Source organism: Rubripirellula obstinata, from assembly GCF_001642955.1.
In the GTDB taxonomy this organism is placed as follows: Bacteria; Planctomycetota; Planctomycetia; order Pirellulales; family Pirellulaceae; genus Rubripirellula; species Rubripirellula obstinata.
Genome location: NZ_LWSK01000022.1, coordinates 1 through 57,671, shown reverse-complemented (window position 1 = coordinate 57,671; position 57,671 = coordinate 1). Strand labels below are relative to the sequence as shown.

Here is a 57,671-nt window from a genome sequence, read left to right as displayed (position 1 = left end):
GCGTCTTCTTCGATCGTGTCTTTCGGCAATGGCGCGACGGTTAGGCCGGCGGCAGTGAAGATTCCGTCGATTGCTTCTTGGCCAAGTTGAACGATGCTCTCACGAGTTTGGCCCTTGTAGCTGATTCCGGTGGCACCGGGGCTGACGGGACCGTCAAATCCGATCGATGCCAAGTGGGCGATCAACTTGGTGTGATCCAAGGCCCCTTCGGCAGTCGGGACAATGCGCTGCCATGATTCGGCCTTGGCGACATCGACGTCTTCGGGAACTGAGCACAAACGAACGGCGACAATTTGGTCGGCGGTCAATTCGCTCAGTTGATCCATCGCTCCTTCACCGACAATCCAATCCCAGGTGTCAACGTAAAAACCGGCTCCGTGACCGAGTCCCTTGACCAACGAGATGAAGCCTTCGACGTTTCGGATGAATGGGAATTCCTTGTCGCCTTCCAATTCCTTGCCAGCGGAGAAGCCAACGCCCAACTTGATGTCGCGCGAAGCCAATACTTCCGCGATCTGATTCAATCGCGATGTTTGCACTTCAAAGAATTCTTGGAAGGGCAAACGATTCGTTGCAGCGGGCAGCTTGATGTAAGCTCGCTCGGCACCTTGTTCTTTGGCGAAGTCGGCCAGCGGGTGCAGCGTGCCTACTTGGCTGGTGAAGGTGTCGTCATCGGAATCGAGGTCGATGTCTAAGGCAAAGCCACCAATCTTGATGTCAAAGGCTTTCTTGGCCGCGTCCAAGTACTTCGACGCGTCGCCGGTTTCGCTTCGCAAATTGCGGCGAAGCATTTCCGGCATATCGACGTCCATGCCTTTAAATCCATAGGTCAACGCCAATTCGATCAGTTCACTTTGGCGACCGTTGATGCCCAATGATTTGGGTGAAAAGTTTTTAATCATTCGAGAAATTTTCTGGTTTGAAATGTTTGGATAGAGAATTCTGCTGTTGTTGACGGCCGGATTCACGCACTGGGCACCGCTTGACCCCCGCGAATCGACCTTTTCTCTGGCGGTTGTGCCTTGGATGGTCGTGTTTTGAAGAGCCGAGAGTATCGCAGAAGATGGGGCACAGGGCCAAGGGGTTTGTTTTGCTGCCAGGGCAACGCACTTTTTAATTTGGGTTGGACACTGAAATTTTAACTCGCATAGGCTGCGAACAAATGAGCAATCCCAAAACTTGTACTTCAACTTTTTCTTAAACTTCAACTATCACGGGGAAAGTTTAGGTTCAGGTTTAAGTTGAAGTTTAAGTTTAGGTTTAAGTTTAGGTTTAAGTTTAAGAATGAGGTAAATTCACAGCCTAGGAGCGTTAACAGGGGATTTGTGATATTCCTTGCTTACGCTGCGGGTTGCGAAAAATCCCCAGCCTCAAAAGGTGAGTTGCACTGGTTTTGCTGCTAGATGGCGGATAACCACGAGCGGAAACCATTCAGGAAATAACGTCAAACAGTTATCCGCTTAGTTTTCGTTCTTCCCAAACTGCCAGCCATGATCGACTACATCTCGTACACGCACGCTTACCATCCCGACGTCTTGGTTGTTGAGGTGAGCGGGAAGCTTGATTCAATCACGTCGCAGTATTTGCTCGATTGCATTGAAGGCTTCATTGGAGACGAAGCTGAAAAGATCGTGCTAGATTGTGGTGACGTGGACCAAATCAACAGCATGGGATTGGCGGTGTTGGTGCGAGCCAACAGCCGACTAAAGAAAATCGGCGGCACCATGGCGATCGCTTCTGCGGCCGGAACGGTGGCCGAGATTTTGCACATCGTCCACTTCGATCGTCTGTTTGGACTCTACCCAAACGTTGATGAAGCTGCCGCGGCCATCACGAAAGACTGGTCACATCTAGTCACGTCCTTTGATTGAACCAACAGCTAAGGTCATCTATGCCTGAGATAGAAAACCTCTACTTCCTGCTGACTTCGGTTTAGCCGAATCACCCTGCTTTGCGTCCAGAAACTTGCAGCAGCAAAGCAGGTGGCAAGGTTTATCGTCGTGTTTATCGTCGGGCGATTTCCTGTGACAATTTTTCTAATTGGCGGGCGACATAGCGAGGCAACAACAACAGCATTCGGTCGCTGACCGGGTCGTAGGCCGATTGGTACACGGCGTCTGGGTCGGCGGACATGATTTCGTCAAGCTGGCGGACGTAGGCTTCGCGGCCTTTGCCCAGCCGATCCGAATGCACCAACACCGGCAAGCGATCGTAGGTCGCGTTGCTGCCGACCCACCAGTGTTTTGCGTCGACGCGGCGGACTTCCATCGACAACGGATCCAGCACGCTGGACAACATTTTTGCCGCGCTGATCTTGTCGGCACGCGGCATCACTAACCGCGTTGGCCGCATGCCGCGTCGATTGGCGTCGTACCAATTGACCAAACAAACCGCATCATTGATCGATGAAATTTTTCGCAGCATCGCCGCGGTCGTGATCGGCGTATCAGGCTGTGTTCCCGGTTTCAGTTCAGCGGGATCGACGTCGCCAATCGGTTGCCAGTCAATCAAACGATCATCACTGATTTGCATCCATCGGCCGGCGCGATCATCAGGTAGACGCGGTTGAATCGATCGCATTCGACGCAGCATCTCGGTTGCCAAAACTTTCAACTGAGCACGCTCACGTGCCTGCATCACGCCCTCGCCGGCGATCGACTCTGCACCTTCAAGTTCTTCGTTTAGTTTGCCCAACGCTTCCTCGACGCCCACTGCTTCGGGCGCAACATTTTCCGGCACTGGATTCTCTGGACCAATGAATTCGTTGACGACCTGTTCAGCAGACTTTGCCCGGTCGCCAAAGTCAGCCAGATCTAACATGCCGGTTTCCGCTTTCGCGAAAGCTTTGTCAGTCAGCGTCATCACGATCACGAACTCTTTTTCGCGGATCTCTGCATCGACTTGCTCGGCGATCGTGTCGAGCCACTGACGACAAGTCTGCGCATTGCCAACGACCTTGATCGGTTTTGCAACGTCGATGCCAGCGATATCGAACGAGGTCCAATCGATTTGAATCGGAACGCCCGTCATTTCGCTGATCAGCAACAGCAACGATGGCAAGGGATAACCTTTGCTGTTGAAGTAGACCTTGAATCCAAGGTCTCGTTTTAGATCAATTGGCTTGGGCGGTTCGATTCCCAGCGTGTTGGAATCTTCCTCGGCCGCGGCGTCGATTTCAATTTCGTTAATCGTTGGTGGCGCGGCCAAAGACGTTTCCTGAGCCGGCCCTTCGTTCAACGTCATCGGCATGAATTGCTGCAAGCCCGCCGGTAACTCCTTCATCGTCGGCGCGTCTTGATCAGTTTCCGGTTCTTGATCGCCACTAGAAGTTTCGATGGGTGACTTCGGGATCAAAGACGAAGGGATGACCGTTTGCGGCACATCGATGGGATCTGCGACCTCGGTCGTCTCCACGCTGGATTCAGCGAAAGGATCAGGTACCGGTTCGATCGGATCGGTTTGCTCCGGCGGTTCTAAATCCGTCGGAGTGACGTCTTGTTCAGAATCAAGTGTTGTGGCTTCGCCGGGTGCCTGAGTTAATGGATCGATCTGCGTTAACGGATCTGTTTCCATTTCAGTGGCTTCAGCGACGGCAACCGGCTTGGATTGCATCCGCATGAACCATCCGAACGTCAACACGGTGACGCTAAGCGTCGAAATCGCGATCGTCGCAATCATGGCGATGTGACGTGTACGTTTGGTCTTGTCGCTTTGCCAGTTTTCGTTGTCTTGCCAAGTCGGCGGTGGCCCGGCGATCGTTGTGTCGTCGGAATCATCCAGGTTGGGGATCGGCGGAGCGTCTGCAAAGCCGGTTTTGAATTCGCCAGTGGCAGACTCAGTGGACGCATCCGAAACGCCGGGGAACTCAGTGGAAATTCCGTCTTCTGTGATCGCTTCGCTGTCCACCGGGACGTTGCCCAGTTTGACTTGAGGCGGCTTTTCAATTTTCACCATCGACCCGCATTTGGGGCAGGCCGCGATCGTGCCCAGCAATGCTTCGCTGGAAACCCGCAAGCGACTTCCGCACGTCAGGCACTGAGCGGCGAAGGGTTCAAAAGACAAGTTCAACTCGCAGGAAGCAGGAATAGCGTGTCACGAAAGAAATCGCGTGCCGATTGCATGACGACCTCTACCAGCTCACAATGATGTTTCAAGTTACTGTTTTTTCAATTGTAGGCGGTCCAGGTTTTGACGGATGCCCCAGTTTTTCTAGCACTTCAGTTTCTCTGGCAATCCAGACGCTGAATTTGATCGTTTTTGAGTCAATCATCACAAAGGATGCACAGCCAATGGCCCGCAAGGCCCAAGACGTCACCGATGCCGAACTCGCGATCTTGGAACAACTTTGGTCGTCGGGCCCCACCAGCGTCAAAGTGCTTGCGACCGAATTGTACGGCGACGCCGGTGCATCGACGACGGCGACGGTCCAAAAATTGTTGGGCCGTTTGGAAAGGAAACAATGTGTCGCTCGTGACCCAAGCGTTTGGCCAAGACTTTTTCGTGCCGCAATCGATCGATCCGAGTTAATCCAACGGCGTTTGCAAAATACCGCTGACGAATTGTGCGAAGGCTCACTCGCGCCGCTGTTGACTCACTTGGTTCGTCGATCTGGACTTTCGCGAGGCGATCGATCAAAGCTGAAATCAATGCTTGAAGATTTGGATGGCGATCAGCCCGATTCAAAAGGCGGGCAATAACATGATGCTGCCGGCAATGATGCAAGAGCTTTCGCTTGGCTTCGATTCAGTCGATCTTTTTAATTGGCTGCTCGGCGGCACGCTTGGTGCCACCCTGATTGCGGTCATCGCAATCATCGTTGGCCGCTACTGCGATCGACCTGCGATCGCTCATCGGCTGTGGTTGTTGGCTTTGATTCGGATCATGCTGCCGCCCATGTTCGCGTTTCCGCTTACCGTCTGGGCTCCGTCATCCTTGCGCTCGCTACCGGACGCGGCACTGTCGAATTCGGGACTGCAAAATTTGAATCTTGACTGGGGCGCATGTTTGATTGCGGTTTGGTGTTTGGGCAGCCTGATGATGTTGGTTTGGGTCTGCCGAAGTGCATCACGAATGCGTCGCTTGATCGAATACCGAGGACGGTTTGACTTAAGCGCCACCAAGGTTCTGCATCAGAGCGTTGCCGATCCGCTTGAGACCTCGCTGCCGAAAAACTTTCCGGAAGTGTGGCTGGTGGACGCGTTTGTATCGCCGATGCTGTACTGCGATACCGCGTTTGGTTTTTCGCGAAGCTGCAGACTTTCGGACAAACCGATCATCGTTTTCCCACGCACGCTGTGGAATCAGATGGATCGTCAATCGCGAGTGGTGTTGCTGAAACACGAATTGGCGCACTGGTCACGTCGCGATCAGTGGGTTCGCTGGATCGAGGTGATCGCGATGGTGTTTTTGTGGTGGCATCCGTTGGTGTGGATCGCACGTCGGCAAATCGAATCTTGTGAGGAACGATGCTGTGACGCAGCCGCCACAACGGGGCAACCCGAACAACGTCGTGTCTATGCCGAGGCAATTCTGCAGACATTGGATTTTCTCTGTGAACCGTTTGAACCCAACCGCAGCGAAGTGCAAGCGCGGCCGCTGGGTAGCGGCTTGAGTAGTTTGCCGATCGTCGAACATCGGCTGTACAAGATCATGCGACCAATTGGCTTGGCTGGTCAAAACGTGTTGAAGTCCGCAGCGATCGGGACGTGTTGTATCGCTGCAATGATCGTTGCCTTGACGCCTGTTTCGCCCGCGATTTCGATTCAGATTGCACCCGCGGCATCGGCCAAAGTCACCGCAGATCGTCCGCTGGGTGTAAAGTCGAATGTTGAAATGGAAATTTTGAGACGAAAGGGTGACACAGCTCGGTGAACACCTGAAAAGGTTCCTAATAAACTCTGCCCAGCAACGTTTACCTTATTCTCCCTTCCCTCTCATCTGCTCTCTTGTCGAATAAGTGTGAACCATGGTTGTCAAAAAGAAATTGTTTTTGGTGGGATTGCTGATGCTGTCAACGCTCAGCATGGTTGCACTGTGGGCCGCCGGTCCGCCGATTCCAATGGATCCTTCTTGGAAAAAGGTTCGTGCTGCGATGGACAAAGGCTTACCTAAAACAGCGATTAAAGAACTGACGCCGCTGATCGACAAAGCTCTGGCCGAAAAGAACTACGACCAAGCCGTCCGCGGGATCACGACTCGAGTCGTCTTGGAAGCCAATATCCAGGGCAATCAGCCGTCGGAAAAGGTGACTCGGATGCAATCCGAGATCGCTAAGTCACCCGACGAAATCAAGCCCGTACTGGAAGCGGTTTTGGCCCATTGGTATTGGCATTATTTCCAGCAGAACCGGTGGCGTTTCGCCGGACGCACCCAAGTCGATTCACCCGATGCCGATGACAAGGATTTTACAACCTGGGATTTGCAACGCATCCTTGGCGAGATCGACAAACGGTTTGCCGCCGCCTTGGCCGCTGCCCCGCAGCTAAAACAGATCGCTGCTTCGGACTACGACGAGTTCTTGGACAAAGGCACCGTTGGCGACGCATACCGACCAACGCTGTATGACGTCATCGCCGAATCCGCGATCCAGTTTTACGCCGCGGGCGAGCAAGCGGGATCGCTCGCACAAGACGCATTCGTTATGTCCGCCGATTCCCCCATCTTTGATTCCACCAAACAGTTCCTGGCATGGACACCAGATTCCAGTGACGAATCATCCGTCACGCTAAAAGCAATCGCGTTGTACCAAGACCTGCTGCGGTTTCACCAAGACGGCGACAACACAACGGCTCTTTTGGACTGGGATTTGGCACGCCTTCGTTTTGGATTCAACAAAGCAGTCGGCGAAGAAAAAGACGACCGCTACAAAGAATCATTGAAACGCTTTTCAAAACAGCACGCGGACCGCCCGATCAGCGCACGTGCGATCCATCGCCTAGCCGAACAGCTTTCCGCCGATGGCGATCCTGCTGGGGCTCACAAAATTGCCAGCGAAGGGTTGGTTCGATTTCCCGACAGTGTTGGCGGACGCCGTTGTCACAACTTGATCCAAACAATCGAACAAGTTTCCATCGGCGTTCACACCGAACGCGTTTGGGCCAAGCCGATGCCTTCGATCGACGTTTCCTACAAGAACATTGACAAGATTCACTTTCGGTTGATCTCGCTGGACTACGATCGTTTTTTGAAATCACGAAAGTACCAACCAACGCAGTTGGTCCAAAACGAAGTCGGCGAGCTATTGCAGCAAACCCCAGTTCAAGCTTGGTCGGTCGATCTGCCGCCAACGGATGACTTTCAACAACGAACCGAACAAACGAAGATCCCTGCTGAAGTAACCAACAACATTCCTTTCGGCTCCTATTTGTTGCTAACGAGCGAGCAAGAAGACTTTCGCGAGAAATCCAATAACATTTCGATCACCGAAGTTTGGCGAAGCGACCTTGCCCTGGTCACGCGTCGCCATTCCGACGGCAGCCAAATTGATGGTTTTGTTACGGACGCTGATTCGGGTCAGCCGATTCGCGGCGCAAAAGTCGAGGTATGGCGACGTCAAAACCAAGGGTTCTTCAAGCTGACTGAAACACTGCCAACAAACGTTCAGGGATTTTTCAAGCTTCCCGAAAACCAATCGCAACAAGTTCGATTCCTGGTCAAACGTGGCAAAGACTCACTCGGATCGGCCAATCCGGTTTACCAGGGACAAAGGCCGAATCGCACCGCACAAAATCATGCTCGAACGCTGTTCTTCACCGATCGTGCGATCTATCGGCCTGGGCAAACGATCCAGTTCAAGGGAATTTGTTATTGGTCAGACACCGAAACCAATGATTACCGAACCTTGCCCGGCAAAAACTTGACGGTGGTGTTTACCGACGCCAACGGCCAAGAGATTGAAAAGCGAAGCGTTCGCACCAATGACTACGGCAGTTTCGCCGCCAGCGTGACAGCGCCAAAAGATCGCTTGATGGGCCAGATGAATCTGCGAATTGATTCAGGCCCACAGGGTGGCACTTCGATTCGCGTCGAAGAGTACAAGCGGCCCAAGTTTCGCGTCGAAATTGAATCGCCAAAGGATCCGGCCAAGTTGAGTGACGAGGTGACCGTGACAGGAAAAGCGACTGCCTACACCGGAGTTCCCATTGATGGTGCCAAGGTGTCTTACCGAGTCGTTCGTTCAGTGCGTTACGCACCGTGGTGGTACTGGCGTTGTTGGTGGATGCCAGTCTCGCCGGGCCCGGATCAAGAGATCGCCATCGGAACCACCACAACGGATTCACTGGGGCAGTTCGATGTCAAGTTTACGGCAAAACCGGACGAATCAGTTAGCAAGGAATCCGAGCCAACGTTCACCTACCGCATCTACGCCGATGTGATTGACGCGACCGGGGAAACTCGCAGCGACGACACAAGCTTGTCACTGCGTTATTCCGCAATTTCGGCGACTTTTGCGGTTGATAATTTCCTGACCACGGAAACCCCTGTGCAGATGTCGGTCAACGTCAGCGGGCTGTTCGGCGACGAATCCAAAGCAACCGGTACAGTCAAGGTCTATCGATTAAAGCAACCCGACACGGTGGCACGTTCACCGATCGCAGGTCATCGTTTTCATCGCCGATCGTCCCATTCGCAGCCCGGAAAGCCTGATCCGGCAAACCCTAGTTCGTGGGAATTAGGCGAGATGGTTGCGGAGTTGCCTTACGAAACGACACCCTCGGGCAAAGCGACACTGGAAACTGAGTTAGATGCCGGTTTGTATCGCGGTGTGCTGGATGCCGATGATGGCAACGGCAACCGTGCAACTGCCTATGTTCAAATTCAAGTGATTGATTCGGACGCAAAGAAGTTCGGCATCAAGGTTCCCTTTGTTTTGACGCATGCGTCTGGCAGCACTCAGCCCGGTGAAACCTTCCGAGCGATCTGGGGCAGCGGCTACGACCAGGTGCGAGTTTACATCGAAGTCGTCCATCGCGATGAAGTGCTGCAAGCGTTCTGGACGGACGGGAAACAGACCCAGGGTGTCATCGAGGTGCCGATTGACGAATCGATGCGAGGTGGCGTGACGCTGCGCACGACCATGGTTCGCGAGAACCGAATCTATCAACGGAACCATTTGATAGATGTCCCATGGACCAACAAACAACTTGACATCAAGTGGGAACGGTTTGTGTCCAAACTGCAGCCCGGTGCCAAGGAAACCTGGACGGCGATCATCAATTCCGGCGGCGACGATCCCGATGCGGCGATCGCCGAAATGGTCGCAACGCTTTACGACGCGTCGCTCGATGCATTCGTCCCTCACTCGTTTGGAAACCTCAGCAATCTGTTTCGGCGGAATTCCAACAACGTCTATTCCACGTTCGAGAACCAGTCGCAGGCGCTACAAACCGTTCGCAGCTATCAACCCTATGACCGGAAGAATGAAACATTGACCTACTGGCATTTCCCAAGCGAGCTGACTCGAAACGTTTGGTGGTACGGCAGATCACGCATGCGTCGCGGCGGCGTGATGCCGATGGCGGCCGCGTCGATGGACACGGGGTATGCGGTACAGTCCAAAGCAGCATTTGCAGATGACTTTGCCGTTGAAGCAGAATCAATGATGATGGCAGATGCGGATGCCAGCGGAGGACTCGTTGAAAAATTTCGCGGAGGTGGTGCCAGCGACAAGCAGAAGCCTAGTCCTGATTTGGACAACGTGGCCGCTCGGAAAAATCTGAATGAGACTGCGTTCTTCTTCCCGCAATTGGTATCTGACAAAGACGGAACGGTTCGCATTTCATTCACCATGCCCGAAGCACTGACGCAGTGGAACTTCATCGGCCTGGCTCACGACAAGCAATTGCGAAACGGCATGATTACCGGATCCACGGTGACGGCCAAAGATTTAATGGTTCAACCCAATCCGCCGCGGTTTGTTCGCGAAGGCGACGAGATCGAATTCACTGTGAAAGTCAGCAACCAATCGCCGACCCTGCAAACGGGATCGGTGCGTTTGACGTTTGCGGACGCCCGCACCGGTGACTCGGTCGATAGCGACTTGGGCAACACTGAAACCGATTTGCCGTTTTCGATTCCGGCTGGCGAATCCAAATCGCTGTCGTGGCGGATCACGGTTGCCGACGGGTTGGGCTTCCTGACTTACAAGGCCGTTGGATCAACGGGCAAGCTGTCCGATGGGGAAGAAGGTTTCTTGCCGGTGCTGTCCAAACGCGTGATGGTGACCGAGTCATTGCCGTTGCCGATTCGCGGCAAGCAAACCAAAGATTTCCAGTTCAAAAAATTGTTGGCATCAATCGATTCGGATTCGATCGATCATCAATCGTTGACCGTGCAAATGGTTTCCAATCCGTCGTGGTACGCGGTCATGTCGCTGCCGTATTTGATGGAATACCCGCATCAGTGCAGCGAGCAGACGTTCAATCGTTTTTACGCGAACGCGTTGGCGCGGCATATCGCTAGCAGCGATCCTAAGATCGAACAGGTCTTCGCGCAGTGGCGTGCGACACCGGCGCTAGATAGTCCGCTGGAGAAGAACGAAGACCTCAAATCGGTCATGATTCAAGAATCGCCGTGGTTGGTTCAGGCCAAAGCGGAAAGCCAGGCTCGTCGCGACGTCGGAATTCTGTTCGAGCAGAATCGACTCGATAGCGAAATGCAGCGAGCGTTTACCAAGCTGTCGCAAATGCAGTCCGATGACGGTTCGTGGCCGTGGTTTGACGGCGGACCAAGCAATGCGTATCTAACGCTGTACATCACCACCGGATTTGGACGGCTTCGGCACTTGGGCGCAGATGCCGATATCGAACCTGCGATGAAAGCACTCGGGTTCTTGGATGCTTGGGCCAACAAGATGTATCGCAAGATCGAGCCCGCTAATCGAGACAAGAATCATCTTAGCAGCACGATCGCATTGTATCTGTATGGACGCAGCTTCTTTGCCAAGGACATTCCAGTCGCTGACGAGAATCGTGAAGCGTTCCAGTACTGGTTGGATCAAGCAGAAACACACTGGTTGGACTTAAATGTTCGTCAATCACAGGCTCAGCTTGCGGTCGCATTGAAACGGTTTGGAAAACAGAGCAAGGCCGCGGCGATCATGGCTTCGATCAAAGAACGCAGCGTTACGGACGAAGAACTGGGAATGTTCTGGCGAGAACTGGAAGCGTCTTGGTGGTGGTACCGTGCTCCCATTGAAACGCAGGCGATGATGATCGAGGCGTTTGATGAAGTGGTCGGTGATCAACAGGCTGTCGAAGACTGCAAGGTTTGGCTGCTGAAACAAAAACAGACGCAAGCATGGCCGACGACCAAGTCAACCGCCGACGCAGTCTATTCGTTATTGCTCCGCGGTTCGGATCTGCTGGCGTCCGATGCACTGGTTGCGGTTTCGCTGGATGGTAAGGAGATCGAACCTGAAAACGTCGAAGCTGGAACCGGTTTTTATCAGCAACGTTTCGTTGGCGAATCCGTCAAACCAGCGATGGGCGATGTGACCGTTACAAAAGTCGACGACGGTGTTGCCTGGGGCAGCCTTCATTGGCAGTACTTGGAAGACTTGTCCAAGGTCACGCCACACGATGGCACACCGCTAAAATTGACCAAGCAGTTGTACGTCAAGAAAAACACGCAAGCTGGTCCTAAATTGATGCGAGTGGACGGGCCAGTGCAGGTCGGTGATGAATTGGTCGTGCGAATCGTGCTGCGAACCGATCGCGACATGGAATTTGTTCACCTAAAAGATCATCGCGGCAGTGGAACCGAACCGGTCAATGTATTGTCTCGGTACAAGCGACAAGATGGGCTGCGCTATTACGAATCGACTCGCGACACCGCCAGCCATTTCTTCATCGATTACTTGCCCAAAGGTAACTACGTGTTCGAGTATTCCACTCGCGTTCAATTGAAAGGCGAATACCAAACCGGTTTTGCCAATGTCCAATGCATGTACGCGCCGGAATTCGACGCACACAGCGAAAGCTTGCCGATCGTTTGTGAGTAAGACGCTGCAAATCGCATTGGTCATCAGCGGCGGCGGGACCGGCGTCATCGGGACGTGTTTGCGCCGCCCCGGCGCGTCGCAAAAATTCGTGGAAGCCGTCGTCCCGTATTCGCGTCGCTCGATGACGGATTACTTGGGTCAAGAACCGCTGGGCCCAAGTGCGTCCATCGAAACGGCGCAACAAATGGCGCAGCGAGCCTTCAAGCGAGCTGCCAAACTTTCTGACTGGCCGGATTCCGACCCCGTGGGCGTCGCGATGACATGCGCGTTGCCAACCGTTCCACCACGAAACCAAGTCCACCAAATCCACGTCGCAATTCACGGCAGCGACGTGATGAAGCAATGGACAAGAATCCTGGGATCAGAGATCGCGACTCGCGACGAGGCGGAATTTGCCGCAGAACAAATGATGCTGGAAGCGTTAGCGTTTCTGGGTGTGAGATATTAGATCAAACGCGGCCGCGTAATTGATCGTAAGCCCTCTCCCTCGCTTTGGCTCGACCTCTCCCAAAGGGAGAAGTGCAGGCTTAAAACCTCCACCGCGCAGCGGGGGAGGTCGGACGTTTGGGCGGCCGGGAGGGGGCCAGCGCACTTGATCGTAAGCCCTCTCCCTCGCTTAGGCTCGACCTCTCCCAAAGGGAGAAGTGCAGGCTTAAAACCTCCACCGCGCAGCGGGGGAGGTCGGACGTTTGGGCGGCCGGGAGGGGGCCGGCGCGCCTGATCGTAAGCCCTCTCCCTCGCTTAGGCTCGACCTCTCCCAAAGGGAGAAGTGCAGGCTTAAAACCTCCACCGCGCAGCGGGGGAGGTCGGACGTTTCAGCGGCCGGGAGGGGGCCGGCGCACCTAATCGTAAACCCTCTCCCTCGCTTAGGCTCGACCTCTCCCAAAGGGAGAAGTGCAGGCTTAAAACCTCCACCGCGCAGCGGGGGAGGTCGGACGTTTCAGCGGCCGGGAGGGGGCCGGCGCACCTGATCGTAAACCCTCTCCCTCGCTTAGGCTCGACCTCTCCCGCGGGCCGGGAGAGGTGAAACGCTGTCGTGACCAAACTACATGAGCTTGGCTTGGTTGAGGAAGTTAACGTTTGTCTCTGTCTTTTTTGGCGATCTGGCGATCCAGAACACTTGAAGTTCCAGCTTGACGTTTTTGGAAACTGTAGACTCGACCGAGATACCTAGCGATTGCGGTCGCAACAGATTCTACGTCGCTACGAACATCTTCGTTAGTGAAACGCTTGATCCGCCAACCCCGATCAATTAAGAATCTTTCACGAGCTTGGTCCTTGTCGTACACGTTGTCGTGATAGCCACCATCGATTTCAACGGCAAGCTTCTCCGCGAGACAAGCGAAGTCGATAATGTAGGGCGGTTCAGGATGTTGGCGTCGGAACTTGAGGCGACAAACTTGCTTCGCCCGCAACACGCTCCACAACAGTGATTCAGCTTCAGTTTGTCTTCGGCGCAAATCGCGTGCATCCGAAATAGGGTGTCGCTTATCCACGACTTTCTCCTGTCACGCGAATGATGAAAACAGAAAGATCACCTCCACCGCGAAAGTGATCCTCGTTCAGTTTAGAACCTCCACCGCGCAGCGGGGGAGGTCGGACGTTTCAGCGGCCGGGAGGGGGCCAGCGTGCCTGATCGTAACCCCTCTCCCACGCTTTGGCTTGAGCTCTCTCGCGCAAGCGGGAGAAGTGATTAGGCGTGAAACTGTGCAAAACGATACCTGAAATACTGAACGGACTGCTTGTGGGAGAGTTCGATCCGGAAGACCAGAGTCGGCGCAGCCTTGGTAAACCCTGACGATTACGCCGACCCTGACGAATTTTCCGATTTTTCCGGATTTGATTCGATGTTGGCGACATTCTTGGCCGATACCACTGATGAGCCGGTCGATCTTTGCCGAAGCAGATTCGATTTTTGATCGCTGGTTCGCGTTACCCCCCACGTGTGCGACGAAATTTCTTCGTTCACTTCCCAGCTTTATCATGGGTGAAGCCAGTGCTTACCTTCCGCTGTCAAACTAACATTTTCCTTACCGTTGCGGTGTTATTCGCCGCTTCGACGTCTGCGGCTGATCCGCGTTACGGGAACACATCCCGACGCGACAACAGCAACGCTGATCGCAATGTTCGGTCAACCGAACGGGTCGCTAGGGCCAGTTGGCAACCTAGTCGCCGCGACGACGCTGGCGATAATAACGCCGACGAATCACAGCTTGAAGAAACGACTGTGAAACTGGTCGGCTATGAAGACGAAACACGCGATCGTGCTCGCCAGGCCAAAACTCGCCGGGCCAATCAACAACGCGTTCGGCAAGTCGCTGCCAACAACGCACCGTTGCCACCGGCCAGTTCGATCATCGACCCGCCAGTCCAACACGGACATTTGGACGGACAGATTCCGATGGGATACGGAAGCGGTACACCAATCCACGGCCTGCCCAGCTATGACAGCGACGTTGTCTACGGCGACGGTTCTTGCGATTCAATGGGCTGCGGTGGTGGCTGCGACAGCGGTTGCGACTCGATGTCGTGCGGCGGTTGCGGAACATCTGGCTGCAGCATGTGTGGCGAACTGGCAAGCCCCAACGCCTGGCGTCCATGCCTAACCTTGTGCGTTCCACAAGACGGTTGGGTCAGCTTTGAATACTTAACTTGGTGGCAAGACGGAATGGATTTGCCACCCTTGGTCACCAGCAGTGTGGGCCCCAACGTACCGGCAACCCAAGCTGGTGTCTTAGGCCAAGCCACCACGCGAATTCTGTTCGGCGGCGACGATGTGCTAACCGACAACTTTGACGGCGGACGATTACGATTCGGTGTCTGGTTAGACAAATGCCACACTTGGGGATTGGGTGCAGAGTACTTCAACATCGGCAGCGAAAGCGAAGGCATTTCACGAACCAGCACGGGAAACCCGACCTTATCGCGTCCCTTCTTTAACACTGAAACCAACCAAGAAGACGCACAAATCGTTGCCTTCCCTGGCATTTTGACCGGAACCGTCCGAGCGACGGCGACTAGCGAGTTGACCGGTGCCGGGGTTCATCTGCGACACCTCCGCAATTGCTGCGAAGGATGCAGCAGCGGGTTGTTCTGCGGATGTGCAGGTCACTTTTGCAGCCGCACCGAAGCCATCTTTGGTTATCGCGGTTTGCAACTGAAAGAAAGCGTCACGATCCATGAAGACTTGGTCAGCAACGACCCTAGCAACCCTGGTTCGTTTGACATCATGGACCGATTCGAGACACGCAACCAGTTCAACGGTTTTGACATTGGATGGTTGAATCGACGGACTCGCGGATTCTGGTCGCTTGACACCAGCCTTCGCTTGGCGATCGGTAACAACAAGCAAACTGTTCGCGTCAACGGCAGCACTGAAATCACTGATCCATCAGCCACACCTAGCGTGCAAACGTTCGAGGGCGGATTGCTGACTCAGAATCCTGGCAACATTGGTGTCTTTGAAAGAAACGAATTCGCAGTCGTGCCAGAAATCGGTGCCACGTTGGGTTACCAGCTCACGGATCATCTGCGAGCAACGCTTGGCTACACGTTCATCTACTGGTCCAACATGGTTCGCCCGGGCGACCACATTGACCGCGACGTCAATCCAAACCTGATTCCACCGCAAGTTCCACCGATCGCCGGTGCAGCCCGACCTGGATTTGAATTCGACACGACCGACTACTGGGTCCAAGGATTGAGTTTTGGTGGCGAGTATCGCTGGTAACGGCTATCTCGCTGGTAACTATCAAGACGACTGGTCCGAATGGCCGATGAGTAAAAAGAGTGCGTTGAATCGGAATTTATCGAACCGCATCACGTCAGTTTCACGAGCACACATGTTCGGCTAATTGGCACCCCCACTAAAAGAGAACACCCCGTCACGGGACAGCTACGATGTTGCACCAACTATTCAGCCGCTTCAACCGATCCACCAAGCGATCCACTCGCACCGCCAAAAAGCGTGCTCTGCGATTGGAGTCGATGGAAAAACGCGAATTGATGGCGTCGGACCTCGGTGTGATCGCCGGTACCACCTTCGTCGATCAAGGCAACGATGGTTTCGACGTTTCGGATCCGCCAGTCTTGGTTGACAACAACGGCGACTTGGTGGCACCGGGTACCGCGGGTGCAACCGGTGTTCAGATCCAGTTGTTCGAGGACACCAACAACGACGGCCAGTTCGATGGCAATGACGCATTGGTCGGAACGCTGGTCAGCGGGACCGATGGAAGTTATCGCTTCGATCGACTTTCACCAGGCGACTATTTCGTCCAGCAAGCCACCGTACCGCAACTGCAAACACCGACCGAAACGCTGGTTACGGTAACCAATGACGCCGGTTTGCGAACGGAGTTGATCGACGATTACACCGATGGAACTCAAAACGTTACCGCGACGGCTGGCATCACTGTCGATGATTCGGCCACTGGTTTGGCCGATGTGGTTGGTGGCGGACGAGACGTTCAATCCACCAACACAGCAGCCACCGGCCAGGTCACCCTGTTCGTCGATAGTGCGGCGGGCAGCGTGTCGATTGGTTCGCTCGGTGACGGTGTCGGCACAGCCCTGATTCAGTACGACGGTGAAGACAATTCGATCGCATTGGATGCCGACGGGTTGGGCGGCGTTTCGCTCGGTGGCGGTGCCGCAGGCGATGCACTCGACCTCGATGCTGGTCTAATCGTGCGAACCCGCGCCGAAACCGCTGGTGATACGTTGGTCATCACCGTTCGCGATATGAACGGCGGAACCTCGACTGCAAACGTCGCCGTCCCACAAGACGCAGCTAACTTTATCGAGACCTTTGTTCGATTCAGCACGTTCTCAAATGGTGCGGACTTCAACAACGTTGGGTCGATCGAGGCTTCAATCGGCTTGTCTGCCAACAATGACGTCTTTGTGAACATCGTCGAAGCGATTACACCAGAGATCGTGACAACGAACCTAGCCAACATTCAAACCCTGTCACTCGGGGGCGAAGTCTTCATTGACAACGCTGCTGGTTTCCAAAACGACGGCTTGCGTCAGGGCAGCGAATCAGGGCAGACCGCGGTCACGGTCAACTTGTACCAATTGGCCGGTCCAAATGACGTGGTTGATCCCGCCAACGACACACCGATCGCATCGACCACCACCGGGCCAAACGGTGCTTATTCGTTCGATAACTTGATTCCCGGTCACTACGCGACCGTCATCCCAGCAAGTAACTTTGCCACCGGTGCAACTCTGTTCGGTTTCGCAAACAGCACCGGTAACGATCCTGCACCCGACCCCGACAACAATGCCGACGGTGATGACAGCGGCAGCGTGACCGCGGGTGGTGATGTGATCAGCGGAACGATCACGTTGGAATCCAACCTGGAACCGACCGACGACGGTGACACCGATCCCAACACGAATACAACGTTGGACTTTGGGTTCTTCCCGCAGATTGACCTGCGAATCACCAAGACTCTTAACGAAGCCGCATCCGATTCGTTTGGTGGCGGAACCGCTGTCTTCGATATCGTGGTCGAAAACCTTGGACCGCTTAACGCGACCAACGTGGAAGTCGTTGACGCATTCCCAGCCGGCTTGACCTTCACTGGGATCAGTAACTCTTCGGGAACGTTCACGCAAAGCACGCTCGGAAACACCACCACGATTGATGTGGGTACCGTTGTTGTGGGCGTCGCTGAGACGTTTACGTTGACGACCGCCATCGGTGCAAATCAGACCGCTGACCTGACCAACACGGCAACCGTCGCCACCGACGATCAAGTCGAAACAGATTTGACCAACAACACTGACGACGCTTTGTTGGACATCATCACGACTGATTTGCGAATCAGCAAAACTGACGTCACTGACCCGGTCAATGCTGGTGAACAAATCACCTACCAAATCACGGTCGTCAATGATGGGCCAGATGACGCCAGCGGCGTTGTTGTTCGCGACATGCTTCCAGCGGGCGTCACGTTTGTCAGTGGCGATGTTGGCGGAGCAGCGAACTTGGTCACCGTCGATGGCGGAACCGGCGACATTCTTGGAACGATTGGACCGCTAGCCAACGGCGCGACCGCAATCGTTACCGTGGTGGTGGATGTTGCGACCAACGCGACCAGCCCGTTGACCAACAACGCATCGGTTTCAGCCGATCCGAACACCGACCCGGATCTGACCAATAACACGACCGACGAAGACACTTCGATTCTGCGTCAAGTTGATGTCGGCATCACCAAGAATGTGCAAGGCACACCGATCGCCGGCGGGACTCTCACCTACGAAATCATTGTCACCAACAATGGTCCTGGTGAAGCACGCGACGTGTCAATCGTTGATACCCTGGACGCTAACTTGACGCTTGTTACCGGCAGCTTGGACGCCGGAACAACGGGTGTCACGCTCAGCCAATCGGGTCAGCAGTTGACGTTCGATGCTGGGACTTTGGATTTCCAAGAAACCAAAACTTTCACTTTCGACGTCACGCTCGCCAGCTCAGCCACGGGAACCATTCCCAATGTTGCGACCGTATCGACAACCGATACTGACACCAACGCCGCCAACGACACTGACAACGAAGACGTCACGGTTGGACGATCGATTGACTTGATCTTGGAAAAGACAGTCGATCTTGTGACGGCTGTTCCTGGACAAGACCAACTGGTTTACACCATCACCGTCTCGCACGATACCGACAGCGTCAGCGACGCGGTTGACGTCGTCGTTACGGACGTGCTGCCAGCTAACGCAATCGGAGCGGTCATCAGTGCGGCGACGGCGGATGGCCAAAACTTTGATACCGCAACCAACACAGCAACGGTCAATTTCGATTCTCTGCCGATTGGCGAGACCCGAACGTTTACCATCACGGTTGACATTCCCGAAGCTGCGACCGGTACAATTGTGAATCCCGCATCGGTCACATCAACTGGCGTTGAACTGGACACGACCAACAACGACGACACCGCAACCACGACGCTGACACCTGTGTTTGACGTGGTTGTGACGAAGGCTGTCGATAACGCTTCGCCGGTCATCGGCGGGACAGTGGTTTACACCGTCGGCTTGTCCAACGAAGGCCCAAGCACCGCTACCGGCGTCGTCTTGTCTGATGTTGTGCCAACTGGATTGACCTTTGTCAGTGGAACATTGGAAGGAAACGCAGGTGTGCTAACTGGCAACACCGTCGCCTTCCCCGGCATCACGCTGGATGATGGTGAAGCGGTCAACGCGACGCTGACCTTCACGGTTGACGCTACTGCATCTGGAACCATCACCAACACTGCCAGCGTCCCTGACTTGTCAGCAGCCGGTGAAGACGATGTGACCAACAACTCAGACGATGTCGATATCACGGTCACGCCACAAGCAGACGTGACGATTGCAAAATCGGTTTCGGCATCCGCGGCTCAGGCCGGCCAAACGTTGACCTACACGATCAACGTCACCAACAACGGGCCATCGCCCGCCAGTGCCGTCACCGTGACCGACACCCTGCCAGCCGGCGTGACATTCGTCAGCGGCACCGGGCCGAATGGAGCACTGACCGCGACGGGACAAGTCGTGACCGTCAACGGCGGCGACCTTGCCGACCAAGGCAGTTTCAGCTTTACGATCCAGGCGACCGTCAACGCTGGTGCGACCGGTAATCAAACCAACACCGCGACCGTGTCCACAACGACCCAAGAAACCAACGCGGGCAACAACTCTGCGACGGCGGCAACCACCATCGATCCTGTTACTGGATCCTTGGCAGGCACGGTCTACGTGGACGCCAACAACAACGGCGTGCAAGACGCAGGCGAAGCTGGCATCGAAGGAGTCACCCTGACGCTAACCGGCACCGATTCGATCGGCAACACGATTGATCGAACGGCGACCACCAACGCGGCGGGCGATTACTTGTTCGCTCAGTTGGCCGCTGGAACGTACAGTCTGACTCAGACGCAACCAGCAGGTTTCCGTGACGGGCAAGAAGACGCCGGAACCGGGGCAACCGCCAACGTCGGAAACGACGTCTTTTCAAATCTCGTTTTGGATCCAGCAGCAACGGCCACGGAGTTTGACTTCGGCGAGCTTGACGCACCGCTGTCGAAACGACGCTTCCTAGCATCCGCAAGATCAGTGACTGAGACGACCTAAAGATCGTCGGAAGGTGTTTGCCAGGGCATTGGGAGCCGGTGTGGAGGACAGCCCAGCAAACAAATCTGATCAGAGCGTTGCTAGAAGTGTGAACGCTCGGCTTTTCGGGGGGAAAGCCGAGCGTTTTTTATTGCGCTGACGTGCACATCTGTGTGCGTCTTTGCCACAAATGCCGTAGGGCCGATTCTAACCATCCAGCGAGTCATTGGCGGACGGAAACCTGCCCTACGTTAATTTCCAGAGTGCTTTCGTCGTGACCCGCACCACATGGGTGCAAAGAAATTCAGCGGTTTGTTATCTTACCGACACGACTCGAAATTTATCGGTTGGTCGTCGCTGTTTCTGTTATCACGGAGCTACCTGAATATGTCATCGCTAGTTGAAGATCCAAACGAACTACAACGCTATGTCGGTTGGAATCGCGAGATCACCGCTGATCCAGAAGAACGACGACGTCTGCGAAGTTACATTGCGTTTCAGTTGGCCGCCGCCGGTCTGTCGCCCCCGCAGGAAACCGCCGACGAAGATTTAATGACTTCGTTTTCCGGCGAGATCTTTGAAAGTCTGAAACAGAAAAACCGACTTCTTAGCGAGCACCGCGCACCGATCGATTGTCGCATCGAATCATTCCTGAACGAGTACTTCGCGGGTGAAGTCGGGAACAAGCCACTGCGTTTGCCCAACCAATCGCTGACGCTCGACCGTCACGGCATGGCTCGTGAACTTAGCCTGCCCGCGAACGGCGACTCCTTTGAAAACGAACTGGTAAAATCGAATCGCTGCACCAACGGCGTGCTCAACAACCCTCGGCATGATCGCCGCACCACCGCCGGAACGTTTCACGTCGTCCAAGGCGGCCTGCCGATCCCCGGTGACAAGCGAGCCGTTCCCAAGGAAGCATTTGTCGGACTGTTTCGCGCGGCAATGAATCCGCCCGATGAATTGGCAGTGCTGCCGTATCTTTCCGAATCGGGAACAAAGGCCAGCACTTGGGTTTCGTTGTTGCTGCGACCGTTGGTTTGCCCCGAAGTCCGTGGATACTGCGAAAAGAAATCGCTGGAAGTTCGTTTCTTTGCGCCGGGAACGATGGTCAGTAATTTGGACTTTGTCGAATCGATCTTCGGCAACGCTGGCGACCCGCTGATCGCCGCCAACGACGCCTCGTTGGATGTGCGACATTGGAGCGGGCATACCGGATGCGTCATCCTGGCTCCGCATTTGTCTGAACTGACCAAGAAAGAACTCGGCCTTCCGCACTACGACGACGCTAGCGAGCGACAGCGTCGTGATTCGATGTGCTGGAAAGACGAAAACGAAAAGTACAACGATGGCGGAGCATTCAAGCTGACTTGCCGCGATGCGGACGGCGTGATGGTCACCTTGATTGCCGACAACTATTACGGCTACTGCAAAAAAGAAGTTAAAACGCAAATCAGCTACGCTGCCAACTTGATGGGCAACGTGGAAGAAGAGCATGCCGGTGGTGCGATGGCATTTGCGTCGTATTCACTCGGCGAAGAGTTCAAAGTCAAAAGTCGTCGCTACTACGGACAATCCTTTGACGATGTCGCCAAGGGTTGCGCCGGAACGATTGACATTCGCCCGGAAGGTTACGGCATCGACAAGCTTGATCCAACGGTGATTTACATTCCTGAATCCGCGAGCGCAAAGCTTTCTGAACGTTGCATCAAATGGACCAAGGATGGCAAGGAACAGCAGATCCCACTTTCGCCCAAAAACGTCTACATCGCGCCGAGCGGTTTTAAGATCCAGCTTGAAAAACACCCCAGCGCTCCTTCATGGCGTCTGATCGGAACGGTGGGCGAAGGCATTTTCTGTCACAAACCTTGCACGGTTTCGGGTGGCGGTAAAAGTGAAATCAGCAAGAGTTTGCGCGACTACATGTTGTACGGCCCGATCTTTGTCGGCGATCACGACAAAGACTTCGACAAGTTGGACGAGATCTTTAGCCGTAACTATCAAGATCGTTGGAGCAGCGAGACCGACGACAAACCGTCCTACGACGACCGACCTAGCCGCAGCGTGCTGGATCCGGCTCGCAGCATCGGCAGCATGATTCAATTATTGACGCCACAGCCAAACTTCAGCAAAGAGTACATCGATTGGTTGCAAACGATCCCGGACCACGTTTACGCGTTAGCGTTGATCATCAAGCGATTCATGAAGCCGGAGATGGCTCAGAATTGGCGTGAGTACTTCAGCGTCGATATCGTCAACGGTTCGCCAGGACATGAATTGAAAATCGGCGACCGCACGTTGGTCGGTACCTATTTGCGAGTCGGCTTGGACGGCAAGCGTTGGCGTACGTTTAAGCTGCGACAAGATTTTATCGCTGCTGCCAAAGTGCAACGTGAAGATGACATCAGTTGCAGCGTGGTTGCACCGGCCAGTGCCATTGAAAAGCTGGGGCCAGCGCTTCACCAATCGGGTAGCTACAAGTTTGTTGAAAACTGCGAGTACCGTCTGTTCCAACGTCCCGACGACGCCAAGCATCGTGGTTTGGATAAGCAAACCGAATGGGACTTATCACGCCCAGGTAATTTTATCAGCAATTTCCAACCGCTGACGATTGACGAGGCCATTGAAGTGGTCGAAGACGCAATCGACTTCGATAAGTTCACCGATCCAATGAAAGAAATGTTGCTGCGGGCGACGAAGCAAGAAAGCGGCTATGTAAGCAGTTCAGCACACCCACGCGTCCTAGCCGATGGATCTCGCACGACCAATCCGCGATACTTGCAAGACCGTCCCGACATGGTGTATCGACGAAACACTTATGTCGCAAACCGCGGCTTGCAACTGAGCCGGCGGTTGCCCGACGGTGTTCCACGTTACGCACCCGTCGGTGCGGTGCTGGGTGGTCGCCGAAACAATCCACCAAATAAAAAAGAAGGCATTCGTTCGCTCGCGGTTTACTCACCGCTGCATTATCAGGAATTGCCTGAATTGGTGATGGACTACGTGTGCTCGCTGACGGGCAAAAGTCCCAGCACGACCGGTGCCGGCAGCGAAGGTGCTCTGACCAAGGGGCCGTTCAATGCTCTGTTGCAATCGATCGATCTGAACTCGATGGTCGTTTCGATGATCTTGACCGAACTGGGTGGTTTCAGCACTCCGGCAGGTCACATCGGACCCAAGTTTGAAGTCGGCCACGACATTTCGATGCTGATCCCCGAAGTCTGGTGTCGCATGGGGCCCGAAGAGCGAGAGCCCGAAGCACTGATCGCCAACGGAATGCTCGAAAAAATCGATGACTACCAAGCGGGCGGCGTGGCGATTCCGGCCAGCCGTCTCGGTTACCGAATGACTCAAAAGTTTGTTCGCACCTACCTTGGTAGGATTTTCGATAACCCCGACAAGGTGTTTACCGAAGAAATCCTGAAGCCTGAACTGCAAGACGAAGAGTCCTTTGCGGACGGAATTTTGCATATCACTGAAGCTCAAAAACGAGTCGCATCAAGTTACTTCACCGACGGTGGATACGAACTCGCCTGTCCGCCATTGCAAGCCGTTCTAAGCATCATGGCTCACGGTGATTACGAAGGCAAAACGATCGACGATCCAGAAGTTCGTGATTTATTCAATCGCGAATCCATGCTCAAAAGTGATTGGTACCAACGACGTTTGGCAACCAAAAAAGAACGCGATCTTTCACGACTTCATGCGTTTGAGCAAAGGCTAGTTGCAGTCCAAGCGTCGGGTGAGATCGCTGGCGAATTGGATCTTGCCGAACGTCTAACGTGGGTTCGCGATCAAATCGCAAACGTCGAATCCCCCGCCTACGAAGAATCGCTAGTCGGAACGATCGGAGCCGACCCAATGACCCCGGCGCTGGACAGCAAGTCAATGCTAAGCAAACTGGCTGGCGTCTAGGACCGTCGGAACAATAGGTGGCGTAGCGAAACGCGCCAAGAGTTTCGGCAACCCGACAAACCGAAAGTCTTGGCGACTTTCGCTACCAATTTTCTCGTCACTAATTGTTCCAACAGACCTTAGAACCTTGCCTACGGTCGTTGTCCTGAAACAAATTTCGTACTTGGCGAAATCTCTCGTAGCTGGGCCCGCCAGGGTTCAGTCGGGTACAGCTAATGATGGACTGAACAGGTACTGGACAGATACTGAACCCTGGCGGGCCCAGCTACGGGAAAACCGAGCCAGAGAATTGGTGTGGGGCAGCCATCCGGGGGCTCGCGCACCCGGCAAGGAGCTGCCGGCCCTCCGGGCCTTTTCGGTTTTGGTTGTATTAACCGGTGGCTTCGCCACCGGCATTGGGCTTTCGGCCCTCCGGGCCTGGAATGACTCCGGGCCTGGAATGACTCTTAGCCACGGAGTGGCGGCAGCCCAGTGCCGGTGGCGAAGCCACCGGTTACTCGAAAACAAAACCGACTAGGCCCAGCGGGCCAAAAGCAATCACCCCTACGCCACTGCCTGTTTTCCGCAGCGGGGCAAACCAATCCCACCTGAATTCTTTCGTTCGATCGCCGACTGCACGGTGGACTGGGAAAGTTGGTTGTCCTGTGAGGGCGAGGTTTTGTGGGTCAATGAGGCTGTCGAGCGTTTTACCGGATACTCACCTGCCGATTGCCTAGCGATGGCGAACTACCCATTGCCTTTAATTACGCCTGACCATCGCGAGAAAATGGCTCGCTACTTTGTAGAAGCTGGCCAGGGAAGCACCGAGAACAACATTGAATTTGAGTGCCTTAAGCGAGATGGGACAACGTCCTGGGTCGCGGTATCGTGGCAACCGATGACAGACGTTGCTGGTCGTTCGTTGGGGTTTCGCGTTAGCGTACGCGACATTTCCGATGAACGGAAAATGCGTGAACAACTTCGCTTACATAACGAACATCTGGAACAACTTGTTCAGGAACGCACCGCTAGGGTTGCTGAATTGGAACAGCATCGCTTGAAGATCCATCGTCACAGCGATCGTCGCGATCGGCAGTTTCAAATCATTGACTGTACCGCGATCCCCGAAGCGTTGTTCGAGTCGGTGCTGTTTGGGCATGTGAAGGGATCATTCACCGGCGCGATTAAGGACCAAAAAGGATTACTGCGTCATTGCGATGGCGGAACCGCGTTCTTGGACGAATTGGGGGAATTACCCGCTGCCGTGAAGAGTTTTGGTCCCGGAAAACACGTGCTAGTTCGTTTAACCGCGTGGGCATCGAAATGCGGTTTTGCGTATTGGCAGTCAGCGGGCAAGAGCCAACGATGATTGGTGAACTTAGCTTTAAGCCACCAAAGTTTGCAGATAAGTCGAGGGACATCAGTCACACTCCGTTGATGAGGTTTGAAAGCGGCGTGAGCTGAAAGCTTACGCCGGGGTAACAGCGTCTGCTTCTTGAATCTCGCTTTCGACAGGCGAGACAAAATGGGCGGGTTTGATCGCTAACACAGAACACTTAATGTCGCCCAACACCGATTCGGCGGTGTTACCAATCAGGAATCCTGATACGCCCGTGCGGCACTGTGTTCCCATGACCAACAAATCCGCCTTCACATGGTCAACGACTTCTCGAATTTTCTCGACTGCGTTGCCTTGGTAAACGTGGCGGCGAAGGCCAGGATTTTGCGACCTGGCATCGTCCAAAAGATCATCTAATCGCTCGCCAATCTGCGCTTCGTACTCCTTTGCCATTCGGTCGATAAGTTCGTCCCCCATCTTGATGCGAAGCGGGTTTTCCATCCACAGGTTCCATGCACTGACGACATGCAGGGCCGCTGATTCGCGGGCGGCAATCATGCCGGCGTGCTGAAGGATTTGCTGATTGAGTTCGCGGTTGACGCTTTCATCAGTAGAAACGTCAACCGCGGCGACAATGCAATCAAACTGGCCATCCAGTTTCGGCTTCAGCAACCATACCGGACACGGGCACAAACGAAGTAACGATTGCGATACGCTACCGAAGAGTCGATCGACCAAGCCAAACCCTTCGGCGGTCTTGATCAGTAAATCATGTTCGCCCAGGGCGACTTGGCGGGCGATTTCGTAGGCGGGATCGCCGATCGCAACAACGACATCGAAAGCCACGCCGGTATCGCTGTATTCACTTGCAATGTCCAGCAGTTGGCGACGTTGATCGCTGGCAAAGTTGCCGCACAAATTGCTACGAACAGACCGCCCGCTACGAACAGACCGCTCCTTACAAACATCGCTCTCGAAAACTAACTCCCCGAGTTTTATATGAATATGGCATCGAATATCATCGCGGTGACTCGTACCGATCTGCAGCGGATTAAATCGTTACTGCATCACGACTTTGTTGCCAGTTTTGGGGACGAACGTACGCACTTGCGGGAACTGGCTAGACGGTTGGCGTGTGCGAACGTGGTCGAGTCGCGTGAAATGCTACCTGATGTCGTCACCATGAATTCAACGTTCAAACTATTTGATTTGATCCGCAAAGAATCAGACACGTTCACGTTGGTTTATCCGGACGAAGCCTGCATTGCGGAAGGCAAATTGTCGATTCTGTCGCCGCTTGGTACAGAGGTTTTTGGGCGACGCGTGGGCGAGAGTCTCAGTCTTCAAGTCTTAAGCGGCGAAACTCGCAAGCGAGTCGAGCAGATTTTTTTCCAGCCTGAACGTTGCGGAGCATTCAATCTGTAATTTTCACTTGAAGGACGTCGTTACGGCAAGCGACTCGCAAGCAGAATTCCTAACGCTAAAAACTGCTTTACCGTGTCAGTTGGGGCTGTACTGAGTGACAACCGGTTCGAACATCGCTACCATCGAAACGTTTCCAACGAGGGATTTGAAATTTGGTCCGGTTTCTATTCAATCTATTGTTCTTGTCTGGCGTGTGGGTCTTGCTGACGCAAGCGAATGCCGATTCATGGCTGGTGGGTGGGCCGGTCGTTTTGGTCGGCACGTTCGCGTCGATGCGTTTGGCCTATGGGGCGGCTCCACGCTTTCGGTTTTTGCGAATACTGTTTTTCTTGGGATACTTTCTGCACGGGTCTTTCTTGGGCGGAATTGATGTGATTTGGCGTTCACTGCATCCCGGTTTGCCAATCCAGCCTGGCTTAGTCAATTATCCGCTACAATTACCCAAGGGTGCGGCGCGGACACTGTTTATGGCTGTCGTCAGTTTGTTGCCGGGCACTGTCAGCACCGACATCAATGGCGACTTGCTGGTCACGCATGTGATTGATGACCGCGAACCGGTGATTCAACAACTTGAAAAGCTTGAGCGGGTGGTAGCAAGCATGTTTGCGATACCACTGCGAAACGCGAGTGTGTAATGCTAGACGCCATCCTGGTCTTTCAAACCGTGTTGTTGCTTGCCAGCTTAGTGATGGGGCTGATGAGAGTCGTCGCAGGACCGACGCAGTTTGATCGTATGCTGGCGTCCCAATTGATCGGCACGACCACGGTCGGAATTTTGATCTTGATGTCTCAAGCGTTGTCACGGCCAGCGTTCATCGATGTTGCGTTGGTGTTTGCACTGTTAGCTGCGGTAGCGTCGGTCACGTTCGTTCAACAGATTGAATACGATTCGGATCCGCCGAAGGAACCCAAGGCGTGAATGCGTGGGACATCGTTTCGGTGATCTTGATTTCAATCGGCTGCTTTTTCTTCCTCGGTGGCGGAATCGGCATGTTGCGGTTTCCTGATGTGTTTTCTCGCCTGCACGCTTCGACCAAGGCGGACAACCTGGGTTTGGGGTTTGTCATCTTTGGCGTGTTGTTGCAGTTCGATTCGATGTTGGCCGGAACAAAGTTGATCTTGGTTTGGTTGTTGGTGTTGATGTCCAGTTCGACAACGTGTCACTTGATCGCCAAGACGGCGCTGCGGCAGGGAATCGAGCCTTGGAAGAGAACGGTGCCAGAAAGCCAGAAGATGTCAGAAACGCAAGTGAGGAACGACGAGTGAATTTGGCGCTATGGACATTGGATGCGGCTCTGTGCGTGACCCTGATTTGGCTGGCTTGCCGCGCGTTGATCGCGGCCACGTTGTTCCAGGCGGTGGTGCTGTTCATCGTTTTTGGTTTAGTGATGGCGCTATGCTGGGCCCGTTTGGACGCTCCCGATATTGCGTTGGCCGAAGCGGCGATTGGTGCGGGAATGACTGGTGCATTATTCCTGTCCACCTTGGCGGCGCTGAACAAACCGGTTCCGCAACTGCCACAAAAGCAACCATCCGCCTCTGATTTCCCGGGCGGTCAGCAATGAGCGAAGTGACTTACCGGTTTTGCAGCATCGTTGGTTTGGCGGTCGTCGTGTTGGTGATTGTTGGTGTGCTTGGCACCGCCATTTTGTCGTTGCCACCGGAGGCGTCGGGTTTGCAACCTCTTGTCGATCAATCGCTGGATGAATCGGGGGCCAAGAACCCGGTCACCGCCGTGTTGTTGAACTTTCGCGGCTACGACACGATGTTGGAATTGATTGTGATGTTGTTGGCGGTGATCGGCGCTCGAGCGCTCACCAATGGCGAAACATGGTGTCAAACGAAACCGGATGTGGAAGAAATGGATCCGCTGCTGCATGGATTTGTCCGCTTGATCACGCCGTTGATGATTGTGGTCGCTGGTTACTTGCTATGGGTCGGCGGTCACGAACCCGGCGGCGCGTTTCAAGCCGCGGCGGTGTTGGCAGGGGTGGGCGTGTTGTTGCAGTTGTCGGGTTTTCCTTGGTTCCGCCATTTGTCGGGTTTCGCCGAACGGTTGTTGCTGGTTTCGGGTGCCGCCATTTTCTTGTTGGTTGGCGTGGGCACGATGTCGGCCGAACGAGCTTTCTTGGAATACCCGGTCGATGCGGCCAAACCGCTGATCTTATTGATCGAAACAGTCGCCACTGTTTCGATCGCCACGATCTTGCTGACGCTCTACAACTCGGGCGTGCTGCGGTTCTTGGAAGTGAAGCGGCAACGGAGCGATGGTGCGGGATCCCGTCAGGTCGATGTAGGCGATCAGTCATGACGTATGTGACCATGTATGCCTTGACCGGAACCGTGCTGATCGGTGTTGGCTTGTTCGGTACGACGACTTGTTCGCATTTGTTACGCAAGATCATCGGGCTAAACGTCATGGGCGCGGGAACGTTTTTGGTGCTGATCGCTTTGGCCCGACGGACGACCGACCCGCTGCCCGACCCGGTACCGCATGCGATGGTGTTGACGGGAATCGTCGTCGCGGTCAGTGCATCGGCGTTGGCATTGGCGCTGCTGCGACGGTATTACCGCGAAACAGGCAGGACCGATCTGAAACCGACACTCCAGAAACCAAGGATCGCGCGAAAGGATTCCCATGAGTCTTGAAGCGGTTTTTCTTGGTCTGATCGTTCTGCCGTTGTTGGGCGGATGCTTGGCATTCTTGTCACGTCCGCTGGCGTTGCCGGCTAACTTGGTCGTGGCGGTGGGCCAATTGATTTGCGCATTTGAATTGGCCCGCACGGTAATGGCCCAAGGGCCCTTGAGCTACAAAGTCGGCGGTTGGGACGCACCGCTGGGTGTCAATCTATACGCCGATGGATTGACGGCGATGATGTTGGTGATGGTAGCTGTGGTCGGCGGCACGATTGTGTTGTACACCGCTGGTGCAATGCGTTCGATCAAGGATGACACCTACGATCAACAGTTGTTTTGGCCAATCAACTTGTTGTTACTTGCATCCTTGAACGCGTTGTTTTTATCGGGTGACATTTTCAATCTGTATGTCACGTTGGAACTATTGACTTTGTCGGCTGTGGCGTTGATTGGCTTGGTCGGCACCGTCGATGCCTTGACCGCGGCGCTGCGTTATTTGCTGGTCGCGATTTCCGCATCGCTGCTTTACTTGTTGGGCGTGGCGTTGCTGTACAGTATCTATGGCACGGTCGATTGGCATTTGCTGGGGGACCAAATTCAAGTCGATCAGGTTAAGGGCGATCAGGCGAGCTTGTTAGCGATCGCATTGATTGTTTCGGGATTATTGTTGAAGACGGCTGTCTTCCCGTTGCATTTCTGGTTACCGCCGGCACATTCGAGCGCCCCAACTGCGGCCAGTGCGCTGTTGTCAGCGCTGGTCTTGAAGGCTTCGTTCTATATCATTCTGCGGTTATGGTTCAGCGTATTTCCTTATGCCGAATTCCAGAACGCGGGGACTTTGTTGACGACGCTGGGCGTAGCGGCCATTTTGTGGGGATCGTTGCAGGCGATCAATCAAACGCAGTTAAAAGCGATGGTGGCGTATTCGACCGTCGCGCAGGTCGGATATTTGTTCTTGGTGTTCTCCTTGGCCAGTGACGCTGCGGTGGCTTGGGACGCATGGAGCGCGACGGTGTTGTTTGCGGTTTCGCATGCAGTCGGCAAAGCAGCGGTTTTCTTGGCCGCCGGATCGCTGCAATACGCCACCGGCAGCAAGCAGATTGATTCGTTGGCCGGGATCGCTCGCGAACAGCCGGTAACGGTATTGGCGTTTGCGACCGCCGGGGTGGTGTTGATCGGTTTGCCACCCAGTGGTGCGTTTGTTGCGAAGTGGTTGTTGCTGCAATCGGCGATCGCGTCAGGCCAGTGGCCGTTGGCGGCGGTGATCTTGACCGGTGGCGTGTTGGCGGCGATCTATGTGTTTCGAGTGCTTTCGCTGTCGCTGCTTCGCTGCGAACCCAGGGAAAGCTGCGAGCCCAGGGAAACTCGACCGGTTCCACGGTTGATGCAGTACGCGACGTTGGGGTTGGCGATTGTGGCGATCACGTTGGGCATGATGGCATCACCGATGATGGAATTGTTGAAAGTAGACGCTCCGTTTTCGGCTAACCCGTTTTCGGCTGATCCGGTTTCGGTTTCAACTTTCCGGGAGGTCGCGCCATGATCAGTTGGAATCAATGGTTGCCGTTGTTGGTCATCGCCAGTTCGCTGATTTCGGGCGGCGTGATCTTCGTGCTTGATGAAAAACGAAAGCTGGCCCGGACGGTGCTGAACCTTGGCGGCGCGGTATTGAAAGTGATCCTGGTCGGTTTGATGTTGTGGGGCGTGTCGCGTGGCGAATTGTACGAAGTCCATTTCCCGTTGACCGATGGGTTGGAATTCGCGTTGCACGCATCGCCGTTCTCATTGTTCTTTGTGACGTTGTCGGCGGGGTTGTGGTTGTTGACGACGATTTATGCGATTGGCTATTTCGAGGACTCGCCGCACCTGGATCGTTTTTTTGGTTTCTTTAGCTTTTGCGTCTGTGCGACGACGGGCATCGCTTTGGCCGCCAACTTGTTTACGTTTGTGGTCTTCTATGAAATTTTGACGCTGACGACTTATCCGTTGGTGGTTCATAGCGGCAAAGAATCGGCGCTGCGTGGCGGGCGGATTTACCTGATCTACACGATTGTTGGTGGGGCCGTGGTGATGTTGGCCGCGGTGTGGTTGCAAACGATCGTGGGATCGTTTGAATTCACCGAGCGCGGGGTGATGGCGGACGTTTCCCCTGAACAATATGGCCAATTGCGATGGATCTTTGCGTTGTTGATTGCGGGATTTGGCGTCAAAGCGGCAATGGTGCCGCTGCACGGATGGTTGCCCAACGCGATGGTCGCACCAGCACCCGTTAGCGCGTTGTTGCACGCGGTGGCGGTGGTGAAGGCGGGTGCGTTCGGAATCGTGCGAGTGGTCTATGACGTTTACGGCCTGGAGTTTTGTCGGCAGATCTCAGTCACGACGCCGCTGGCGATCGCCGCGTCCATCACCATTGTTTACGGTTCGATGCGAGCGATCTATCAGGACGATTTGAAACGCCGGTTGGCTTTTTCCACGATCAGTCAGGTTTCTTACATCGTGTTGGGCACGGCGGTCGTGGGCCCGATGGCGACGACCGGCGGTATCGTTCACTTGGTGCATCAAGGCATCATGAAAATCACGTTGTTCTTTGCGGCCGGGAATTTGGCCACGACGTTAGGCGTGTCGAAGGTGAGCGAGATGGATGGCGTGGGCCGACGAATGCCATGGACGATGACGGCGTTCAGCGTTGCGGCATTGGGCATGATCGGGATGCCACCCACGGCGGGCTTTGTCACAAAGTGGTACCTGGGACACGGGGCATTGGAGACCGGGCAAGATTGGGTGGTCGGCGTGCTGGTAATCAGCACCGTCTTGAATGCGATGTACTTTCTGCCGATCATCTATGTCGCTTGGTTCAAACCGCCCAAGGGTGCCTGGGCGAAAGAACGATCCGCTGGACAGTTGGAAACTCGCTGGAGCTTGCTGATGCCGCCGGTCGTGACGGGATTGTTGACTGTGTTGGTCGGGCTGTTCGCAAACATGCCGCTGAGCCCGCTTGATTGGGCCAAGTTCATCGTTGACTTGGAGTACGGGCAATGAGTCAATGGCTGAGTGAATCGCTTGTTGTGTTGAGCGTCATCGCACCATTGCTGTTTGCGATGTTGTGGCCGATCACGGGTTTGCGATCTTGGATCGGCCGGCTGGTTCCGCTGTTGCCATTACCGGCTTTGTTGCTGGTCGCGCTGGGTGATCAATGCGCCGTTGACTTGTCCTGGTTGCTGTTTGGTGCCCGTTGGGGATTGGATTCGACCGGGCGAGTTTTCTTGGGTGTTTCCGCTGCACTGTGGATGATCGCTGGATTCTACGGTCGGTCTTACTCGGCGAACGATCCCCAGCGAGAGCGTTTAGATTTGTTTTGGTTGCTATCGATGGCTGGCAACCTGGGGCTGATAGTGTCGCAGGACATGGCCAGCTTTCTGTTGTTGTTTACGCTGATGAGTGTGGCGGCCTACAGTTTGATCGTGCATGACGGCCAACCCGAAAGTCGCCGGGCGGGTCGCATCTACATCACGCTGGCAATTTTTGGTGAGGTGGTGCTGTTTTGGGCAGTCATCATCGCAGTTCATCTGACCGGGCAGATGAACTTTACCGACGTCACGCGTCGGTTTGCGGAAGGCCAAATCGCAGATGGGCCGTTGTTCAGTCTGTACCTTGGTTCGCTTTTGGTCGGCTTTGGTATCAAGCTGGGCTTGATGCCGCTGCACTTTGCGTTGCCGCTGGCGTACCGGGCCGCTCCGATTCCGGCCGCCGCCGTGTTGAGCGGCGCAATTGTCAAAGCGGGATTGTTGGGGTGGATGCGGTTTGTTCCGGTTGGCGAATTGGCGATGCCGTCGTGGGGTGCGGTTTGGATTGTCGTGGGAGCAACATCAACACTTGCCGCGGCTTTAATCGGAGCGACGCAGCGGAATCCGAAAACAATGCTGGGTTATTCCAGTGTTAGCCAAATGGGTTTGTTGGCGATCGCTTTTGGGGCGGCGATGACGGTGCCTTCAGCCTGGCCAATGATCAGCGTGGCGTTGTTACTGTTTGCAGTCCACCATGCGATTTCCAAGGCGGGTTTGTTTTTGGGTTTGGGCTTTGGCGGGGCGCAATCGCAGCTTGCTTCGACATGGCGGCGCGCTTGGGTGGTCGCGGGCTTGGCAATTGGGGCCGCATCGCTTGCCGGTTTGCCACTAACGACGGGGTATGCAGCGAAAAATGGAATCAAAGCGGCAACGTCCGTGATGCCGGACACATGGGCCGCCGGTTTGGCGTGGGTTTTGCCGATCAGCGGGATAACCACGACGCTATTGGTCGCACGATTCGTCTGGGTCGCTTGGCCGAGTCGCGGTGATAACCCAAAGCAGCATGGTGTTGCGATTTCGCCGGTCATGGTGGTGACCTGGGCCATGTTGATTGGTGCCATTGTCACGATCGCCATCGCGATGCCTTGGTGCGAATGGATCACGACAAAGTGGACGACGCTGAAACTAGAAAAATTAGGGCTGATAGCCTGGCCAGTTCTGATTGCGTTGATCATCTGCGCAGTGTTTCGATGGGCGTTTCGATGGGCGCGACCATTGGCGACTTGGCTCAATCGAAGCCCGCTTCCCGAAGGCGACATCGTTGTTCCGCTGGTTGGCGTGTTTGCGTTGTGCCGACGTGTTTGGGACGACGCAGTGATTGGCAGAATTGAAGAAGTTCGTCGCAGCCCACTGAACTTTTTTTCTGGCCATCAAGTGCCAAAGTTCCAAGGCTTGCTCCGCAAGCTCGAAAAAAGATTCAACGAGGACGTGATTGCGGGAATGATGGTCGGATTACTGGTCGTTCTTATCTTAAGCGTTTTGACGTTTTCGACTTGAATGCATCACCGAGAGTTCAAGACCCCAGACGCCATGATGAAAGACTGCCGCGCAGGATTAAGCATCGCTTGATCAATCAGTGACGAGCTTTGAAGTAGCGAAAGTCGCAGAGATTTTTGATTTCCTGCACGGACGAATCTCTCTGCGAGATTCGCTACATCAGTTGTTGTTCACGCGATTGGCGACGAACTAAAAATGGAAGACAGCGACCTCGCCGCCGCGCCGGTGTCGTCACCCGTGTCGTCACCCGTGTCGTCACCCGTGCTTTCCAAGCGTCAACCGTGGTTCACGCGATGCCGTGATATCCGAGCTCCCAGCATGCAGGAATCCACACAAAGCTGAGTTTCATCACTGCCGCTGATCGAACGGTCCCAGACTTGCATTTCACTCAGGCATCTCCAATCACAAAGGAAACTGTTGATGAAACGCTTTCGGAACATTTTGGTGTCGCTCGACACACGTCATGAAGATCAGTCGATCCTTGAATCGGCTGCCGAGGTCGCTCGAAGCGATCAAGCCAAGCTCACTCTGGTCGATGTCGTTCCGCCGATGGCTTGGATGACCCGCTTGCTGGTGCCTGATCATGAATACATCCAGCAATTGATGACCGAGGAAAAACAGCAACAGCTTGAGGCTTTGGCGGGTTCGCTCCGCGACGAGGGGCTGGATGTTGAAACCAAAGTCCTATTGGGTAAAACGTCCACTGAGATTATACGCGAGGTTTTGCGGAACCGGCACGACTTGGTTGACCATTAAGGTTAATCGCTTCGCACCAGTACCATGCGGTGCAGCAACGCCATGTGTCGATTGTAAACAGCCTGATACACCGACTGATTCGCGACGTGATCGTCAACGTACTTGATCAGAGCAAGATTGTCGTTTGCCCGCCGATCAAAATTGCGAATCGGCGCGTCCTCACCGGCATCATTTACGTTTGTATGTTGGGGTAAATCGCGGACCTTCTGGTCAAGGTCAATCGGAGGACGCCCCGGCTTCGTCGTTCCGGTGCTCACGCGGCGTCACCAGCCGCATCGACGTCTTCGGCCAGTAGCCATTGCACCTCTCCGCCTTCCCATCGCAACAGAAAGGTCCGCGATTGAGAGTTGTTCTCGGTGTTTGCCAATTCGTCCAGCCGCTTTGGGTCGATCGGGGCACCATTCGGATGCTCATCTTCGCGTGGATCAAACACACACGAGTTTTTTTCCAGCTTACCGACCACTTCCGCGATCTCGCCCGACGGGCATGGAAAGTCAACAAGAGATGTGAGTACAGGATCGCCATCGACATTCCACCAGCAATTCGGCTGCTGCGCTAACCACTGGGCCAAGTCAGCCGCGCTGATCGTGTAGTAAGGAAGCTGCAATTCGCTTGGCATGGTCGAAGCCAGATATCTCGACAGAAGTTTTGTTTGCGTCTCTACACCATTGTAGCGATGCAGTCACGCAGCAGCAACATTCGATGCTCAGCATCACAAATTGAACGCTCCGACACGCTCGGGTTGGAAGGCCACTTTCTGAACTCGCTTGCGAGTCTCTCGCTGTAACAAATGCAGGGTCACGCTTTCACCGACGCGACGACCGAGCAGTTCCGAGCCCAATGGTGACAGAATCGACAGCTTCCCTTCGGCACTGGACGCTTCATCCGGGTAAACGAGCGTCAAGGTTTCTGATTCGTCTCGGTCCAGGTCGATTAGCTCGATGGTCGAGTTCATCGTGATGATGTCGGGCAACATCTCCAGGGACTCGACGACGGTTGCATGCGACAGCCGATCAAGCAGTGCGTTGAGATGTGGTCGATCGACAGTGATGCCTGGAATGTTTCGCTAGCCGCCTTCACGTCGGATCAGGTCGATCAATCCTTTGACGGATGTATATTTGCCGACGACGCTGGTTCGAGGAAACATCAGCTTGGGGATCGAACCTTCGCCCACTCGCCGGTACAACGCCACGTGCCGGGCGATGAATTGATCGGGAACTCCAGAAGCCAACTCGGCCTTCAAGGCGTCAGGATCGACCATCGTGTTCGCCTTCGCTAAGGCTTCGGCGTAACTCGGTGGTTGATCTCCACCGAGCATCCAGTTGTGCAGGGATGAGAACTTGTCTTGATCCAGCCGCCACATCGCGACGGCAAGCTTCGACAGATTGCATGAATCGACATAACGCGGGCCGGTTTCCTTGATCGACGGATTGCAGTCTGCGTTGAGCGGCACGGGCAGAAGAACAATCGCCACTTGGCCACCGAGTTCGCTTCGTGCGCCACGGATGGTCTCGAAAGTTTCGCGGCAAGGCGGACAGTTATAATCGAACAGTTCCACGACAACAAACTTTGCATCGCTTGGGCCGATGTGTGGCCAGTCGGCGACTTTCAGTTTAGCCGCGCCACCTTGAATGACCGCGATCCGCTGCGGCGGTGGTTGGGCTTGAACGGAACCGGCATCAACGACGCCAAAGAAAAGCATGCTTGGCATCGTGATGAAGCCGGCGGTGGGAGCTTCAAAGAAACCGTCTTCGACACCTTCGTCGCTCTGATCAGCCTGGCCCGGTGGCGTCATTTCAAAAGTATCCAACTCTTCCATGCCCGCTTCGCCAGCCGGAACGTCGAATGTTTCAATTTGAAATGTTGCCGGCGGACGGGTCAGCATTTGACCGCCTACCAAAATCATCAACCCGGCGACGCTGACCGCCGCAATCACGCGGGCTGATTTCGGGCGCAGAGGACCAGCGACAACCATGGTCGCCGCTGCAATCAAGCCACAAGCGTGAGCCAACATGCAGTACAGACAAATGTGCTGCAGCAACAGAAACTGAATCGCGATGAACCACACTGCACTCATGCCGGCGGCAAACACTGCCGCGGTCACAATCGTCCATCCCGTCTTTCGCACCCGTCGGCTGAAACGCTCGGACGCAGCGATCGCAAGCGCTGCCGCCAGGACGAGATAGATTCCCAATGCGAGCAGGCTGACGGGAACGCCGAACCAAAGCGACCAGCGGCTATTGGCGACACCTTCGCAATCCACCCATCCGCCACCGCCGCCGCATCCCGCGATCGGCGAAGCGGTCACATGTGCCCACATTAGATAGCTGCTTGTGCCAATCGCCACACTGGTGCAAACGGCTAGCAAGAGCGTTACCGGCCAACGCGGAAACGGTTTCATGTCGCGAAAGAGCCAGCTACGGATGTTGTTGTGAGCTGTCGAGGTCGGTGAGATGTTTGCACTCATGATGGTGTTGGTGTGAAAAGTAGAACAGTATTTTAGCCTGTCGACCGTGACCCGGACAGGCTAGAAGCATGCCGTACCTGTTTCACGCCGTGAATAGCTCTCTTAGTCCTTTGGGCAGTTGTCCTTGCAAGTCGTCCATTTGACCGGGGCTGACGGTCTGTTCAATGATCGCGGCGACGGACTCCATGATTCTCCATGCGTGCGACTCGTTCACACCAAGCTCGTCCATCAATTCCAACTCGATCGCGTGATCCGTGATCGTTTTGTCGGGGCCGGTCGATAGCTCACCGAGGGGCCGATGGAGCAACCAAGGAAGCTGTGAGATGAAGTTCTCGGACTCGCCCGGTGGCAGACGACGGACGATCGAGCCGAGCACGATTTGCAGAGCTTGGTCCGCCTGCTGCGACGTTTCCAGCTCGGCCGCTTCTCGCAACTGATTGCGGAAACGTCCGTAGGTCGACTTTGCACGAGCCTCGCTCCGCCGGGTTAGCGGCGAACGCCGTCCCTCCGCTGGACCACCGTCACCGATTTGCGTTTCGATCACTTCGGCTAGTTGCTCCAGCGGCCCGGCTTCGTCCAACAGCAGATCATCCAGCGTCACGATGCCGACGATGCGATCGTCCTCGACCAACGGGATGCGGCGAATGTTCCGCTGCTGCATCATCCGAATCGCGTCTTGATGAGTGTCGGCGGGCGAGAGCGTGGCAACGAGCTTGGTCATCACGTCTTCGATCAACGTCAGTTTCGGATCGAGGCCACGTCCGACAACTCGCACCGCCAAGTCAACGGCTGTGGACAGTGTCGCCATCGCGAGTGTCAGGATACATTGACAGAGCTATGAAATGCACCAGAGCCAAGGAACTGTTGCAAAACCACCTCGGAGGTTGCCGGCGGCCTGCCCGTAGCTGATCCCGCCAGGGTTCAGTCGAGCCTAATCCGATCGCGGACTGAACCCTGGCGGGATCAGCTACGTTTCAAACCGCCTCTACCAAAGCCAGGTAGCCCGGTAGGCCGGAACAAGGAGTCTTCGACGCAGTTCCGGCAGTCCGCGCCGGAACTGCTTGCCGGAACAGCGCCGAAGCGGCTCGTTGCCGGCCTACGCCCTTGGGCTAGCGAGGACTCGATACGGTTTCGATAGCGGCCACGTGAACCCATTGTGGCCGTGTCGCCTTAACTGAACAGTGACTGTCGCCGAGCGGGCGGTTGTGTAGACGGAACGCGACAACTTGGCTGCGGGGCAACGTCGTCGTGCTCGGGTTGGAACAGGATGCTTTGAATTTGCACAGTTCGTTGTCCACTGGGAACTCGCCCACGAACCATCTGACCGACATGCCGGCCCAAAATTGCAATTCCAATCGGCGAGATCACCGACAGTTTGCCGACGGCGATGTCAGCATGCTCTGGAAATACAAGCGTGTACACATCTTCGTCACCATTGATCGGATCACGTAACTGCACGACGCTTTCCATCGTTACTACGGATGCGGGAACGCGATCGTCATCCACGATCAACGCGGATTCAATGCGATGCTGCAGCATCGAAAGCGTTTGCGAATCGGCGATGCAATCCAGGTAATCACTCTCGAGTAACTCGCGGATTTGTTGGTAATCGGACTGAGTAATCAGTGGTTTTCGAGTTGGCATATCAGTATCCTCGGCCTCGCTAGGCGATGGTGAATGGGATGAAATTGCGGTCAAGCAGTGGAAAGACCAAGCAATCGCAGTGCCATTGCCCCAAACACCGAGTGTCAAACTTTAGCGACGGGTGGGTGACAACTCTCGTGACCACAGTGCGTCTATAACGACAGCAGGCTTTATCCGGCCCATCTTCTACGCGACCAAGGAACGGGTGGATTTCGCGGCTTGCAGAAGGTAGCGTTATTCGCCGGAGTCCAGGCGGCGATAGGCAATCAACACCGTTAAGAGTTTCTAAACTGTTTAACCACGTGGGCATCGCCCCGCGCGTTTTGCCCCGCGTTTCGCCCAGCATGGACGCGCGGGGCGATGCCCACGCGGTTAAACTTCACGGCGTTGATAGGCACCGCCAAGCAACGAAGTCGTCGGCCAGGAATTAGAAATTGTTTAGCAGCACAACTTTCCCTCGGATCAACCCTTCTTCGAATCGCCGATCCGCATCGGCGGCTTCGTGCATTGCGAATCGACTGTCGATAGGAATCGAGAGCCGATGGTTTTCGTAGAGCTGGATAAGCTCGTCAAGTTTTTCGGCGTTGGGCCGGAGATCCATCGCAGTTCCAGTTTTTGAGAACAGCCATGCGAACCATGACACCAGCGTTGGGTCTTCCCCTGGGCGAGTGGAAACGTATCGCCCGCCATGCTTCAGCACATCCAGGACTTCACGGAAACTCGCTTTCCCGACGACATCAAAAATCACATCCCATCGAGTTCCATTCCAGGTGAAGTTCATGTCTTGGTAGCTGATGAATTCATCGGCCCCCAGTTCACGGCAAAACGGTTCGTTCGCAGCACTGGCAACCGCCGTGACATGTGCTCCGGTTTGCTTGGCAATCTGGATTGCGAGCGCCCCAATTCCGCCGCTGGCACCGTTGATGAGCACACGATCACCAGAGACCACTTTTGCATCTTCGCGGATTGCCTGCAGCGCCATCGCACCGGCCATAGGAATGACCGACGCTTCGTCCATCGGCATTGTCTCGGGAATCAATGCAGAATGTTGATCACCGCAAACAGCGAATTCGGCGCAGACTTCGCCAGCGACATGATTGACGTGCGACATCACACGATCACCAGGACGAAACTTTGAATTCGAATCGCTTTCAACAACACGACCCGCGATTCCGTAGGCCGGAACAGAAAGACTGGTAAACAATCGCTGGCCCTTCGCCATGTCAATCCGACGGCGACGCTTGAGCGAGGTTAAGCTGGCGGTTTCTACGCGCACAAGCATTTGCCCTGCTTTGCGATTGGGAACGACAGCGTCGACAACCTGCAAGGCGGACTTTGGACGGGCGACTTCATAAGCAACCGCGCGCATCATCATGCCGCCGTCGCGCTCTCGCACAGAGTCGCACACTCGCACAGAAACGGGTAAACCTGAATCTGAGATCACAGGTTCAGTCGGGTTTACAGTTTCATTGTTCATTGTCTTCGCCTTTAAGAATGTTGCGGTCGTCGTTTCGTTGGCCACCCGTGTATCAGTTTAATTTAATGCATGCGGCGTACCGAAAGCAAAAACAAAACAGCACAATGCAATGCAATGCAGAACCGTCAACCAGCGATTCCGCCCTGACACCGCAGTGTCACCGCTGATTGACAGAAACAGACGCGAACCTCTTAAAACGCCGTAATCTTAACTTTGGTACATCAGTTGCATCTCCCACGAATTGATCGAGGACAGCACCTCGACACGATGTTTGATTGTTGCCAACAGGGAGCAAACCAATGGCCACCGACGCACTCGATAGTCGCCTTCGCGCTTTAGAAGATGAGTTTTTCTACCAAGTCGATTTGAAGCTTGGCGAGCAGTTGCGAGAGAAAACGCTACGTGAAGGGAAACGTAAACGCCTCAGCGAAATCATCCAAGTTACTGATGAGGCATCGCTTGATGAGTTGATCGATCAAGGGATCGACGAAGAAACGGTAGCAGTATTACTGTTGGTCCCGCTGGTCTTTGTTGCCTGGGCTGACGGGCGTGTCACCGAAGCCGAGCGAAGCGCCGTGATTGAATGCGTTTCGCAATACTCGCAAGAACATACCGATGCATTTGTACAGATAGTGGAGCCGTGGCTGCAGAAGCAACCCAGTGAAACGCTTTGGGGAGCCTGGGGAGCTTACATCCAGGCCTTGCGTGATAAGTCGTCCGACACGGTCGCCACCATGCTAGGCGAAAAAATAATGGAGCATGCCAACCGCATCGCCAAGGCTTCGACCAGTTTTTTGTCGCTACACCGAATTGGTCCCGACAAGCAACACGCGCTGAATCGTCTTCGCGATACATTGAAGGCATGATAGATTAAAGCCTTCCGCTGCCTCCCGCTTTTTCACTAGAAAAGACGACCCGCACCGTGATCCTACCTGAACTGATTTCTCGCACCCGTGTCATTTCGATCGTCGGTGACATTTTGAAGGTCCAGGCCGATGGCGTGGCTTTGGGCGAATTGGCGTGGGTTGAAAACCGCGACCAAATCCCGTCGCTGGCTCAGGTCACTGAGATTCGCCGCGACGTTGTTTCATTGCAAGTGTTTGCCGGCGGCAAAGGATTGCGATCCGATGCAACGGTGCGCTTTCTAGGTCATGCGTCGCAGGTGCCCTTCTCGGACGACATTCTGGGACGCGTGTTCAACGGGGTCGGGCAACCGGTTGACGGCGGGCCTGAATTGCCAGGCCATCGACGCGTTGATGTGGGCGGCCCTTCGGTTAATCCGGTCACGCGAGTCGTGCCGTCGAAGATGATCCAAACGCAAGTGCCGATGATCGACGTCTTCAACTGCTTGGTTGAAAGCCAAAAGATTCCAATCTTCTCCATCGCGGGCGAACCTTACAACGAATTGCTGGGACGGATCGCGATCCAGGCCGATGCCGACGTTGTTGTGTTTTGTGGACTGGGTTTAATCTTTGACGAGTTCCACTTCTTTCGCGAGAAATTTGAAAATGAAGGTGTGTTTCCTCGCACGGTCATGTTCGCCAACCAAGCGTCTGACCCGATCGTTGAAAGACTGCTCGCGCCTGACCTGGCATTGAAAGTCGCCGAACGTTTTGCTGTCGAACAAGACAAACGAGTGCTGGTGTTGATGACGGACATGACCGCGTTTGCGGATGCGTTGAAAGAGATCGGCGTGGCGATGGAACGTATCCCGTCGAACCGCGGTTACACCGGTGACTTGTACAGCCAATTGGCATCTCGTTACGAACGAGCATGCGATTACCGTGGTGCCGGATCGGTGACGTTGCTGGCCGTGACGACGATGCCCGGTAACGACGTCACTCATCCGGTTCCCGACAACACCGGTTACATCACCGAAGGCCAATTCTATTTGCACGATGGCATGATTGACCCATTTGGTTCGCTATCACGATTGAAACAACAAGTCATCGGCAAGGTCACTCGAGAAGATCACGCGGCGGTGATGAACACGATGATCCGGTTGTACTCCGGTGCCCGCCAAGCAGAACAGAAACAGCAAATGGCGTTCGAGTTGTCCGCGACTGATCACAAACTGCTGAAGTTTGGCGAACTGTTCGCAAAACGTTTTATGCGAATCGACGTGGCATTGCCGCTCAATGATGCGTTGGATCTGGGTTGGAAAACGATGGCGGAGTGTTTTGAGCCAGAAGAGTTGCTGGTCAAAGAAGACATCTTAGAAAAGTATTATCCCACGCAATCAGACTCGTCGCCACACTCGCCATGACACTCGCGCTCAACAAAACAACGCTCAAGCGACAACGGGATCAGGCCAAACTGTACCGGAAATTCCTGCCGTCGCTGGAACTAAAGCGACAGCAGTTGCAGGCGGCTTGGCGGAAGTCGCAAACGGAACTCGCGGCATTGGAAGCCGAGGTGGAACGAGTCAAAGCTGACTTAGAAACGCTGTACCCATTGATTGGCGGTTCAACGATTGACGTCGCCGAAATGAAACATTGGGTTCGCATTGTCGAGCTAACACACGAAACAGAAAACGTCGTTGGCACTTCGGTGCCAGTGCTGGGGGAACTTCGCCTAGAAGTCCAACCGTATTCGCGATTGATCATGCCATTCTGGGTTGATTCACTCGTTGCGGCTTTGCAGCAAATGGTTCGCCTGCGGGTGCAGGTCCAGGTGGCTAGGCAGCGAACCGAAGTATTGGCGGCGGCGCTACGCCGAGTCACGCAGCGTGTCAACTTGTTCGACAAAGTCTTGATCCCGCAAGCCGAAGACAACATTCGACGCATCGTCATCTTTTTATCTGATCAGGAACGCGCGGCCGTCGTGCGTTCCAAAATTGCCAAGTCTCGTTAACGCATGTTAGCCCCACTTCCTTAAGATAGGACTCATTCAAGTTGGCCATTGTTCCCCTTCGTCGCATGGCATTGATCGGTGAATTGCAACACCGCGATCGTGTCATCATGGAATTGCAACGTCTGGGATGTATGCATGTGTTGGACCAGAGCGAAGCGGATCGCCAACCGGATGGCCTGAACGATTTGGCGGCCAACCTAAAATCCGCAATCCACTACTTGGAACGCACTCCCGAAAATCGCCCGGCACCCGCCAATGCTCCCACACTGCTTGCAAATGCGGATCAACGCGACGAAGCCAAACGCATCGCTGCGGAAGTCTTGCAGATTGAATCCGAATCGCGAGGGTTTGCCGAAGAGCAAGAATCTGTTCGCGAGGCGATCAAACAAACGCAGCCTTGGGGAAGTTTTGCGAAGCCGACCGCCGACGAATTGGGTGGTCAGCAATTGTATTTTCACCGGCTAACCCATCGTCAATCTCGGGCGTCGCAGAAAGTGATGCAGGATCTGGTTGCCGAGCGAATCAATGTCGATCTGCAACACGAATACTGGCTTGTTATCGCTAGCGAAACGCCTTCGGGCATGCCTTGCGAACCGGAAGCACTGGACCCACGTTCGCTCGATCAATTGCAAAGCCGATTGGTTGAACTTGATGGGTTGCAAGAACAGTTGCAGGTGCGCCGAATCGCGTTGACCCGCTGGCTGGATCGACTGCGATTCCACTTGGCTGCTGTTCAGGACGAAACCTCGCGGATGATCGCCTCGCATCGTTCGCTGGTCGATGGGCCGGTGTTTGTCCTGGATGGATGGGTTCCGCAGCGACAGATCAAGGCGTTGGAACAATTTGCGATCCGCAATACGTTGGCTCTGCGGATTCGGAAACCGGAACTGGACGACCAACCACCAACGCTGCTTAGCAATCCGCGACCGATCGCAGGTGCCGAAGGCGCGGTCACGTTTTTCATGACGCCAGGCTATCGATCCTGGGATCCAACATGGGTGATGTATTTTTCCTTCGCGGCTTTCTTTGCGATGATCCTGGCTGACGCTGGTTATGGAATCGTGTTGGCAGTGATCTTGGCGCTGGCCGCCAAGTCGCTCGGTCGCACCGAATCGGGACGTCGGTTTCGTCAGTTGGCCGTGTTTATGGTCGCGGTCACGATCGGGTATGGATTGTTGATTGGCAGCTTCTTTGGGATCGCCCCGCCGGACGGCAGTTGGTTAGACGGTTTGGTCATCAAGAGCGACGGTCGCTCGATCATGCAAGACCGCGAAGCGATGATGTTGGTTGCCGCGACGATTGGCGTTTTCCATTTGGTTCTCGCCAACGCGATCGTTGCTTGGCGATGGCTTGGCAGCGGACATGCGTTGTCATCGGTCGGTTGGATGCTCGCATTGATTGGCGGCTGGATGTTAGCCTTGGCTATGATCCCCAAACCCGATGTCATGTTGCTCCTGTCCGATTGGCTCGGCGGAAATGAACTCGGTAACAGCGCAGCCGATTGGAAAGCCGCGGTCACAACCGGTGGATCGTGGATACTGGGCGGTGGGTTAGGCTTGGTATTGTTGTTCTCCAGCACGCGTCCTGTCTTTTCGCTGCGCCCACGTGACTGGTTGATGCGTCTGGTCGATGGCGTGATGGGATTGACTGGCGTGACGAAAGCATTCGGCGATGCACTCAGCTACCTGCGACTTTTTGCGTTGGGTCTAGCCAGTGCTCAGCTCGCGATCATTTTCAATCAACTCGCTTCCGATGCCGCTCAAACCAAGGGCGTCGGCCTGTTGTTGGGGCTATTGATCTTCTTGCTCGGGCACACGTTGAATTTAGTCTTGGCTGTTGTTGGTGGCGTCGTCCACGGGTTGCGTTTGAATTGCATTGAGTTTTTTAGTTGGTCGCTCACCGATGAGGGCCAACCGTTCGAGACCTTTGAGATGAAAGCAGAAGAATAATGGAGTCACCATTTTGGGACATGATGGGAATGCTGGGCATTTACGCTCCGCTAGCGCTCGGTGCGATCGGCAGCATCCTGGGATGCAGCGCCGGCGGTCAAGCTGCGTGCGGCGCGATGCTGGATGTCGAAAGCGGCTACGGTCGTTTGGTCGGCCTGTCGGCGTTGCCGTCATCGCAAACGATCTATGGCATCGTGGTGATGTTGTCGCTCAATCGCACGATCGAAATTGAGTCGGCACCAGGCTTGTTCGCGATTGGATCGTTGTGCGGCGTGGCGTTATTGTTCAGTGGTTGGTTTCAGGGTAAATGCTGTGCATCGGCGATCCATGCGACCAAGAGTAAGCCAGAGATTTTCGGTTTATCGGCTGCACCGGCGGCGATTGTCGAAGGCTTCGCCGTGTTCGCGTTCATCTTTGCACTGATCTTGGCCGGCAGTTTGCCTGCGGCGACGGGAGGCGTTTGATTCCATGGCAACGTCATCTAATGAAACCACCAAGACCAGCGACACCGTTGGCGTTCAACAACTGATCGACCGTTTGAAATCCGAAGGTGTGCAGGAAGGCAAAGAGCAAGCCAGTGCATTGTTGGCGGCTGCGAAACAAGAAGCCGCGGCGATCATCGAAGCGGCACGCGACGAAGCGGATACTCTTTTACGGGACGCTGGACGAGAAGCCGAAAAGACCGAAGTCAACGGCAAGCGAGCCTTATCGCTGGCGGCCCGCGACACAGGCCTGCAGTTGAAGGAACAACTGGAACGTGAATTCCGCGGCTGGATCGGAGCATTGACCGAGCAACAACTCGACCAGCCGGATTTCTTGCCCAAGATCATCCTGGAAATGGCGGGCCAGTGCAGTGACACCGTCGTCGAAAGCAAAGGAGAAATCAAACTGCTGTCCAACGAAAACCATTCGTCACAGGAAATTGAAAGGTTCGTCAAAAGCCAAGCCGCTGCGATGTTCCAGCACGGCGTCACTGTGCAACTTGATCCATCGGTCCAGCACGGCTTTCGAATGCAGCTTACCGGTAAGAATGTCGAAATTGACATGACAGACCAAGCGGTGACGTCGGCGCTGATGCGGTTCTTGGCACCCAAGTTTCGCAAACTGATCGGATCATCCCAGCCAGAAGTGGCCAGCGAGTAATCTCGGCATGACAACTTATTATACTTTGGTTGCTTCCTTACCACCGCTGCCGCGATCGTTTGATGCCGGGCCCATTCCGATTACCGCATCGACACTGCGGCATCGGTTATCGATGTTGACCGATGCCGATCGTTTCGTCACTGACCAACTTGCGGATTTCTTTCGCTGGGACCGACAACCGATCGAGCGGAGTGATGGCGACGTGATCGCAAGGCATCAACAATTGAAACGCCAGATCCGAAATCCATTGGTTCTTCGTCTGGTCGAACACCGCTTTGAAGTGCGAACCTTGGTTGCGGCATTGAGGTGTCAGCGCGATGGCGCACCACGCCCCGAATTGCCCGCTTTACCGGTTTCGACATGGATTCGACGGCACTGGGACAAGGCCGGTTTTGGGTCCAGTTCGCGTTACCCATGGGTTGCTGTTTTTTGCCAAGCACTCGACGAAAAACAACCAAAGCATGCTCAATACGAATTGTTTTCCGAATTGTGGCAGGTCTGGAGCCGACTTGACCAGCAATATCACTTCACGTTCGAGTCGGTCGTTTTGTACCTGGCTCGTTGGGAAATCCTGTTCCGCTGGAGCAGCCAAAACACGGAACTTGGCCAGCAACGTTTCGACGATTTAGTCGAAGACATTTTAGGTAGCTCGGTGGTCCCCCACCGAGAATCTGCACTCGAATTCTCGGTGGGGGACGACCGAGTTGCTTCGCCATGACCATTACAAATAATCAAACCAACACCGCGCCCGCCAAAGTCCTTGGCGTCAACGGCAACATCGTTCGCATCGAATTGGCTGGACAACAGATCATGAAGAACGAAGTTGCTTACGTTTGCGTTGGCGACGAACGTTTGAAAGCCGAAGTGCTTCGCATCAACGGCAATGAAGCCGACTTGCAAGTCTTTGAAGAAACCCACGGCCTTCGCTTTGGTGACGAAGTCGACTTGCAGGGGCAATTGCTGTCCGTCTCTTTGGGCCCGGGCTTGCTGGGAACGATCTATGACGGATTGCAAAACCCGCTTCGTAAACTCGCCGAACTCGATGGATTCTTTCTCAAACGAGGCCGCGAAATCGAAGCACTTGATCCGGCGGATTCATGGGACTTTACTCCAGTGGTCAAAGTTGGCGACCAAGTCGTCGCCGGACAAACGCTCGGTACGGTCCCGGAGAAAAACATCACGCACAAAGTCATGGTTCCCTTTGATGCAGCCACCGTGCTGACCGTCCAATCGATCGCCGAAGGACGCTTGCGGACCGATGCCGACGTCGCAACCTTGGTGGATGCGAAAGGCAACACGGTGGTTGTTCCGATGATGCAAACCTGGCCAGTGCGGCAACCCATTTCGCAGCGGATGCAAGAACAACGTTTGGTCGATCGCGAATTCCCGTCGCAACCGTTGATCACGACGACTCGGATCGTCGACACTTTCTTTCCGATTGCTCGCGGCGGCACCGGCTGCATCCCAGGACCGTTCGGCGCGGGCAAGACGGTGTTGCAGGGTTTGATCGCCCGGTACTGCACCGTGGATGTCGTGATCGTCGTCGCGTGTGGCGAACGAGCAGGCGAGGTCGTCGAGACGATTCACGAATTTGCTGAAATGGATGACCCGCGGACGGGCGGCAAGTTGATGGATCGGACCATCATCATTTGCAACACCTCGTCGATGCCCGTTGCGGCACGTGAAGCGTCGATCTACACCGGAATCACGCTGGGCGAGTACTACCGACAGATGGGTTTGGACGTGTTGCTGCTGGCGGATTCAACATCGCGTTGGGCGCAAGCGATGCGAGAAACTAGCGGCCGGTTGGAAGAGATCCCCGGCGAAGAAGCCTTTCCGGCGTACCTGGACAGTTCCATCAAACAGCTTTACGAACGGGCAGGAGTGCTGCGACTAAACGACGGCACGACTGGCAGCTTGACGCTGATCGGATCAGTTTCACCGGCCGGTGGCAACTTTGAAGAACCCGTCACGCAGTCAACACTTGGAACCGTGAAGTGTTTCCTCGGCTTGTCGTACGAACGAGCTTACAAGCGTTTTTATCCTGCGATCGACCCGTTGATTTCCTGGTCGCGATATCGGGAACAACTCGAAGGTTATTTCAAGCACGAGATTGGCCCCCATTGGACATCCGGCGTTTCCGAGATGCACCAATTGCTGCGTGATGGTGAAAGTATTGAACAGATGATGCAAGTCACCGGGGAAGAAGGTGTGTCAATCGAAGACTACGTCACGCATCAGAAATCGTTGTTCTTGGACATGGTTTATCTGCAGCAAGACGCTTACGACGCAGTGGACGTTTCCGTACCGATGCAGCGTCAAGTCGAGATGTTCTCGCTTTGTCAAAAAATGATTCGTCGCGAACATAACTTTGACGACAAGGAACAAGCACGCACGTTCTTCTTGAAACTGACCGGTTTGTTCAAGAACTTAAACACTTCGCCATCGGGTTCGGCAAACTACGACCGATTCCTCGGCGAGATCGAAGCAATGGTTTAAACACGATTTGCTGGAGTGTAGGCTTTAGCCGAGTCAGCCTGGAACATGTGCTGGAATAAGCATAGCGACGTTCAGGCTATCCAGTGCAATTGCCGGAACTGCGCCGCTAACGCGTCTTGTTCCGGCCTACGTTGATACGTTGCACCAGCAATCGATCAAACCCGAAAGTCGGCCGCTTGGATATCGTGTTTCTTAAGCAGTTTGTGCATTCCTTGACGCGACAAATCGGCGTGCCGCGCCGCCTCGGATACATTTCCGCAATGGGACTGCATCAAATTGACAAGATACTGATACTCGGCTGCCTCCATCGCTTCTTCACGCGACGCGCCGGGTAGCGAAACCGGTAGCGAACCAGGTGGCCCAGTCGTTGGACCTGCAGAAGCACGTGTGTTCTTCGTACTGGCCGGGATGCTTTCCACGGGTTGCGGTTGCCGAATCTTTTCAGGCAAGTCCGTTACCGTGATCGTCGTCCCGCGAGCCAACGCAACCGCACGCTCAATCACATTTCGCAGCTCGCGAATATTGCCTGGCCACGAATACCGCATCAGTGAATCGGTCGCTTCGGCAGTAAACCCATCGATCTTAGATTTCTCTGGCCGCAACATTTTCAGAAACGCGTCCGCCAACTGCAAGACATCGTTACCACGTTCGCGGAGCGGTGGCAGTTCAACTTGAATCACACCTAACCGATAAAACAAGTCTTGGCGAAAACGTCCAGCGTTGACTTCCAACTCTAAGTCGCGGTTCGTCGCGCAAACGAATCGTGTGTTGACCGAAACAGGCGTGTGACTGCCGACGGGAGTAAAGGTCTGTTCCTGAACCGCACGAAGTAATTTCGCCTGCAATGGCGCTGGCAATTCGCCCAGTTCGTCAAAGAATGCGGTTCCGCCGTCGCATTGTTTCAGCAAGCCTTCGGCATCGCCAACGGCACCTGTAAAAGAACCCTTTTTGTGCCCAAACAACATCGACTCGAACAACGCTTCGGGAACTGCCGTGCAATCGATGACTTGAAACTTCCCTTTCTTGCGATGACTATGCGAATGAATCGTGCTGGCGACCACTTCTTTGCCCGTGCCACTCTCACCAGTGATCAAAACACTGGTGTCGGTTCCGGCAACTCGATCGATGATCTCGAAAAGTTCTAGCATCGGCTTACTGCTGCCGATGATGTGCGGAAACAACGTTTCCAATTCTTCACGTTTTCGCGGCGGTGTGACCGGCAGCAGCGATTGTGCCTTGCTGGCCGCGATCACACGCCGGACGCACGCCAACAGATCGTCAAACTTGACCGGCTTAAGCAGGTAGTCCGTAATCCCCAATCGGATACTTTCGATCGCCGATGGTAACGTCGGCACGCCGGTCACCACGACAATCGGAACATGAGGCCGATGAGTGCTTTGGTCCCGCAACAATTCCAGTTTCAAATTGCCCGGCATGTTTAGATCTGACAGAACCAAATCAAACGATTCGGCGTGCAGACGCTCGATCGCCGCCCCCGCGTCGGGAACACAAACACATTCGTAACCCGCTTTGCCAAGCAAGGCTCCCGTTGTGCGCAGGTACAAAGGTTCGTCATCGGCGACGAGGATTCGTTGAGGCTTTTCGCCCATGATTCTTCCATCCTTCATGATTCTTCTATCCTTCGTGGCAGCGTAACAGTGAACGTGCTGCCTTGGCCAACGCGAGACTTCACAGACAGACTTCCGTTCATGCCTTCGACCAAATTCCTTGAAACCGATAGCCCCAACCCCATCCCCTCTTTTAATTCGCTTTTGGTTGTGAAGAACGGTTCAAAAATGTGTTGCAAAACCGAGTCTTCGATTCCGCAGCCTTCATCGCTGACGGCAAGCTTTACTTCGCTGTCGTTACACTCCACCCCGATCTCGACGATCGAATGCGGTTCCGACGCCTGGACAGCATTGCGAATCAAATTGAATAGCACTTGCTTTAGTTCACCCTCGGGCAAGCGAACAACATCGTCGTCAGCATTTGAATCGACGACCAGCTTTGCTTGATAGCGGCGTAGAACTGGATCAAGCAACGTCGAGACATCGCGAATTGTTTTTGCAATTGAAAACTCAGCGGACTTTTGTGGATTGCGACGATAGAGTTGATACATCTGGTGAATGATTGAACTGATGCGTTCAATTTCTTTGTCAACCAGTTCTAGCAGTTCGTAATGCTCATGCTCGGACGTCAGGCTATCACGAAACAAAGCGAATGCATTTCGGATCCCAGCCAACGGGTTGTTGACTTCATGAGCCACACCGGCGGCAAGTTCGCCGAGAGCGGCAAGCTTTTCCATCTGCTGACGGTGCTTTTCCAATTGAGCAATGCGAGCGGTTCGCTCTTGAACCAGTTGCTCCAAATGTTCCGTATACAGACGCAATTGTTCTTTCAATCCCTGTCGATCGGTGATGTCACGAACGCTGGTGCGAAACCCTAAATGCTTCCCATCGTCGTCGTACATCGGTTGCCATGAAACAGCCATCCACCGCTCTTGGCCGTCGCGGGTCAGGATCTCAAATTCTAAATCGTTATGCGACTTACCCGAAATCGCATCGGAAAGCATCTTGGACATCCGAGCGTGATCCTTCTCGGCAATGATCGGCAGCGGATAGTCATCCATCTGCATGCACCGATCCACGGAGTATCCCGTCATGCGTTCGACGGCGTCATTGACCCAAACTAATTTTCCATGCGGATCGTGCCAGCTTTCCCAGTCATAGGTGTAATTGGCAACGAAGCGAAAAAACACGTCGTTGTTTGAACGATCGCGAAGGTATGAGTAAGGCATCGGCAACTGTCTGGCGAATCAAGCAGGGTTTGAAGCATAGGTTTTTCAACAACCTTCGCTTGCAAAGAACACACTGCTGCAAAGCACACGCTGTGCCCAAACGTTGACAGTTGTATTTTCGTTGTATTTACAACATGTGTCACCCATCGTTGCGGCAACCCAGGGTGACACTGTCGCTGCCCGGCGACACATTGTTTGGATCGGGCCAAAAAACAAGCCTAGCCTACCAAGAAATCGAAGTTCTTTCTCGGCTGACTAGGCTTGCTTAGCAGTGCAGACCACCGGGGTAAGTTGTCCACATGCCACCCAAAACGTTCAAGACGGCGTTGACGATGCTGTCCCTTTTTTACTATCGGGCCCTGCGTGTCCCAGGATGATGAAATTCGGCCCGACTACTTCGCTGCCATCCCCAAGACTTCTTTTTTGGGGTCGCTTTATGATTCGACAACGAATGCGAATTCCAATTCCAGTTCCAAAACGAATGCTTTTGTCGCTGAGTGGTTCGGCGATGAATCGACCTGTGATCATCTTCCCAGAATCCGCGACCGGGATGCTGGCGTCGTTCCGCTGTACTGCGAATTTTCTTGGCCTCAGCGATTGATGTAATTCCGAATGTCGCGGCCAAAACGCCAACGACTACTAACGAACGAAGTTTGCAATTCATGGTTAAACTCTCAGGTGTAAAGTGAAGGTTGAATCCCCTTTGATCGGGACACTTACCGCCTTCGCATGCCGAGTGCCAAATGCAATCACGACCCCCAGAAGAAAGATGCAAGACAGCTAAAACCTCGTCTTTCACCGTGCAAACGCGAAAGATTTTCCTGCCGCCAAGCGGAACCGGGGTGAACTGGAAACCCAGACCTCGGGTGCAGCGTCTTGCTTTGTTGACGGTCCTGAACGACACCGTCAATCAAAAGCGACATACCTATTCAGACCAGACAAATCCTTTCGGCACGGTGCTTGCTACTTGCAGATTCACGCTCAACCAAAGTCACTGAATCATCCATGAAGGGAATCAATCATGTTGGTGTTGTCACGAAAGCAAAATGAATCCGTGCTACTTCCCGAAGCGGGAATTACGATCACAGTTTTGAAGATCAAAGGCGGTCGAATTCAAATTGGCATCGACGCCCCAACGGAGTTGTCAATTCTGCGTGGTGAAATCGGTGAGGAGACGGATTCCAGGTTGGCCGCGTCTGAGTGCGCACCACTTCCAGTGATCCGCCCCAGATGAGCGGTCGCAAAAATTCAAACCTCCACCGGGGAGGAGGTCGGACGTTTCAACGGCCAAGAGGGGGTGCTTGTCGTAGGCCGTATTTCGCTCCACCCAAAACGGCCTGCTTGATTGCCTCGAACAGACCTTTCCTCACCTAGTCAGATGCGACTCGGACAACGATTGCGTGATTCGCCTGAAGCTGTTGGCTTTGATCACCTTTGTTGGAGTCCAAGACAACTTTTCCGTCGATCGGCAATGGGATGGGAGCGGCATCCCAGGCGATTGGGTTCAGCCGCACGACGACCGCGACACTCTGATTCGTGTCGCGATATCGCATCACAAAAACGCCTTGGTTTGGATCTGATTCCAGTTGTAAATTAGCGTCGCACAACAAGCCGCTGCTGATCCATTGTTTGCGTAAACTAATTAGGCTGCGATACCAATCGACCATTGACGCGTCACCATCGGCGCGGTTTCCGATTTTGGAATCATGGAACGCGGCGGGTTTGACTGGCGATGAACCTTCGGACCAATCATGTTGCGGGTATTCGCGGCGGCGGCCTTTGACAACAGATCGGCGAAGCGATGAGTCACTAAAATCGACGAAGAATTGAAACGGTTGATCGCAGGCAAACTCTTCCCCCATAAACAACATTGGAATTGCCGGGGACAGGATCAACATCGCCGCCGCAGCACGCTGAACCGCCGGTGATGCCAATTGATGAAGCCGCACGCCCAGCGGGTGATTGCCAATGAAGTCATGGTTTTGAATCGAATAGATCAACGTTGACGTGTCGACGCGATCGGTGGGCGATTGACGAATCGGTTTGGCACCAAAGTCGCCGCTAAAGATGTATCCGCTTCGCAGGACTTGGTCCAAATCGTTAGCAGACCTGTATTCGCGGTCGGTCAATTGTTCGCCTGGACGAAGTGTCGAAAACACCGAGTGCAAAAAACAATCACTCCACTGGGCATCAAACCCACACCCGCCGGCATCCGTCGCGGTCGTCATCGCAGCATTGTAGATGTTCGATTCGGCAATCAACCTCGCTGGACGCCCCGATTCATTGCGATAGCGCTGCACCGCCTCGGCCATTTCGACGACGACATGCTTTTCGCTTTGATCAATCATGCAATGGACTGCGTCGACGCGAAGTGCATCGAAATGGTATTCATCAAACCAAGCGATGACGTTGGAGACAAAGAACCGGCGCAGTTCTTTGCTGTTTCTTGCGCCGTCGAAATTGGGCCCCGCTCCCCACGGAGTACGATGGCTGCGAGAAAGATACGGACCAATCTCACCAAGGTAATTGCCCTCCGGCCCCAGGTGGTTGTAGACCACGTCTAAGAAAACCGCCAAGCCCTTTGCGTGAGCAGCATCAACCAGGCGACGCAGATCATCGGGCGTTCCGTAATTGCGATTGGGTGCGAACAAGTTGACACCATCGTATCCCCAGTTCCATTTGCCCGGTGCATCGGCAACTGGCATCAGTTCGATTGCCGTGATACCAAGATCGATCAGCTCATCCAGCCGATCGATGGCAGCGACAAACGTTCCCTGGTCAGTGAACGTGCCGATATGAAGCTCGTAAATCACCCAGTCATCACGCTCAATTCCCGACCAATCCTGGTCGGTCCAACCGAAATCTCGTGACACGACTTCGCTGGGACCATGAACACCTTCGGGCTGATAACGCGAAGCCGGATCGGGTCTGGGTGGCAGCTCGTCAAACCGATAAAAATAACGGTCGCCCGGACCTACTCCATCGATTTCAATTTGGTGATATCCGTCCGCCGACTTCTCCATCGCGATCGGGACGTCTTGCCCAACAACCTGCACCTTGACTAGACGAGATTTCGGAGACCACACGCAAAAACTGGTGCTATTGGTGCTGGTTGGGGTCGCACCAAGCGCATGATGCAGTTGGGATTGTTCAATTTCTTCAGCGGGCAGCATATCAATAGAAGGGTGCGTGAACAAAGGAAAGCGGATTCGGCTAAACTACAAGTTTCCATTATTTAGAGACTGTTTTAAGATCACTTGCGACCCGCCCGTAGCTGATCCCGCCAGGGTTCAGTCGAACTTGAGCCGATGCAGAACTGAACCCTGGCGGGATCAGCTACGTCTTCAAACAGTCTCTTTGTGTCTGCCAGGCGTTCTCTGACGACACCAATGTGACGGAACACGTTTTTTAGGCCAATCCCCACGATGAAACTATCCATTGTTATTGCCGCGGTTTTGATCGTGTGCGCGACGCACTGCCGAGCCATCGCCACCGAACCAGCGAAACCCATGATTCGAATTGCCACCTACAACGTTTCGCTTTTTGACAAAGCCGAGGGCATCGTTCGTAAACGCTTAGCGAGTGGTACCGACAAAAAAGCGGCCAAAATTGCGGCAGTGATCCAAACGGTTCGCCCCGACATCTTGCTTCTCAACGAGATTGATTACGACGGAGAAGGCGAAACAGTGAAACTGTTCGCAGAAAAATTCTTGGCAAAGTCTCAACGAGGCCTCGACCCAATCGACTATCCCTACCTCTACGCGGCACCTAGCAACACAGGCGTTGCTTCCGAGATGGATTTGGACGGCGACGGAAAAACGGGCGGTCCAGCGGACGCATGGGGTTTTGGTGTTTACCCGGGCCAGTACTCCTTTGCTGTGCTTAGCCGTTTTCCAATCGACGAATCAGAAATCCGAACCTTCCAGAATTTCCGGTGGCGTGATTTTCCTGATGCGAACAAGCCGACTGATCCACAAACAGGTCAACCGTACTACCCCAGCGACGTCTGGGAAACACTGCGACTGTCCAGCAAGAATCATGTTGACGTTCCGATTCAAGTTGGCGATCAGATCATTCATCTATTAGCCAGCCATCCAACACCACCAGTTTTTGATGGTCCCGAAGACCGAAACGGAAACCGCAATCACGATGAAGTCCAGCTCTGGAATCACTACATCAGCGATCCCAATGCAAAATGGTTGACCGATGATCAAGGACGTTCCGGCGGCTTGATTGGCGACGCCAGTGACGATCCGTTCTTTGTGATCGCGGGCGACTTGAACACGGACCCCGAAAGCGGCGATTCAATTCAAAGTGCAATCATTGAACTGACCCAACACAAGCGAGTCCAAGATCCCAAGCCAGTCCGCACGGGCGATTCCAGCAGTCGAGCAACGGCAAGCTTTGGTCCACAACGCGAAATGCGAATCGACTATGTGTTGCCCAGCAGCAATTTCCTGGTCAATGACAGTGCCGTGTTTTGGCCAGCCAAGGCGGATCCGAATTACGAACTGATCACCGCAACCGATCACCGACTGGTTTGGGTCGAGGTGCAACTGCCTTGACGATCCGAGTCCTTTTTATGATCAGTTCGATGCGAGGCGGTGGCAGCGAGCAACAAACGCTGCTCTTGCTGCAGCACTTGGATCGAACCAAATTTAGTCCGCACTTGTACCTCACGCATCGCGAAGGCGACTTGCTAGATCGCATTCCCGATGATGTGGTCATTCATGAATTTCAGCCTTCGCCCGCGAAGTTCTATTTTCCTGGACGAGCCCTTCGTGATCAGGTTGACCATTTGCAAACTCTGATTCAATCAGAACAAATCGACGTGATCTACGATCGAACATTTCACATGACCATGATCGCGGGACCAGCAGCAAGCGCCGCAGGCGTGCCTAGAATATCGACGATTGTTAGTCCGCCCGATCGAGCGTTGCCGTTGGTGGAGCGTCGATTTGTTGGAATCAAAAAGCGACGATTGGCGAAAGCGTATCGTCAATCTGCCCGCGTGATCGCGGTCAGCCGAAATGCCGCTGAATCGGCAGCACGATACTATGGCCTGAAAGCTAATCAGATCGACGTCGTTCCGAATCCGGTTGACCGTAACTCAATCATCGAAAGAGCGAAGACGAAAATCGATCGCCCTGACGGTGTTACCGTGTTGGCCTGCGTAGGACGAATGACCCAGGAAAAGGGGCATTCGGATTTGATCGAGGCACTTCGGTTGACGGAATCGGATTGGTCGCATGCACCGCTGCATGTTTGGATGGTCGGCGATGGGCCATTGTTGGAAAGTCTAAACACGAAATCCGAGCAAACGCTGAAACTGCATCACGCGGAATTCGTTGGTCATCAGCCCGACGCTGCACCTTGGATCGGTTCCGCCGATGGCTTGGTATTGCCTTCGCGGTTTGAAGGCATGCCGAACGTTGTTTTAGAAGCGATGGCGTTGGGCATTCCCGTGGTCGCAACCGCCGCCGGTGGCACGCCCGAACTTCAAGGCAACCCACCAACAATGTTCATGGCCGAGTCCGCCGATCCAAGCTCACTAGCACTTCAGCTAAGAAGGTTCGCCGCAGAGCAACCATCGCGGATCAACCAAGTCCAAGCAGCAACAGAAATGATCCAGCGAGACCACAATGTCGAGAAAGCCGTCCGCAAAATTGAATCGATTTTGGCAGGTTCAGTCGAGCTTGCTCCGACCATGGACTGAACCCAACGCCGTGAAGGGTTTCTAAATTGTTTAACCGCGTGGGCATCGCCCCGCGCGTTCGGGCCAGCACGACGCGCGGGGCGATGCCCACGCGGTTAAACGAACTAACCCGTGTTTTCCGGGA

At 54.4% G+C, this 57,671-nt stretch carries 46 protein-coding genes and 1 pseudogene (1 of these 47 running past the window's edge); 33 read left to right on the top strand and 14 right to left on the bottom strand.

Going from position 1 to position 57,671, the window contains the following annotated elements:
- Window positions 1-902 carry the 5' portion of a TIM barrel protein gene (locus RC85_RS08550; protein WP_068261181.1) on the bottom strand. It extends 28 nt beyond the left edge of the window, so 902 of the gene's 930 nt are visible here — the first part of the coding sequence; its start codon is at window positions 900-902; its stop codon lies beyond the left edge, outside the window.
- A gap of 588 nt (window positions 903-1,490) precedes the next feature.
- On the opposite strand from RC85_RS08550, the gene RC85_RS08545 reads away from it, so the two are divergent.
- Complete coding sequence (locus tag RC85_RS08545) at window positions 1,491-1,871, top strand: STAS domain-containing protein (RefSeq protein ID WP_068261136.1); 381 nt, start codon at window positions 1,491-1,493, stop codon at window positions 1,869-1,871.
- Between the two features lie 133 nt (window positions 1,872-2,004).
- On the opposite strand, the gene RC85_RS08540 is transcribed toward RC85_RS08545, so the two are convergent.
- Complete coding sequence (locus RC85_RS08540; RefSeq protein WP_149752986.1) at window positions 2,005-4,062, bottom strand: hypothetical protein; 2,058 nt, start codon at window positions 4,060-4,062, stop codon at window positions 2,005-2,007.
- 227 nt (window positions 4,063-4,289) lie between these two features.
- Here RC85_RS08540 and RC85_RS08535 point away from each other — a divergent pair, with 227 nt between their 5' ends.
- The 4 genes from RC85_RS08535 to RC85_RS08520 all read left to right on the top strand — a co-directional run bounded on the left by RC85_RS08535 (window position 4,290) and on the right by RC85_RS08520 (window position 12,449).
- On the top strand, window positions 4,290-4,697 hold the full coding sequence (locus RC85_RS08535) for a BlaI/MecI/CopY family transcriptional regulator (RefSeq protein WP_068261178.1): 408 nt from the start codon (window positions 4,290-4,292) through the stop codon (window positions 4,695-4,697).
- A complete protein-coding gene (locus RC85_RS08530) occupies window positions 4,651-5,871 on the top strand; it encodes a M56 family metallopeptidase (protein WP_149752985.1) in 1,221 nt (406 codons plus the stop codon). Before RC85_RS08535 ends, RC85_RS08530 begins: the two co-directional genes overlap by 47 nt.
- Window positions 5,872-5,965: 94 nt before the next feature.
- Window positions 5,966-12,001, top strand: coding sequence for an alpha-2-macroglobulin family protein (locus RC85_RS08525; protein WP_084422486.1), 6,036 nt, complete (start codon window positions 5,966-5,968; stop codon window positions 11,999-12,001).
- A complete protein-coding gene (locus tag RC85_RS08520) occupies window positions 11,994-12,449 on the top strand; it encodes a CinA family protein (RefSeq protein WP_068261129.1) in 456 nt (151 codons plus the stop codon). The genes RC85_RS08525 and RC85_RS08520 overlap by 8 nt, the downstream gene beginning before the upstream one ends.
- Window positions 12,450-13,074: 625 nt before the next feature.
- Here the strand turns inward: RC85_RS08520 and RC85_RS08515 are convergent.
- On the bottom strand, window positions 13,075-13,497 hold the full coding sequence (locus RC85_RS08515; RefSeq protein WP_068261128.1) for an endonuclease domain-containing protein: 423 nt from the start codon (window positions 13,495-13,497) through the stop codon (window positions 13,075-13,077).
- Window positions 13,498-14,042: 545 nt separating this feature from the next.
- Between RC85_RS08515 and RC85_RS08510 the strand changes: the two genes are divergently transcribed.
- The 4 genes and pseudogenes from RC85_RS08510 to RC85_RS28210 all read left to right on the top strand — a co-directional run.
- On the top strand, window positions 14,043-15,731 hold the full coding sequence (locus RC85_RS08510; protein WP_162273191.1) for a BBP7 family outer membrane beta-barrel protein: 1,689 nt from the start codon (window positions 14,043-14,045) through the stop codon (window positions 15,729-15,731).
- A 170-nt stretch (window positions 15,732-15,901) separates the two neighbouring features.
- A complete protein-coding gene (locus tag RC85_RS08505; protein WP_068261127.1) occupies window positions 15,902-20,131 on the top strand; it encodes a beta strand repeat-containing protein in 4,230 nt (1,409 codons plus the stop codon).
- A gap of 366 nt (window positions 20,132-20,497) precedes the next feature.
- Entirely contained in the window at window positions 20,498-24,025 is a 3,528-nt protein-coding gene (locus RC85_RS08500) for a PPi-type phosphoenolpyruvate carboxykinase family protein (RefSeq protein WP_068261170.1), read from the top strand.
- Between the two features lie 580 nt (window positions 24,026-24,605).
- Window positions 24,606-25,262 (top strand): annotated as a pseudogene (locus tag RC85_RS28210) (sigma 54-interacting transcriptional regulator); the annotation flags it as partial.
- A gap of 210 nt (window positions 25,263-25,472) precedes the next feature.
- On the opposite strand, the gene RC85_RS08485 reads toward RC85_RS28210, so the two are convergent.
- The gene (locus RC85_RS08485; protein WP_068261117.1) at window positions 25,473-26,261 is read right to left on the bottom strand and encodes a universal stress protein; all 789 of its coding nucleotides are present in this window, start codon (window positions 26,259-26,261) and stop codon (window positions 25,473-25,475) included.
- An 81-nt stretch (window positions 26,262-26,342) separates the two neighbouring features.
- Between RC85_RS08485 and RC85_RS08480 the strand changes: the two genes are divergently transcribed.
- The 12 genes from RC85_RS08480 to RC85_RS08430 all read left to right on the top strand — a co-directional run bounded on the left by RC85_RS08480 (window position 26,343) and on the right by RC85_RS08430 (window position 35,002).
- Window positions 26,343-26,768 (top strand): GreA/GreB family elongation factor, encoded by a 426-nt coding sequence (locus RC85_RS08480; RefSeq protein ID WP_084422484.1) that lies wholly within the window; start codon window positions 26,343-26,345, stop codon window positions 26,766-26,768.
- A 182-nt stretch (window positions 26,769-26,950) separates the two neighbouring features.
- Complete coding sequence (locus tag RC85_RS08475; protein ID WP_162273190.1) at window positions 26,951-27,403, top strand: Na+/H+ antiporter subunit E; 453 nt, start codon at window positions 26,951-26,953, stop codon at window positions 27,401-27,403.
- Window positions 27,403-27,687: an MrpF/PhaF family protein gene (locus RC85_RS08470; protein ID WP_068261109.1), complete on the top strand. Its 285-nt coding sequence runs from the start codon at window positions 27,403-27,405 to the stop codon at window positions 27,685-27,687. The genes RC85_RS08475 and RC85_RS08470 overlap by 1 nt, the downstream gene beginning before the upstream one ends.
- Complete coding sequence (mnhG, locus tag RC85_RS08465) at window positions 27,684-28,034, top strand: monovalent cation/H(+) antiporter subunit G (protein WP_068261107.1); 351 nt, start codon at window positions 27,684-27,686, stop codon at window positions 28,032-28,034. Before RC85_RS08470 ends, mnhG begins: the two co-directional genes overlap by 4 nt.
- Window positions 28,031-28,333 carry a Na(+)/H(+) antiporter subunit B gene (locus tag RC85_RS08460; protein ID WP_068261104.1) on the top strand — a complete coding sequence of 101 codons (303 nt, stop codon included), beginning with the start codon at window positions 28,031-28,033 and terminating at the stop codon, window positions 28,331-28,333. Before mnhG ends, RC85_RS08460 begins: the two co-directional genes overlap by 4 nt.
- Window positions 28,330-29,079: an MnhB domain-containing protein gene (locus RC85_RS08455; protein WP_068261102.1), complete on the top strand. Its 750-nt coding sequence runs from the start codon at window positions 28,330-28,332 to the stop codon at window positions 29,077-29,079. Before RC85_RS08460 ends, RC85_RS08455 begins: the two co-directional genes overlap by 4 nt.
- Entirely contained in the window at window positions 29,076-29,417 is a 342-nt protein-coding gene (locus RC85_RS08450) for an NADH-quinone oxidoreductase subunit K (RefSeq protein ID WP_068261099.1), read from the top strand. Before RC85_RS08455 ends, RC85_RS08450 begins: the two co-directional genes overlap by 4 nt.
- Complete coding sequence (locus RC85_RS08445; protein WP_068261096.1) at window positions 29,407-30,948, top strand: complex I subunit 5 family protein; 1,542 nt, start codon at window positions 29,407-29,409, stop codon at window positions 30,946-30,948. Before RC85_RS08450 ends, RC85_RS08445 begins: the two co-directional genes overlap by 11 nt.
- On the top strand, window positions 30,945-32,444 hold the full coding sequence (locus RC85_RS08440) for a complex I subunit 5 family protein (RefSeq protein ID WP_200836807.1): 1,500 nt from the start codon (window positions 30,945-30,947) through the stop codon (window positions 32,442-32,444). The genes RC85_RS08445 and RC85_RS08440 overlap by 4 nt, the downstream gene beginning before the upstream one ends.
- On the top strand, window positions 32,441-34,246 hold the full coding sequence (locus RC85_RS08435) for a complex I subunit 5 family protein (protein WP_068261093.1): 1,806 nt from the start codon (window positions 32,441-32,443) through the stop codon (window positions 34,244-34,246). Before RC85_RS08440 ends, RC85_RS08435 begins: the two co-directional genes overlap by 4 nt.
- Before the next feature lie 195 nt (window positions 34,247-34,441).
- Window positions 34,442-34,588: a hypothetical protein gene (locus RC85_RS26710; RefSeq protein ID WP_157593903.1), complete on the top strand. Its 147-nt coding sequence runs from the start codon at window positions 34,442-34,444 to the stop codon at window positions 34,586-34,588.
- Window positions 34,589-34,666: 78 nt separating this feature from the next.
- Entirely contained in the window at window positions 34,667-35,002 is a 336-nt protein-coding gene (locus RC85_RS08430) for a universal stress protein (protein WP_068261090.1), read from the top strand.
- Between the two features lie 2 nt (window positions 35,003-35,004).
- Here the strand turns inward: RC85_RS08430 and RC85_RS08425 are convergent, their stop codons facing one another.
- From RC85_RS08425 to RC85_RS08395, 7 genes are all read right to left on the bottom strand, one after another.
- Window positions 35,005-35,259: a hypothetical protein gene (locus tag RC85_RS08425; RefSeq protein WP_068261087.1), complete on the bottom strand. Its 255-nt coding sequence runs from the start codon at window positions 35,257-35,259 to the stop codon at window positions 35,005-35,007.
- Window positions 35,256-35,621, bottom strand: a complete 366-nt coding sequence (locus RC85_RS08420) for a hypothetical protein (protein WP_068261084.1) — start codon at window positions 35,619-35,621, stop codon at window positions 35,256-35,258. Before RC85_RS08420 ends, RC85_RS08425 begins: the two co-directional genes overlap by 4 nt.
- A gap of 93 nt (window positions 35,622-35,714) precedes the next feature.
- Window positions 35,715-35,957 carry a GreA/GreB family elongation factor gene (locus RC85_RS08415; RefSeq protein ID WP_238383108.1) on the bottom strand — a complete coding sequence of 81 codons (243 nt, stop codon included), beginning with the start codon at window positions 35,955-35,957 and terminating at the stop codon, window positions 35,715-35,717.
- A 111-nt stretch (window positions 35,958-36,068) separates the two neighbouring features.
- On the bottom strand, window positions 36,069-37,469 hold the full coding sequence (locus RC85_RS08410) for a vitamin K epoxide reductase family protein (RefSeq protein ID WP_068261077.1): 1,401 nt from the start codon (window positions 37,467-37,469) through the stop codon (window positions 36,069-36,071).
- An 82-nt stretch (window positions 37,470-37,551) separates the two neighbouring features.
- The gene (locus RC85_RS08405) at window positions 37,552-38,277 is read right to left on the bottom strand and encodes a DUF2267 domain-containing protein (RefSeq protein WP_068261075.1); all 726 of its coding nucleotides are present in this window, start codon (window positions 38,275-38,277) and stop codon (window positions 37,552-37,554) included.
- 362 nt (window positions 38,278-38,639) lie between these two features.
- Window positions 38,640-39,113, bottom strand: coding sequence for a GreA/GreB family elongation factor (locus RC85_RS08400; protein ID WP_068261072.1), 474 nt, complete (start codon window positions 39,111-39,113; stop codon window positions 38,640-38,642).
- Window positions 39,114-39,540: 427 nt separating this feature from the next.
- Entirely contained in the window at window positions 39,541-40,590 is a 1,050-nt protein-coding gene (locus RC85_RS08395; RefSeq protein WP_149752983.1) for an NAD(P)-dependent alcohol dehydrogenase, read from the bottom strand.
- Window positions 40,591-40,889: 299 nt separating this feature from the next.
- Between RC85_RS08395 and RC85_RS08390 the strand changes: the two genes are divergently transcribed.
- The 8 genes from RC85_RS08390 to RC85_RS08355 are packed head-to-tail and all read left to right on the top strand — an operon-like array spanning window position 40,890 to window position 49,034.
- Window positions 40,890-41,456, top strand: coding sequence for a hypothetical protein (locus tag RC85_RS08390; protein WP_068261071.1), 567 nt, complete (start codon window positions 40,890-40,892; stop codon window positions 41,454-41,456).
- Between the two features lie 56 nt (window positions 41,457-41,512).
- Window positions 41,513-42,856: a V-type ATP synthase subunit B gene (locus tag RC85_RS08385; protein WP_200836806.1), complete on the top strand. Its 1,344-nt coding sequence runs from the start codon at window positions 41,513-41,515 to the stop codon at window positions 42,854-42,856.
- Window positions 42,853-43,443, top strand: coding sequence for a V-type ATP synthase subunit D (locus RC85_RS08380; RefSeq protein WP_068261070.1), 591 nt, complete (start codon window positions 42,853-42,855; stop codon window positions 43,441-43,443). The genes RC85_RS08385 and RC85_RS08380 overlap by 4 nt, the downstream gene beginning before the upstream one ends.
- A 41-nt stretch (window positions 43,444-43,484) precedes the next feature.
- On the top strand, window positions 43,485-45,392 hold the full coding sequence (locus RC85_RS08375) for a V-type ATP synthase subunit I (RefSeq protein WP_149752982.1): 1,908 nt from the start codon (window positions 43,485-43,487) through the stop codon (window positions 45,390-45,392).
- Window positions 45,392-45,856: an ATP synthase subunit C gene (locus RC85_RS08370; RefSeq protein ID WP_068261063.1), complete on the top strand. Its 465-nt coding sequence runs from the start codon at window positions 45,392-45,394 to the stop codon at window positions 45,854-45,856. Before RC85_RS08375 ends, RC85_RS08370 begins: the two co-directional genes overlap by 1 nt.
- A gap of 4 nt (window positions 45,857-45,860) precedes the next feature.
- The gene (locus RC85_RS08365) at window positions 45,861-46,535 is read left to right on the top strand and encodes a hypothetical protein (RefSeq protein ID WP_068261060.1); all 675 of its coding nucleotides are present in this window, start codon (window positions 45,861-45,863) and stop codon (window positions 46,533-46,535) included.
- Between the two features lie 7 nt (window positions 46,536-46,542).
- Window positions 46,543-47,253: a hypothetical protein gene (locus RC85_RS08360; RefSeq protein ID WP_068261057.1), complete on the top strand. Its 711-nt coding sequence runs from the start codon at window positions 46,543-46,545 to the stop codon at window positions 47,251-47,253.
- Window positions 47,250-49,034 (top strand): V-type ATP synthase subunit A, encoded by a 1,785-nt coding sequence (locus tag RC85_RS08355; RefSeq protein ID WP_068261054.1) that lies wholly within the window; start codon window positions 47,250-47,252, stop codon window positions 49,032-49,034. The genes RC85_RS08360 and RC85_RS08355 overlap by 4 nt, the downstream gene beginning before the upstream one ends.
- A gap of 155 nt (window positions 49,035-49,189) precedes the next feature.
- Here RC85_RS08355 and RC85_RS08350 read toward each other — a convergent pair whose 3' ends face one another.
- Both RC85_RS08350 and RC85_RS08345 read right to left on the bottom strand, forming a co-directional pair.
- A complete protein-coding gene (locus tag RC85_RS08350; protein ID WP_235033438.1) occupies window positions 49,190-50,662 on the bottom strand; it encodes a sigma-54-dependent transcriptional regulator in 1,473 nt (490 codons plus the stop codon).
- On the bottom strand, window positions 50,659-51,831 hold the full coding sequence (locus RC85_RS08345) for a sensor histidine kinase (RefSeq protein WP_068261051.1): 1,173 nt from the start codon (window positions 51,829-51,831) through the stop codon (window positions 50,659-50,661). Before RC85_RS08345 ends, RC85_RS08350 begins: the two co-directional genes overlap by 4 nt.
- Before the next feature lie 436 nt (window positions 51,832-52,267).
- Between RC85_RS08345 and RC85_RS08340 the strand changes: the two genes are divergently transcribed.
- Both RC85_RS08340 and RC85_RS08335 read left to right on the top strand, forming a co-directional pair.
- On the top strand, window positions 52,268-52,432 hold the full coding sequence (locus tag RC85_RS08340) for a hypothetical protein (RefSeq protein WP_157593902.1): 165 nt from the start codon (window positions 52,268-52,270) through the stop codon (window positions 52,430-52,432).
- Window positions 52,433-52,852: 420 nt separating this feature from the next.
- Window positions 52,853-53,065, top strand: a complete 213-nt coding sequence (locus tag RC85_RS08335) for a carbon storage regulator (protein ID WP_068261046.1) — start codon at window positions 52,853-52,855, stop codon at window positions 53,063-53,065.
- Between the two features lie 136 nt (window positions 53,066-53,201).
- On the opposite strand, the gene treZ is transcribed toward RC85_RS08335, so the two are convergent.
- A complete protein-coding gene (treZ, locus tag RC85_RS08330; RefSeq protein WP_084422481.1) occupies window positions 53,202-55,004 on the bottom strand; it encodes a malto-oligosyltrehalose trehalohydrolase in 1,803 nt (600 codons plus the stop codon).
- A gap of 252 nt (window positions 55,005-55,256) precedes the next feature.
- Between treZ and RC85_RS08320 the strand changes: the two genes are divergently transcribed.
- Window positions 55,257-56,396: an endonuclease/exonuclease/phosphatase family protein gene (locus tag RC85_RS08320; RefSeq protein WP_068261041.1), complete on the top strand. Its 1,140-nt coding sequence runs from the start codon at window positions 55,257-55,259 to the stop codon at window positions 56,394-56,396.
- 17 nt (window positions 56,397-56,413) lie between these two features.
- Window positions 56,414-57,547: a glycosyltransferase gene (locus tag RC85_RS08315; protein WP_068261155.1), complete on the top strand. Its 1,134-nt coding sequence runs from the start codon at window positions 56,414-56,416 to the stop codon at window positions 57,545-57,547.
- The last annotated feature ends 124 nt before the right edge of the window (window positions 57,548-57,671 follow it).

Bases quoted from the DNA above. Each gene is read 5' to 3' on its own strand.
- RC85_RS08545 (WP_068261136.1), top strand. From the start codon at position 1,491: ATGATCGACTACATCTCGTACACGCACGCTTACCATCCCGACGTCTTG.
- RC85_RS08535 (WP_068261178.1), top strand. From the start codon at position 4,290: ATGGCCCGCAAGGCCCAAGACGTCACCGATGCCGAACTCGCGATCTTG.
- RC85_RS08525 (WP_084422486.1), top strand. From the start codon at position 5,966: ATGGTTGTCAAAAAGAAATTGTTTTTGGTGGGATTGCTGATGCTGTCA.
- RC85_RS08505 (WP_068261127.1), top strand. From the start codon at position 15,902: ATGTTGCACCAACTATTCAGCCGCTTCAACCGATCCACCAAGCGATCC.
- RC85_RS08500 (WP_068261170.1), top strand. From the start codon at position 20,498: ATGTCATCGCTAGTTGAAGATCCAAACGAACTACAACGCTATGTCGGT.
- RC85_RS08480 (WP_084422484.1), top strand. From the start codon at position 26,343: ATGAATATGGCATCGAATATCATCGCGGTGACTCGTACCGATCTGCAG.
- RC85_RS08470 (WP_068261109.1), top strand. From the start codon at position 27,403: ATGCTAGACGCCATCCTGGTCTTTCAAACCGTGTTGTTGCTTGCCAGC.
- RC85_RS08455 (WP_068261102.1), top strand. From the start codon at position 28,330: ATGAGCGAAGTGACTTACCGGTTTTGCAGCATCGTTGGTTTGGCGGTC.
- RC85_RS08450 (WP_068261099.1), top strand. From the start codon at position 29,076: ATGACGTATGTGACCATGTATGCCTTGACCGGAACCGTGCTGATCGGT.
- RC85_RS08445 (WP_068261096.1), top strand. From the start codon at position 29,407: ATGAGTCTTGAAGCGGTTTTTCTTGGTCTGATCGTTCTGCCGTTGTTG.
- RC85_RS08440 (WP_200836807.1), top strand. From the start codon at position 30,945: ATGATCAGTTGGAATCAATGGTTGCCGTTGTTGGTCATCGCCAGTTCG.
- RC85_RS08435 (WP_068261093.1), top strand. From the start codon at position 32,441: ATGAGTCAATGGCTGAGTGAATCGCTTGTTGTGTTGAGCGTCATCGCA.
- RC85_RS26710 (WP_157593903.1), top strand. From the start codon at position 34,442: ATGGAAGACAGCGACCTCGCCGCCGCGCCGGTGTCGTCACCCGTGTCG.
- RC85_RS08430 (WP_068261090.1), top strand. From the start codon at position 34,667: ATGAAACGCTTTCGGAACATTTTGGTGTCGCTCGACACACGTCATGAA.
- RC85_RS08420 (WP_068261084.1), bottom strand. From the start codon at position 35,621: ATGCCAAGCGAATTGCAGCTTCCTTACTACACGATCAGCGCGGCTGAC.
- RC85_RS08415 (WP_238383108.1), bottom strand. From the start codon at position 35,957: ATGAACTCGACCATCGAGCTAATCGACCTGGACCGAGACGAATCAGAA.
- RC85_RS08410 (WP_068261077.1), bottom strand. From the start codon at position 37,469: ATGAGTGCAAACATCTCACCGACCTCGACAGCTCACAACAACATCCGT.
- RC85_RS08405 (WP_068261075.1), bottom strand. From the start codon at position 38,277: ATGGCGACACTGTCCACAGCCGTTGACTTGGCGGTGCGAGTTGTCGGA.
- RC85_RS08400 (WP_068261072.1), bottom strand. From the start codon at position 39,113: ATGCCAACTCGAAAACCACTGATTACTCAGTCCGATTACCAACAAATC.
- RC85_RS08395 (WP_149752983.1), bottom strand. From the start codon at position 40,590: ATGAACAATGAAACTGTAAACCCGACTGAACCTGTGATCTCAGATTCA.
- RC85_RS08390 (WP_068261071.1), top strand. From the start codon at position 40,890: ATGGCCACCGACGCACTCGATAGTCGCCTTCGCGCTTTAGAAGATGAG.
- RC85_RS08380 (WP_068261070.1), top strand. From the start codon at position 42,853: ATGACACTCGCGCTCAACAAAACAACGCTCAAGCGACAACGGGATCAG.
- RC85_RS08370 (WP_068261063.1), top strand. From the start codon at position 45,392: ATGGAGTCACCATTTTGGGACATGATGGGAATGCTGGGCATTTACGCT.
- RC85_RS08365 (WP_068261060.1), top strand. From the start codon at position 45,861: ATGGCAACGTCATCTAATGAAACCACCAAGACCAGCGACACCGTTGGC.
- RC85_RS08360 (WP_068261057.1), top strand. From the start codon at position 46,543: ATGACAACTTATTATACTTTGGTTGCTTCCTTACCACCGCTGCCGCGA.
- RC85_RS08355 (WP_068261054.1), top strand. From the start codon at position 47,250: ATGACCATTACAAATAATCAAACCAACACCGCGCCCGCCAAAGTCCTT.
- RC85_RS08350 (WP_235033438.1), bottom strand. From the start codon at position 50,662: ATGAAGGATGGAAGAATCATGGGCGAAAAGCCTCAACGAATCCTCGTC.
- RC85_RS08345 (WP_068261051.1), bottom strand. From the start codon at position 51,831: ATGCCTTACTCATACCTTCGCGATCGTTCAAACAACGACGTGTTTTTT.
- RC85_RS08340 (WP_157593902.1), top strand. From the start codon at position 52,268: ATGATTCGACAACGAATGCGAATTCCAATTCCAGTTCCAAAACGAATG.
- RC85_RS08335 (WP_068261046.1), top strand. From the start codon at position 52,853: ATGTTGGTGTTGTCACGAAAGCAAAATGAATCCGTGCTACTTCCCGAA.
- treZ (WP_084422481.1), bottom strand. From the start codon at position 55,004: ATGCTGCCCGCTGAAGAAATTGAACAATCCCAACTGCATCATGCGCTT.
- RC85_RS08320 (WP_068261041.1), top strand. From the start codon at position 55,257: ATGAAACTATCCATTGTTATTGCCGCGGTTTTGATCGTGTGCGCGACG.
- RC85_RS08315 (WP_068261155.1), top strand. From the start codon at position 56,414: ATGATCAGTTCGATGCGAGGCGGTGGCAGCGAGCAACAAACGCTGCTC.